Annotated in this window: 48 protein-coding genes and 2 pseudogenes (1 of these 50 only partly in view); 26 read left to right on the top strand and 24 right to left on the bottom strand. The window is 62.6% G+C overall.

All coding sequences use genetic code 11. From position 1 onward, the window contains the following. The 7 genes from AB4O05_RS15345 to hpaA all read right to left on the bottom strand — a co-directional run. Positions 1-2,436, bottom strand: the 5' portion of a protein-coding gene (locus tag AB4O05_RS15345) for a sensor histidine kinase (RefSeq protein ID WP_460136768.1). It extends 483 nt beyond the left edge of the window; only the first 2,436 of its 2,919 coding nucleotides appear in the window; it begins with the start codon at positions 2,434-2,436; its stop codon lies off the left edge, out of view. 767 nt (positions 2,437-3,203) lie between these two features. Then, positions 3,204-4,664 carry an amidase gene (locus AB4O05_RS15340; RefSeq protein ID WP_460136769.1) on the bottom strand — a complete coding sequence of 487 codons (1,461 nt, stop codon included), beginning with the start codon at positions 4,662-4,664 and terminating at the stop codon, positions 3,204-3,206. 16 nt (positions 4,665-4,680) lie between these two features. Then, positions 4,681-5,913 (bottom strand): MFS transporter, encoded by a 1,233-nt coding sequence (locus tag AB4O05_RS15335; RefSeq protein ID WP_460136770.1) that lies wholly within the window; start codon positions 5,911-5,913, stop codon positions 4,681-4,683. A 10-nt stretch (positions 5,914-5,923) separates the two neighbouring features. Beyond that, complete coding sequence (locus AB4O05_RS15330) at positions 5,924-6,856, bottom strand: SphA family protein (protein ID WP_460136771.1); 933 nt, start codon at positions 6,854-6,856, stop codon at positions 5,924-5,926. A gap of 68 nt (positions 6,857-6,924) precedes the next feature. Then, on the bottom strand, positions 6,925-7,917 hold the full coding sequence (locus AB4O05_RS15325; RefSeq protein WP_460136772.1) for a helix-turn-helix domain-containing protein: 993 nt from the start codon (positions 7,915-7,917) through the stop codon (positions 6,925-6,927). Positions 7,918-8,082: 165 nt separating this feature from the next. Further along, positions 8,083-8,505, bottom strand: a complete 423-nt coding sequence (gene hpaR / locus AB4O05_RS15320; RefSeq protein WP_460136773.1) for a homoprotocatechuate degradation operon regulator HpaR — start codon at positions 8,503-8,505, stop codon at positions 8,083-8,085. 172 nt (positions 8,506-8,677) lie between these two features. Then, positions 8,678-9,583 carry a 4-hydroxyphenylacetate catabolism regulatory protein HpaA gene (gene hpaA / locus AB4O05_RS15315; protein ID WP_460136774.1) on the bottom strand — a complete coding sequence of 302 codons (906 nt, stop codon included), beginning with the start codon at positions 9,581-9,583 and terminating at the stop codon, positions 8,678-8,680. 172 nt (positions 9,584-9,755) lie between these two features. Between hpaA and AB4O05_RS15310 the strand changes: the two genes are divergently transcribed. The 8 genes from AB4O05_RS15310 (at position 9,756) to hpaI (ending at position 17,076) form a co-directional block, all read left to right on the top strand. Next, positions 9,756-10,430, top strand: a complete 675-nt coding sequence (locus AB4O05_RS15310) for a fumarylacetoacetate hydrolase family protein (protein WP_460136775.1) — start codon at positions 9,756-9,758, stop codon at positions 10,428-10,430. Then, the gene (locus AB4O05_RS15305; RefSeq protein ID WP_460136776.1) at positions 10,427-11,197 is read left to right on the top strand and encodes a fumarylacetoacetate hydrolase family protein; all 771 of its coding nucleotides are present in this window, start codon (positions 10,427-10,429) and stop codon (positions 11,195-11,197) included. Before AB4O05_RS15310 ends, AB4O05_RS15305 begins: the two co-directional genes overlap by 4 nt. Positions 11,198-11,202: 5 nt before the next feature. Continuing rightward, positions 11,203-12,663, top strand: coding sequence for a 5-carboxymethyl-2-hydroxymuconate semialdehyde dehydrogenase (gene hpaE, locus AB4O05_RS15300; protein ID WP_460136777.1), 1,461 nt, complete (start codon positions 11,203-11,205; stop codon positions 12,661-12,663). Positions 12,664-12,735: 72 nt separating this feature from the next. Continuing rightward, a complete protein-coding gene (gene hpaD, locus AB4O05_RS15295; RefSeq protein WP_460136778.1) occupies positions 12,736-13,593 on the top strand; it encodes a 3,4-dihydroxyphenylacetate 2,3-dioxygenase in 858 nt (285 codons plus the stop codon). Positions 13,594-13,686: 93 nt separating this feature from the next. Then, positions 13,687-14,079, top strand: a complete 393-nt coding sequence (locus AB4O05_RS15290) for a tautomerase family protein (protein WP_460136779.1) — start codon at positions 13,687-13,689, stop codon at positions 14,077-14,079. A gap of 51 nt (positions 14,080-14,130) precedes the next feature. After that, positions 14,131-15,441 carry an MFS transporter gene (locus AB4O05_RS15285; RefSeq protein ID WP_460136780.1) on the top strand — a complete coding sequence of 437 codons (1,311 nt, stop codon included), beginning with the start codon at positions 14,131-14,133 and terminating at the stop codon, positions 15,439-15,441. 12 nt (positions 15,442-15,453) lie between these two features. Beyond that, positions 15,454-16,257 (top strand): 2-oxo-hept-4-ene-1,7-dioate hydratase, encoded by an 804-nt coding sequence (gene hpaH, locus AB4O05_RS15280; RefSeq protein ID WP_460136781.1) that lies wholly within the window; start codon positions 15,454-15,456, stop codon positions 16,255-16,257. Between the two features lie 15 nt (positions 16,258-16,272). Beyond that, positions 16,273-17,076 carry a 4-hydroxy-2-oxoheptanedioate aldolase gene (hpaI, locus tag AB4O05_RS15275; RefSeq protein WP_460136782.1) on the top strand — a complete coding sequence of 268 codons (804 nt, stop codon included), beginning with the start codon at positions 16,273-16,275 and terminating at the stop codon, positions 17,074-17,076. Positions 17,077-17,210: 134 nt separating this feature from the next. Here hpaI and hpaR (AB4O05_RS15270) read toward each other — a convergent pair whose 3' ends face one another. Further along, a complete protein-coding gene (gene hpaR, locus AB4O05_RS15270) occupies positions 17,211-17,633 on the bottom strand; it encodes a homoprotocatechuate degradation operon regulator HpaR (RefSeq protein WP_460136783.1) in 423 nt (140 codons plus the stop codon). 238 nt (positions 17,634-17,871) lie between these two features. Between hpaR (AB4O05_RS15270) and AB4O05_RS15265 the strand changes: the two genes are divergently transcribed. From AB4O05_RS15265 to AB4O05_RS15240, 6 genes are all read left to right on the top strand, one after another. Beyond that, complete coding sequence (locus AB4O05_RS15265) at positions 17,872-19,170, top strand: NAD(P)/FAD-dependent oxidoreductase (protein WP_460136784.1); 1,299 nt, start codon at positions 17,872-17,874, stop codon at positions 19,168-19,170. Between the two features lie 31 nt (positions 19,171-19,201). Further along, complete coding sequence (locus tag AB4O05_RS15260) at positions 19,202-19,567, top strand: cupin domain-containing protein (RefSeq protein ID WP_460136785.1); 366 nt, start codon at positions 19,202-19,204, stop codon at positions 19,565-19,567. A 57-nt stretch (positions 19,568-19,624) separates the two neighbouring features. Continuing rightward, a complete protein-coding gene (locus AB4O05_RS15255; protein ID WP_460136786.1) occupies positions 19,625-20,284 on the top strand; it encodes a response regulator transcription factor in 660 nt (219 codons plus the stop codon). Between the two features lie 85 nt (positions 20,285-20,369). Further along, positions 20,370-21,191, top strand: a complete 822-nt coding sequence (locus tag AB4O05_RS15250) for a molybdenum cofactor biosynthesis F family protein (protein ID WP_460136787.1) — start codon at positions 20,370-20,372, stop codon at positions 21,189-21,191. Next, on the top strand, positions 21,184-21,984 hold the full coding sequence (locus AB4O05_RS15245; RefSeq protein ID WP_460136788.1) for an SDR family NAD(P)-dependent oxidoreductase: 801 nt from the start codon (positions 21,184-21,186) through the stop codon (positions 21,982-21,984). The genes AB4O05_RS15250 and AB4O05_RS15245 overlap by 8 nt, the downstream gene beginning before the upstream one ends. Continuing rightward, the gene (locus AB4O05_RS15240) at positions 21,977-22,747 is read left to right on the top strand and encodes an SDR family oxidoreductase (protein WP_460136789.1); all 771 of its coding nucleotides are present in this window, start codon (positions 21,977-21,979) and stop codon (positions 22,745-22,747) included. The genes AB4O05_RS15245 and AB4O05_RS15240 overlap by 8 nt, the downstream gene beginning before the upstream one ends. Before the next feature lie 175 nt (positions 22,748-22,922). Here the strand turns inward: AB4O05_RS15240 and feaR are convergent, their stop codons facing one another. From feaR to AB4O05_RS15225, 3 genes and pseudogenes are all read right to left on the bottom strand, one after another. Continuing rightward, positions 22,923-23,885 carry a transcriptional regulator FeaR gene (gene feaR / locus AB4O05_RS15235; RefSeq protein WP_460136790.1) on the bottom strand — a complete coding sequence of 321 codons (963 nt, stop codon included), beginning with the start codon at positions 23,883-23,885 and terminating at the stop codon, positions 22,923-22,925. Between the two features lie 111 nt (positions 23,886-23,996). After that, entirely contained in the window at positions 23,997-24,581 is a 585-nt protein-coding gene (locus AB4O05_RS15230) for a DUF3156 family protein (protein WP_460137576.1), read from the bottom strand. Further along, positions 24,562-26,062: pseudogene (locus AB4O05_RS15225) on the bottom strand (APC family permease). Before AB4O05_RS15225 ends, AB4O05_RS15230 begins: the two are co-directional and overlap by 20 nt. 344 nt (positions 26,063-26,406) lie before the next feature. On the opposite strand from AB4O05_RS15225, the gene AB4O05_RS15220 reads away from it, so the two are divergent. After that, a complete protein-coding gene (locus AB4O05_RS15220; RefSeq protein WP_460137577.1) occupies positions 26,407-27,681 on the top strand; it encodes an alginate export family protein in 1,275 nt (424 codons plus the stop codon). A gap of 91 nt (positions 27,682-27,772) precedes the next feature. On the opposite strand, the gene AB4O05_RS15215 is transcribed toward AB4O05_RS15220, so the two are convergent. Continuing rightward, positions 27,773-28,705 carry a p-hydroxyphenylacetate 3-hydroxylase reductase component gene (locus AB4O05_RS15215; protein WP_460136791.1) on the bottom strand — a complete coding sequence of 311 codons (933 nt, stop codon included), beginning with the start codon at positions 28,703-28,705 and terminating at the stop codon, positions 27,773-27,775. A 56-nt stretch (positions 28,706-28,761) separates the two neighbouring features. Next, positions 28,762-29,931, bottom strand: a complete 1,170-nt coding sequence (locus tag AB4O05_RS15210; RefSeq protein WP_460136792.1) for a p-hydroxyphenylacetate 3-hydroxylase oxygenase component — start codon at positions 29,929-29,931, stop codon at positions 28,762-28,764. Positions 29,932-30,165: 234 nt separating this feature from the next. Between AB4O05_RS15210 and AB4O05_RS15205 the strand changes: the two genes are divergently transcribed. From AB4O05_RS15205 to AB4O05_RS15195, 3 genes and pseudogenes are all read left to right on the top strand, one after another. Beyond that, positions 30,166-31,653 (top strand): aldehyde dehydrogenase family protein, encoded by a 1,488-nt coding sequence (locus AB4O05_RS15205; RefSeq protein ID WP_460136793.1) that lies wholly within the window; start codon positions 30,166-30,168, stop codon positions 31,651-31,653. Between the two features lie 204 nt (positions 31,654-31,857). After that, entirely contained in the window at positions 31,858-32,898 is a 1,041-nt protein-coding gene (locus tag AB4O05_RS15200) for a Rieske 2Fe-2S domain-containing protein (protein ID WP_460136794.1), read from the top strand. Beyond that, positions 32,895-33,844 (top strand): annotated as a pseudogene (locus AB4O05_RS15195) (PDR/VanB family oxidoreductase). The gene AB4O05_RS15200 and the pseudogene AB4O05_RS15195 overlap by 4 nt, the downstream one beginning before the upstream one ends. A 6-nt stretch (positions 33,845-33,850) precedes the next feature. On the opposite strand, the gene AB4O05_RS15190 reads toward AB4O05_RS15195, so the two are convergent. The 7 genes from AB4O05_RS15190 to AB4O05_RS15160 all read right to left on the bottom strand — a co-directional run bounded on the left by AB4O05_RS15190 (position 33,851) and on the right by AB4O05_RS15160 (position 42,959). Then, a complete protein-coding gene (locus AB4O05_RS15190; RefSeq protein ID WP_460136795.1) occupies positions 33,851-34,564 on the bottom strand; it encodes a GntR family transcriptional regulator in 714 nt (237 codons plus the stop codon). 55 nt (positions 34,565-34,619) lie between these two features. After that, positions 34,620-36,362 (bottom strand): acyl-CoA dehydrogenase, encoded by a 1,743-nt coding sequence (locus AB4O05_RS15185; protein WP_460136796.1) that lies wholly within the window; start codon positions 36,360-36,362, stop codon positions 34,620-34,622. Positions 36,363-36,398: 36 nt separating this feature from the next. Further along, entirely contained in the window at positions 36,399-37,640 is a 1,242-nt protein-coding gene (locus tag AB4O05_RS15180; RefSeq protein WP_460136797.1) for a thiolase family protein, read from the bottom strand. Continuing rightward, positions 37,637-39,520, bottom strand: coding sequence for a feruloyl-CoA synthase (locus AB4O05_RS15175; protein ID WP_460136798.1), 1,884 nt, complete (start codon positions 39,518-39,520; stop codon positions 37,637-37,639). Before AB4O05_RS15175 ends, AB4O05_RS15180 begins: the two co-directional genes overlap by 4 nt. A gap of 62 nt (positions 39,521-39,582) precedes the next feature. Next, positions 39,583-41,031, bottom strand: coding sequence for an aldehyde dehydrogenase (locus AB4O05_RS15170; protein WP_460136799.1), 1,449 nt, complete (start codon positions 41,029-41,031; stop codon positions 39,583-39,585). Positions 41,032-41,108: 77 nt separating this feature from the next. Beyond that, entirely contained in the window at positions 41,109-41,939 is an 831-nt protein-coding gene (locus AB4O05_RS15165; protein WP_460136800.1) for a p-hydroxycinnamoyl CoA hydratase/lyase, read from the bottom strand. Positions 41,940-42,026: 87 nt separating this feature from the next. After that, complete coding sequence (locus AB4O05_RS15160; RefSeq protein WP_460136801.1) at positions 42,027-42,959, bottom strand: LysR family transcriptional regulator; 933 nt, start codon at positions 42,957-42,959, stop codon at positions 42,027-42,029. Positions 42,960-43,082: 123 nt separating this feature from the next. On the opposite strand from AB4O05_RS15160, the gene ilvD reads away from it, so the two are divergent. The 7 genes from ilvD to AB4O05_RS15125 all read left to right on the top strand — a co-directional run bounded on the left by ilvD (position 43,083) and on the right by AB4O05_RS15125 (position 51,328). Continuing rightward, entirely contained in the window at positions 43,083-44,795 is a 1,713-nt protein-coding gene (gene ilvD, locus AB4O05_RS15155) for a dihydroxy-acid dehydratase (protein ID WP_460136802.1), read from the top strand. Further along, positions 44,792-46,075 (top strand): aconitase X, encoded by a 1,284-nt coding sequence (locus tag AB4O05_RS15150; protein WP_460136803.1) that lies wholly within the window; start codon positions 44,792-44,794, stop codon positions 46,073-46,075. The genes ilvD and AB4O05_RS15150 overlap by 4 nt, the downstream gene beginning before the upstream one ends. Further along, positions 46,072-46,533, top strand: a complete 462-nt coding sequence (locus AB4O05_RS15145) for an aconitase X swivel domain-containing protein (protein ID WP_460136804.1) — start codon at positions 46,072-46,074, stop codon at positions 46,531-46,533. Before AB4O05_RS15150 ends, AB4O05_RS15145 begins: the two co-directional genes overlap by 4 nt. A 92-nt stretch (positions 46,534-46,625) precedes the next feature. Next, a complete protein-coding gene (locus AB4O05_RS15140; protein ID WP_460136805.1) occupies positions 46,626-47,903 on the top strand; it encodes an FAD-dependent oxidoreductase in 1,278 nt (425 codons plus the stop codon). 81 nt (positions 47,904-47,984) lie between these two features. Further along, a complete protein-coding gene (locus tag AB4O05_RS15135) occupies positions 47,985-49,349 on the top strand; it encodes an MFS transporter (protein WP_460136806.1) in 1,365 nt (454 codons plus the stop codon). Between the two features lie 113 nt (positions 49,350-49,462). Further along, positions 49,463-50,692 carry an OprD family porin gene (locus AB4O05_RS15130; protein WP_460136807.1) on the top strand — a complete coding sequence of 410 codons (1,230 nt, stop codon included), beginning with the start codon at positions 49,463-49,465 and terminating at the stop codon, positions 50,690-50,692. Positions 50,693-50,839: 147 nt separating this feature from the next. Next, positions 50,840-51,328: a MarR family winged helix-turn-helix transcriptional regulator gene (locus AB4O05_RS15125; protein WP_460136808.1), complete on the top strand. Its 489-nt coding sequence runs from the start codon at positions 50,840-50,842 to the stop codon at positions 51,326-51,328. 11 nt (positions 51,329-51,339) lie between these two features. Here the strand turns inward: AB4O05_RS15125 and AB4O05_RS15120 are convergent, their stop codons facing one another. Continuing rightward, positions 51,340-52,665: an OprD family porin gene (locus AB4O05_RS15120; RefSeq protein WP_460136809.1), complete on the bottom strand. Its 1,326-nt coding sequence runs from the start codon at positions 52,663-52,665 to the stop codon at positions 51,340-51,342. 307 nt (positions 52,666-52,972) lie between these two features. Here AB4O05_RS15120 and mhpT point away from each other — a divergent pair, with 307 nt between their 5' ends. Beyond that, complete coding sequence (mhpT, locus tag AB4O05_RS15115) at positions 52,973-54,196, top strand: 3-(3-hydroxy-phenyl)propionate transporter MhpT (RefSeq protein WP_460136810.1); 1,224 nt, start codon at positions 52,973-52,975, stop codon at positions 54,194-54,196. On the opposite strand, the gene AB4O05_RS15110 is transcribed toward mhpT, so the two are convergent. From AB4O05_RS15110 to AB4O05_RS15100, 3 genes are all read right to left on the bottom strand, one after another. Next, positions 54,193-55,140 carry a SphA family protein gene (locus tag AB4O05_RS15110; protein WP_460136811.1) on the bottom strand — a complete coding sequence of 316 codons (948 nt, stop codon included), beginning with the start codon at positions 55,138-55,140 and terminating at the stop codon, positions 54,193-54,195. The two genes, mhpT and AB4O05_RS15110, sit on opposite strands and share 4 nt — an antisense overlap. 79 nt (positions 55,141-55,219) lie before the next feature. Continuing rightward, a complete protein-coding gene (locus tag AB4O05_RS15105) occupies positions 55,220-55,987 on the bottom strand; it encodes a coniferyl-alcohol dehydrogenase (protein ID WP_460136812.1) in 768 nt (255 codons plus the stop codon). Between the two features lie 57 nt (positions 55,988-56,044). Next, a complete protein-coding gene (locus AB4O05_RS15100) occupies positions 56,045-57,520 on the bottom strand; it encodes a benzaldehyde dehydrogenase (protein ID WP_460136813.1) in 1,476 nt (491 codons plus the stop codon). Positions 57,521-57,671 lie beyond the last annotated feature (151 nt).

The raw sequence follows: 57,671 nt of genomic DNA, 5'->3' as shown, positions 1-57,671 counted from the left end.
CTGAGGCGCGAGTTCCGGCGTGGTGGCGCCGAACTGAAACCTCAACAACGAGATGCCCATGCGCAGTGCGGTGAGGTGCTGGCCCAATTCGTCGTGGATTTCCCTGGCGATCAGTTTTCGCTCCTCTTCCCGTGCCGTTTCCCGGCGGGTCGACAGATCACGCAGCTGTGCATTGGAATTGGCCAGGCGCCGCTCGGCCGCGCGCAGCTTGGAAATATCGCGCCCCACCGCCAACACACTGACCACCCGCTGGCCGTCGAGCTCGGGGACAAAGTGAATCAGCACCACCTTGGGCGCAGCCTTCAAACCTGTGAGTCGGAATTCTTGTTCGGTGGCCTTGTTTTCATGAATCACTTGGGCCACCAATTCGCGGAACAGCTGCGATTGGTGATTCAGCGGCGCCACCGTATCCAGGGACACACCCACCAGCTCCGGCCACGCTTCGCCGACCCAGCTTCTCAACCGCGTATTGACGTAGAGCACTTCGCCTTGGGCGCTCAAGCGAGCAACCGCGTCCGGGCTGTTTTCCACCAGTGTGTTGATGTCGTGCTGGCGCTCCAGCTCTTTCTGCCGGGCCCGGTGCAGCAAGGTGGTGTCACGGCTGATCACCAGTATCCGTGAGCCCGCACGCCCCGAGTCGGCCACCGGCACCAGGGTGAAGTGCAGGTGGCGCATCTCGTGACGCAACATCATGCCCTGATCGGACTCGACCACGCGTCCGGCGACCCGGCACTGCTCGCAAAGCGCCTGGATTTTTTGCGCGTTCGACCGGCCGAATATCGACGCCAGTGGCGCACCGATGACCTCGACATGCGGTTTGCCCAGCACGCGTAACAACGCCGGGTTGGCCTCGACGCATTGCAAGTCGCCGGCCTGGGTCTCCTCCAACAGGCACAGCATGTCCAGGGTATGGTCAAAAATATCGCGGTAACGGCGCTCGCGCTCGCGCAGTAACGACTCCGATTGCCAGCGTTCAATCGCAATCGCGGCAATGTGACAGGTCTGGCGTACGGGCTGAATTTCGCTCTCGTCCGGTGCGGAGTCGCAGGACCGGGACAATTCAAAAGCCCCCAGGACGTGGCCTTGTTTGTCCACGATCGGTTCGGACCAGCAGGCACCTGGGTTGTTGGCCAGCCGCGAGGCAAATGCCTTGTACGTCGTCGGTGCGATGTTGAACGGCTCTACCAGATGAACGGCGCAGGACCGATGGGGCAAGGCCAATTGCAGATAACCCACGAGTAACGCCAGCGTTTCCTCCAGGGAGGCGCCCGTGGCCATTTTTTCGAAGATGCCCAGACGTGCATCTTCCAGCACTTGTTGCTTGCGCAGCTCGGTAATGTCATGGGCCAACGAAAGCACGCCGACCACCTCGCCGGCGTTGCTGCGCTCGGCCATCAGACTGACCGCACAACTCACATACCCGGGAGCGCCCGCGACGGTCCAGCTTTCTACAAACTGCGCCGTCTCCCCCGTCGCCACAACACGGCGCAGTTGGGCCAGGTAGTCACCCACCTGCTCATCCGGCCTGGCACCTATCGCTTCGTCATAAGTCTTGCCGGTCAACAGCAGGTAGGCCGGGTTGACGTAGGTGCGTAACAGGTCGCGGTCATAACGGACAATGATGTTGGGGGAGTTTTCCGCCAGGGTGAGGAACTTGAGCTCGCTGCCCATCAAGGTTTCGCGCAGCTGCCAATTTTCGGTGATGTCTTCCAACTGAGAAACAAAACACACCGGTTGCCCTTGATCGTCACGCACCAGGCCGACGGTCAGGCGCACCCACACGACGCGGCCATCGCGGTGGATATAGCGTTTGTGCAACGTCACGCCAGGCTTTGCACCGCGCTTGAGTTCTTCGATCAGTTGTTTGCCGACCTCAAGGTCGTCGGGGTGGGTCAGTGCCATGAACGTGGTGCATTGCAACTGCGCCTCGCTGTAGCCAAGCAACGTGCAAATGACACCATTGGCCCTTAGCCAACGGCCATCGAGAGACACCAGCGCCAAGCCCGTGCCGGAAGAATCGAAAATCGACCTGAGCGGAATCTCCGGGTACCTTTCGGCAGCCGGCGCGGGTGCCGAGGGTTCCTGATGAGCAAGCACCTCGACAATGAAATAATCGTCGCGCCACAGCGTCAGGGAGATATTCAACACGCATGACACGCCGCTCGTCACCACGCAGACCGCGCGAGTGCCTGCGGCCGCCTTCTGCTGCGCGGCGTAAAACAGCCCGTGGTCCTCAGGCCGCAGCAGCGAGACAAACTCACGGCTCGCGGCGGGAGAAACCTTATGTTGAATGTGCAGATGTGTGAACGCGGGATTGCCCATCACCACGCGAGCCGCTCGATCAAGCACGACCACCGCACCTGACAGGCAGTCGAGCACGCTCTCGAGGGTGCGCAACATGTCGTCGTCAGCCACTTCCTGTGCTTCGCGAATCATCCCGCCTGGTACCTCAGATTGGAAAAGCAATAAAGCAGGGCTTCAAGAACCACGTAACCGGCCTGGCAACCCTTGGGGCGAACTCTAGCTCAACATCACCATAAGAACAGGTGGTGCCTCCCGCTGTAAATCGACCTTCAGCCGTCGCAGGCACTATTGAGTGCATGGTATGACGAGTTTAAGCCAATAAAAAAATCGAACCCCCCTCAAAACATTGACGCAGGTCAATATTCCAGCAGAACGCCATGCGACCCAAGCTCAGATCCCCTGTAGGCGCTGGCTTGCCTGCGATGGTCATGGGTATCTACACAACGTTGTAGCAGCCAACGCTAACCACGATGCGAAGCGAGCCGCTCTTGATCTTGCTTTTGATCTTGATCTCAGGCGCCCCGTTAAACCACGCTGGCCGCAATTCGATATTGATTTGGGGGGTAAACCGGCAGGGACGCCGGTTTAGCCGCCCCGCGCCATGGATGGCGCGTGGCGGCGGCCCCCCAAATCAATGTCGGATTACGGGCACACCGAGCCTGGGCGAGGTGCCGAGTGGTGGGGCGAAGCGTTTTTGGTTACTTTTGGCGCTCTTCCAAAAGTGACCCGCTGTAAGAGCGGAACCAATAGCCGCCGTTACCGCAGCAACGGATATGTACTCGGCCTGATTTAACAAAATACTCGCCTGACACACCGCCATCGCGGCCAAGTCGAGTCGTCGCACCGCCGCTCCTACAATTGATCTTCGTTGCGTTCGCTTGACTGATCGGCATTTGCGCTCACCCGGCGTTGTGCAGACAGCAGGCGTTGACCGGCGGTATCCGGCCCCGCCAGGGCTGCGCCCGCTCCAACTGTGCGGCCAGGGCGAACAGGGTGCTTTCCTCGCCAAAACGAGCGGCGAAGTGCGCGCCCATCGGCAAGCCTGCGGCGCTCCAGTACAGCGGCACCGACATTGCCGGCTGCCCGCTGGCGTTGAACAGCGCTGTGAACGGCGAGTAGCTGTGAAAACGTTCGATCAGCTCATCCAGGCTCAGGCGGTCATCCTGCAGGTCCAGCTCACCGATCGGTACCGGTTCGCGGGCCAATGTCGGCGTGAGAATCAGGTCGTAATCCTGCATGAACACCGCCAATTGACGCCCCATGGCATGAATCCACTCCACCGCCCCCGCGTACTGCGCGCCGCTGACGTCGCCTTTGCCGCGCAAAATGATGCGGGTGCGGGCTTCCAGCTCCTCTGGCCGTACCACACTACCGCGCATCTGCCCCAGCATGTCGACGTAGTGACGAGTGCTGGCGCCGATGATGGTGAAGACCTGGTCAAGGAACGCCGGCAGCGCCACCGGCAAGTTGACCGGTTCAACGTGGTGGCCCAGGGATTGGCACAGGCTGGCGGCCTGGCGCACGGACTCCACCGCCTCGCGGGAAGTCGGCCAGGGCCCGAATTGCTCAACCAGGCCAATGCGCAGCGGCCGGGGGTCGCGCTGCAACACCGAGACATACGGCTGCACCTGCAGCGGCGCGGCATACGGCGCCCCCAGGTCCATGCCTGCCGTGGCATCCAGCAGCGCGGCGCTGTCGCGTACCGTCAGGGTAATGGCATGGGGGGTTCCCATCCCCGCCCACCCTTCGCCGATCATCGGCCCGGAAGGCAGCAAACCGCGACTGGGCTTGAAGCCGAATACCCCACAACAAGACGCCGGCACGCGCAACGAACCGCCGCCATCGTTGCCGTGGGCGAACGGTACGACGCGCGCTGCCACCAGGGCGGCGGCACCGCCGCTGGAACCACCTGCGCTGTGGGCGATGTTCCAGGGATTGCGCGTGGCGCCGAAGCGGGTGGACTCGGTGGAGTACGAGGTGCCGAACTCAGGTGAGGTACTGGTGCCGAGAATCACGCAACCGGCACTGCGCATACGGGTCACGATTTCTGACTCAACGTCGGCGCGCGCCCCTCCCAGCGCGTGGGACCCATTGGTCATCGCCGCGCCGTTGACCGGTGAGAACAGGTCCTTGATCAAGGTCGGTACCCCGGCAAACACCCCATCACCGGGCCGCGTTGTGCGTGCAGCCTCACGTGCCGCATCGTACAGGCGCTCGGCCACGGCGTTGAGTTGCGGTTCGACCAACTCGATGCGATCAATGACCGCCTCCAGCAGCTCGCCGGGTTGTATCTCGCCGCGCCGCAGCCATTCGGCCAATCCCGTGGCGTCTTCGGTGTCCAGCAGGTTGTGGATGTCCATGTGCATGTCCTCTTGATTACGAATGACTTGAGCCCAGTGTTCGGGTGACCGCCTTGCGCCGCGCTTGCAGGCCGGCCAGCGCCCAGACCAGGGCAGAGGCCACACTGGCGAATGCCAGCCACTGGATCGACAGGCGCAGCTCGCCCGAGTAGGCACCCAGCAGTGCCACCACCAGCGGGCTGACAAATTGGCCGAAGTACAGGCAGGCGGTGAACCCGCCCAGGCCGCGCCCGCGGGTCCTGGCACTCAAGGCATTCATCACCGGTGCCATCGCGTTGGGCACCAGCAGCCCGGCGCCCAGGCCGTGAATCAGTACTGCCAGCAATACCGCGTTGTAGCTTTTCCCGTGCATCAGCAGCCACAGCCCCACCCCCAGCAACGTCAGGAGCAACGCATTGCAACCGGCGATACCGATGCGGCGACGCAGCAGCGGCCAGGCCAGGGAACCACCGAGGGTCGCCAGCAGGCTCAACCCCGCCGACAGCCCGATCATCGTGCTCGACGTCACACCCAGGCCGACCAGCAGAATCGGCGTCTGGATCGGTACGACAAACGTCAGGACCATACCGCTGAGAATCAGCAGGTAGCCGACCACCACGGGCAGGATCGCCACCCGGCCTTCTTCAGGCATGTCGATGGGTTGTCGAGTGGCTGCGGGCTCCCACAGCACTTTCATCATCACCGGCACCAGCAACAACGGCAGCAGGTACAGCAGGAACGGCTGGCGCCAGGAGTGTTCGCCCAGCGCCCCGCCCACCACGAAGAACAGCGCCCCCACCAGGCCGATGGTCACCACTTGCCGATTGACGTAGCGCATGCGCTCCTCGCCGTGCCAATAGTCGGCGATCAGCGCAGCGCAGCAGGTCATGACCGCGGCTTCGGCGCACCCGAACAACAAGCGTATACCCACGATGGTCGGCAAGTGATCGAGCACCGCCGGCAGCGCGCCGAGCACGGCATACAAGAGAGTGGCGATGATCAGCAGGGTCTTGCGCCCTACCCGATCGGCCAACCACCCGGCCAGCGGCGCGCACAATGCGATCGCCAGTGCCGGCCCGGTGACCACCAGCGGCACCAGCAAGTCGGTGCGCGACTCCAGCGGGCCAAACTCGGCGCCAAGCTTGGGCAGCACCGGCGCCACCATGACCGCGCCCATGATGGTCAGGCTACTGCCGAGCATCAGCACCAGCCCTTCGCGGCGCCCGGAGGCTTGTCGAGGTGATGCGCAATCAGAACGTAATGGGTTCATGGCCAGCCCCTTAGAAACTTTGAGAAATACGCAGCGCCACGGTGTAACCCTCGGCACGGTTGACCGCACCGGTTTCCTTGTAGGCATGCAGCCAGAAAGCCGGCAGACCGGGCGTGACGTAACTCACCGCCGGCCCGACGGCCAGCACCCGCGCGCGATTGCCCGACTGCAGCCCTGGCGCATCGTCGTCGCTGAATTGCCGGTAGTAGTAACCGCCCAGGCCGACAGTCCACGCGCCCACATGCTGGCCCACGGCAAATTCGTGGCGGTACTCGACACCGTTTTTGTAGTCGGTCGCGGGGTTGCGGGTGTTGACGTCGACTTCAAAGCTGGAAGACACCTCGAAGCCACTGTCGGTGATGTACGTGGCGTTGACGATCGGCGAGAACGTCCAGTGGTTGAGCCCCGGAGAAACCAGACGGTTCTTGTCGTAGTCCCCGGTGGGCATCTGGATCTGCAACTGCGTGTTGATAAACAGATTCGGCGACAACGTCCATTGCAGGATCACCGGCAGAAACTGCACGTCGGCCAATCGAAACGGATCGGCCTCCAGGCTCAGCGGGCCGGCCGGTGTCGGCACCTTGATCGAAGCGTCCATCTTGAAAAACGGCACCACCGCGCCAAAGCCGTATTGAGCACCCAACACCGTGTGATCGGTCATGTGCATATACGCGGCCGCAATGGACAACACATCCAGGGACAGGTGGTTGTCCACCGAACGCCCGTGGCGATCTTTCTGCACATTGGCCGAGTAAAACCCCGTTCGCAGCCCAAGCGTTCCGAAAGGCGTGGCCGGTGGCATCATTCCCGCGCCGAAGTCATACACCCCGACCGCCGTGGTTGGCGCGCCGTTCTCGGTGGCCTGGGCGCTGGCGCAGCAGCCGAGCAGCCCCAGGGTGAACAGCGTCATGCGTGCGGCGTTTGCTTTATTGTTGTCGATCATCGAATGCCCCTCCCATCCAGTGGTGTGGGCCATCCTATTGAGCAGTGCCGTGGGCGGGTTATCCGTTTTCAGCAGAGTTGAGTGCGACGCAGGGTCTGTGAAGGGCTTTCGCCAAACAGGGTGCGGTAATCGCCCGAAAATCGGCTCAAATGCCAGAACCCCCAACGCGCCGCCACTTCCTGTACGCCCTGAGACTGCGTGCTGGTACGTAGTTCACGACGCACTGCATTGAGGCGCAATGCACGCAAATACGCCACCGGGTTGATCCCCAGGGTTTCCTGGAAACAGTACTGGAGTTTGCGCCGGCTGGCGCCGATGTGGTTGCACAGGTCGAGGATCGACAACGGTTCGTCAAGGTGGCTAAGCGCATATTCGCGGGCGCGGTCGACCATCCTTTTACGCGCGGTGGGGTTGAGGGGCGGCGCTTGATCCGGCGCAATCAGTTCCAGCACGTGCACCATCACCGTGTCGCGTATGCCGCGGCGGATCGAGTCGTGCCCGAGCAGTGCATCACGCCCCTGGTCGCAACCCGCCAGCTCTTCGAACAGGACCGCGAGTTCATGTTGCACAGGTGAGTCGCCCAAGCGGTAACACTTGGGAAGATCGGTAATTCGAAAAGCGCTGCCCTGGCGCTCCAGCACATGTTCCAGCACGCGCTCGTCAACCGCCACACTGAGCAAATCAAGGTGCTGAGGGGTGTGCAGTTCAGGCAGGTTGTTCCCGTGGGCGACCAACAGGCTGGGCTCGTGAATCGGATGCCCCGCGCAGTACACCGGGCCTTGCGCACTCAACGGCAAGCTGAAAGTGATTGCGCCGTCCCAGGCCGCTCCGCTCTTGATCATGGCTTGATTAGAGCGGTCGCGGGCCAGTTGCATCCAGTCCGAACGGAACGCGATCAGCTCGCCCTCAAAGGCGCCCGGCGATAACTGATCGTAGCGAACCTGCCAGCCCTGCATGTTCCGCGCGTGCTCATCGATGTCGCTCGTCAGGAAACGCTGCAGGGACGACGTCGACCGAGCCGGCTTGGAAACCGCAGGCATCAGATCATTATTGTTATTCATTGACCCGACCTTTTTCAGTTGCAAGGCTTACAGGTCACCTACAAGGCAAGTTCCATTCCGAACTCAGGACAGGTCGCACATCTGTGCCGAAAACGGATAGTGGGAGGGCGACCGCATGTTGTCATGCGGGCAAACACGTTCATCTATTAATGAATTTTTTACGCTTCAAGGCTTTATATTTTTCAGCTCGTTGAGCAGGCTCAGCAGTTGTTGCATTTTTTCCGCGCCAAACTGCTCTTCGATCTTGCGGTAGTTGCTTTCCATGCCGTCACTCATCGACACGAAACACTGCTGGCCGCGCTCGGTGAGGCCGACGAACACCCGTCGCTGGTCCTGGCTGGACTTTTGCCGACGCACCAGGCCATCGCGCTCCAGGCGGCTCAACACGCCGGTCATGCTCGGCTTCAGAATGCACGCCTGCTGGGCAAGTTGATGGCTTTCCAATTCGCCCTGCTGGCGCAGGATGCGAATCACCCGCCACTGCTGCTCGGTCAGTTCATGCTTGTTCAGGGCCGGCCGGAAAAACGCCATGGCGGCTTCACGGGCTTGCAACAGGATCAGGGTCAGCGAAGGTCTGGGGTCGGCCATATCGGCACCACTTGGATGAACGAGTCGGCAGCTTAGTGTCGCCGCCCGGCGCACGCAAGCCTGTGAAAAGTACAACCGGTTCCGCGTAAAAGCCATTTTGTCGAAGCGCCGCGCTGGTCATGCTGGTCCCTGCACGATCAACAGAACCAAGGCGCAACGGCCCATGCCTGGCTCAACGCAAACCCAATTGCCGCTGGCGATACTCCCCCGGAGTGAGCTGTGCGTAGCGCTGGAAAAACCGACTGAAATAGGCCGGGTCCTTGAACCCCAGCTGGTAGCAGATTTCGTTGGCGGAGCTGCCGGTGAACAACAGCAGGCGTTTGGCCTCCTGCATCAGGCGTTCCAGGATCAGGCGCTTGGACGGCAGGTCGGCGATGCGTCGGCACACATCGTTGAGTCGCGCCTCGGTCACGCCGATACCTTGCGCATACCGCGACAATGGCCAGTGTTGCAGGTAATGCGCTTCGATCAGCTCGTTGAAACGGTGGAAAATCTTCAAGTCTTCGTGCCGCGCAGGCGTGGCTTTCAACGAATGCGAGCACAGGCGCAACAGGCTGACCATGATCAAGCGCGTCAAACTGTCCAGGGCGGCGCCATGGCCTGGGCGACGAGCGTCCACTTCCTCGCTCAACTCATCGAACAAAAAATCCAGCCGGCGTATTTCACTCGCGTTATGCGGCCCCAGATGCGCCAGCGCGACACACGCCGCCGGCAATTGCGCACCGGCCGGCGCCAGGCTGGGGTCGGTCTCGATCAGTTGCCAGACCAGTTGCTGGCGCACCGTCAACACATGCCCATCACTGTCGGCTTCGGTGACGAAGGAATGCGGCACGGTGGGCGGTGTGAGGAAGAACATCGGCCCGGACTCGACGTACTGCTGGTCGTCCAGGTACACGCGCACCGTGCCGCTTTTGACGTAGTGCACCTGGAAGAACCGGTCATGCCGGTGCACCGGCATGTTGCGCCCGAAGAAACCCGCCAGATTGGCCAGCCGGTCGTAGTGCACCTGCGCGTCGCTGTAGCGCTGGTCGTACACCTGGCCAATGTTGATATTCGGAATGGGTTGACGGTCAGTCATCGCACGCTGCTCGTTTTTATTGTGATTGCCGTGATGCTCATCCTGCACCGAATCGTGCTGCGCAACCACCGTGAAGAAAGTGTGCCACGCTTGACGTTAGTTAACATCTTAATTATAACTGTTAACACATTAACAAAAATCGGAGCCGCCCATGGCTCTGCCAGGAGAAAGCATGAGCCGTGCCTTGCATGACGTCGCGACCGGCACTCTGTTCGGTGTCGCACTGAACTACCAGGGGCTGCTCAAACAGCGCCTTGCCGAATTCGAGCAGCCGCCGTATCAAAAGCCGCCGGTCAAACCGGTGCTGTTTATCAAGACGCCCAACACGCGCAATCAGCACGGCGCCGTGGTTGTGCACCCAGGCCAGGGCGAACGCTTGCAACCCGGGCCGGCCCTGGGCGTGGTGATGGGCAAGAACGCCAGCCGCGTGAGCGCGGCCGAAGCCCTCGATTACGTGGCCGGCTACACCATTGTCAATGAATTCAGCTTGCCGGAAGACAGCTACTACCGCCCGGCCGTCAAAGCAAAATGTCGCGACGGTTTCTGTGCAATCGGACCGGAGTTGGTCCCACCCGCGCAGATCACCGACCCGCATAGCCTTGCCATCACGCTGTACGTCAACGGCGAGATTCGTCAACAAAACAACACGGCCAACCTCGTTCGTGACATTCCACGACTGATTGCCGAAATCAGCGAGTTCATGACGTTGCATGCGGGTGATGTACTGATCACGGGAACTCCTGAAGGCCGCGTCGACGTGGCCCCCGGCGACCGTGTCGAAGTTGAAATCAGCGGCCTGGGCCGCCTCGTCAATCACATCGTGGCCCAGCAACAGGAGCTTCCATGAAACATGCACGTGTTCGCTTCGAAGGCGAAACCCACGCCGTCACCGTTGAAGACAATAATCAGGTGCGCCTGGCTGATGGCCGTCAATTGGCCGAGCAGCAAGTGGAATGGCTGCCACCGGCGACCGGCAACATGTTCGCCCTGGGTTTGAACTATGCCGACCACGCCGCCGAACTGGCGTTCAAGCCGCCGACCGAGCCGCTGGCGTTCATCAAATCCCCCGGGACTTACACCGGCCACAATCAGGTGACCTGGCGCCCGGACAACATCGCCTACATGCACTACGAGTGCGAACTGGTGGCCGTCATCGGCAAACCGGCGCGCAACGTCAAGCGTGAAAACGCCCTGGACTACCTGGCCGGCTACACGGTGTGCAACGACTACGCCATTCGTGACTACCTGGAAAACTACTACCGGCCCAACCTGCGCGTAAAAAACCGCGACGCCACCACGCCGGTCGGCCCGTGGATCGTCGATGTGGCCGATGTGCCCGACCCGAGCAACCTGACGCTGCGCACCTGGATCAACGGTGAACTGCGCCAGGAGGGCAGCACCAAGGACATGATTTTCGACATCCCCTACCTGATCGAATACCTGTCCAGCTTCATGACCTTGCAGCCCGGCGACATGATCGCCACCGGCACGCCCGAAGGCCTGGCCGACGTAGTGCCCGGTGATGAGGTGATTGTGGAAGTCCAAGGCGTAGGCCGCCTGGTGAATCGAATTGTCAGCGAAGCGGAATTCTTCTCCGCCCGGAAAGAGGCTTGAGTAGCATGATCAAACACTGGATCAACGGCCGCGAGGTCGAAAGCAAAGACGTGTTCGTCAACTACAACCCGGCTACCGGTGAAGCCATCGGTGAAGTGGCCAGCGGTGGTGCCGAGGAAGTGGCGCAGGCCGTGGCGGCCGCCAAGGAAGCATTCCCGAAATGGGCGGCGACCCCCGCCAAGGAGCGCGCCAAGCTGATGCGCAAGCTCGGCGAGTTGATCGAACAGAACGTCCCGCGCCTGGCCGAACTGGAAACCCTCGACACCGGCCTGCCGATTCACCAGACCAAAAACGTATTGATCCCACGCGCCTCGCACAACTTCGACTTCTTCGCCGAAGTCTGCACGCGCATGGACGGGCATAGTTACCCGGTCGATGACCAGATGCTCAACTACACGCTGTATCAACCCGTGGGCGTGTGCGCGCTGGTCTCGCCATGGAACGTGCCGTTCATGACCGCCACCTGGAAGACCGCGCCATGCCTGGCGCTGGGCAATACCGCCGTGCTGAAGATGTCCGAGCTGTCGCCACTGACCGCCAACGAACTGGGGCGTCTGGCCGTCGAAGCCGGCATCCCCAACGGCGTGTTGAACGTGATCCAGGGTTACGGCGCCACCGCCGGCGACGCGCTGGTGCGCCACCCGGACGTGCGCGCGATTTCCTTCACCGGCGGCACCGCCACCGGCAAGAAGATCATGCAGACCGCCGGCCTGAAAAAGTACTCCATGGAACTGGGCGGCAAGTCGCCGGTGCTGATCTTCGAAGACGCCGACCTGGAGCGAGCCCTCGACGCGGCGCTGTTCACCATCTTCTCGCTCAACGGCGAACGCTGCACCGCCGGCAGCCGGATCTTTATCCAGGAAAGCGTTTACCCGCAGTTCGTCGCTGAGTTTGCCGCACGCGCCAAACGCCTGATTGTCGGCGACCCGCAAGACCCGAAGACCCAGGTCGGCTCGATGATCACCCAAGCCCACTACGACAAGGTCACCGGCTACATCAAGATCGGCCTCGAAGAAGGCGCCACCCTCCTCGCCGGTGGCCTGGAGCGCCCGGCCAACCTGGCGGCGCACTTGAGCAAAGGCCAGTTCATCCAGCCGACGGTATTCGCCGACGTGAACAACAAGATGCGCATCGCCCAGGAAGAAATCTTTGGTCCGGTGGTGTGCCTGATCCCGTTCAAGGACGAGGTCGAAGCCCTGCAACTGGCCAACGACACCGAATACGGGCTGGCGTCCTACATCTGGACCCAGGACATCGGCAAGGCGCATCGTCTGGCCTATGGCATCGAAGCCGGCATGGTATTCATCAACAGCCAGAACGTGCGCGACCTGCGCCAGCCGTTCGGCGGGGTGAAAGGTTCCGGCACCGGTCGTGAAGGCGGCCAATACAGCTTCGAGGTGTTCGCCGAGATCAAGAACGTGTGCATATCGATGGGCAGTCATCACATTCCACGCTGGGGCGTCTGACCTGTGTGAAGGCGCTTGCTCGCTCATCACCGAAAGCCGCTGAGACAAAAATAATTAATCAGGAGAATCATCATGGGCGAAGTCGTCCTGGCTGCGAAAATCTGCCACGTCCCCTCGATGTATTTGTCGGAGCTGCCCGGCAAACACCATGGCTGCCGTGAGGCGGCGATTGCCGGCCACAAGGAAATCGGCCGGCGTGCCCGCGAACTGGGCGCCGATACCGCTGTGGTGTTCGATGTGCACTGGCTGGTCAACAGCGCCTATCACGTCAACGGCGGCGAGCACTTCAAAGGCATCTACACCAGCAACGAGTTGCCGCACTTCATCAAGAACATGGAGTACGAATATCCGGGCTGCCCGGAGCTGGGCGAACTGATCGCAGCCGAAGCCAATGCCGCCGACGTGCGCACCCTGGCCCACAATATTCCGAGCCTGGAGCTGGAATACGGAACCTTAGTGCCGATGCGCTATATGCACATGGGCATTCCGGAGGATCAGAAATTCAACGTCGTTTCGATCGCCGCTTGGTGTGCATGGCATCGCCTGCAAGACAGCTTCACCTTTGGCGCCGCCGTGCGCCGCGCCATCGAAAAGAGCGACCGCAAAGTCGTGGTGCTGGCCTCGGGGTCGCTGTCGCACCGTTTCTCGGACGATCGCAACGCCGAAGCCAATATCCATAACTGGACGCGCGAGTTCGACAAACAGGTCGACCTGCATGTGGTGGAACTGTGGCGCCAAGGCCGCTGGAAAGAGTTCTGCGCCATGCTCCCCGACTACGCCGAGCACTGCTTTGGCGAAGGCAAGATGCACGACACCGCCATGCTCCTGGGTTTGCTCGGTGGGCCGGACTACACCAAGCCCGCCGAGATCATCACCGAACCCTTCGGCAGCTCGGGCACCGGGCAGATCAACGCCATTTTCCCTGTTTGAATGAGAGCAGCGGCAAGCTACAAGCTACAAGCCGATCACGCTCACTTGCCGCTTGAAGCTTGCCGCTAAAAGCTACCGACGCAGGAGGTTCCCATGCCCCACTTCATTGCTGAGTACACCGACAACATCGAACAGCAGGCGGACCTGCCCGGCCTGTTCGAAAAAGTCCACGCCACCCTGGGCGACAGCGGCGTGTTCCCGCTGGGCGGCATCCGCAGCCGCGGCGTGCGCCTGGACACCTGGCGCATGGCCGACGGAAAACATGACTACGCCTTCGTGCACATGACGCTCAAGGTCGGCTACGGCCGCGACCTGGCGACACGGCAGACCGTCGCCGAACGCCTGTTCGACGTCATCACCGCGCACTTCGCCGAACTGCAAGCCCAACGCCTGCTGGCCTTGTCGTTTGAAATGGTCGAACTGCACGAGCAGCTCAATTTCAAGCAGAACAATGTGCACGCCTTCCTCAAGGCACAGGTGAGTTAACCCGCTCCGCCCGTTCGTTCCATCGGCCTCTCAGACAAAAAGTATAAAACCATGAGCACAGCCAATACTGCCGACACACCTGCCGCTGCCGCCGTCACCCGCGACCGCACCCACGGCACCATCACCTGGCGGCTGATGCCGCTGTTATTGATCTGCTACCTGTTCGCGCACCTCGACCGCATCAACATCGGCTTCGCCAAGATGCAGATGAGCGCCGACCTGAACTTCAGCGACACCGTCTATGGTTTCGGCGCCGGCCTGTTCTTCGTCGCCTACGCACTGTTCGGCGTGCCGAGCAACATGGCCCTGGACCGTGTCGGCCCGCGGCGCTGGATCGCTACGCTGATGGTGGTGTGGGGCGCACTGTCGACCTGCATGTTTCTGGTCGACAGCGCGACGGGTTTCTATGTGCTGCGTTTTTTGCTCGGGGTTGCCGAGGCGGGTTTCTTTCCCGGCATCCTGGTGTTCCTGAACCGCTGGTACCCGGCCAGGCGGCGTGCACAAATCACGGCCTTGTTTGCGATTGCAGTGCCCATGGCCGGTGTGATCGGCGGACCGCTATCCGGTGGCATCCTTGAGCACTTTCATGACCTGGGCGGCCTGCGCGGTTGGCAGTGGATGTTCGTAATCGAGGGCGCGCCGGTCATCCTGCTCGGGCTGGTGGTACTCAAATGCCTGCCGGACAGTTTCGAGACAGTGACGTGGCTGACGCCGCTGCAGAAGCAGCAGTTGCGCGAACAACTGCACACCGAAGAACAGCGCAAATCCATCACTTCGTTGTCCGCCATTGTGCGTAACCGGCAAGTGTGGCTGCTGGTGGCGGTGTATTTCGCGGTGATGCTGGCGGTCAACACCCTGGCGTTCTGGATGCCGACGCTGATCCACGGCGCCGGGGTCGGCAGCGACGGCAAGGTCGGCTTGCTCAGTGCGGTGCCATACCTGGCCGGGTGCTTTTTCATGATCGGCTGCGGGCGCTCGTCCGATCGGCACCGCGAACGCCGCTGGCACCTGTGCGTGCCGTTGCTGATGTCGGCTGGCGGCATTGCCATCGCCGGGCTTGCTCCCGCCAACCCGATCCTGGTGCTGGGCGGCCTGATCGTCGCCGGCATGGGCGCCAGCGCGGCATTGCCGATGTTCTGGCAACTGCCGCCGGCGTTCCTCTCCAACCACACCCAGGCCGCCGGCATTGCCTTGATCAGTTCCTTCGGCAGCATCGCTTCGTTCTTCGCGCCCTACCTGATCGGCTGGGTGCGCGACACCACCCACAGCGCCAGCCTGGCCCTCTATGCCCTGGCATTGCTCATTGCACTCGGTGGCGTGCTGGTGCTGCGCACCCAGGCGGCCATCGTCAACCCTCACTAAGAGACCCTTGCCATGCTCGATCAACAGCTCATCCAACAAGCCGCCACGCGCCTCGACCAGGCCGAACGCTCACGGGAACAGGTGCGCCAGTTTTCCCTGGACCATCCTGAGATCACCATCGACGACGCCTATGCCATCCAACGCGCGTGGGTCGCCCAGAAAATCAAGGACGGGCGCAAGCTGGTCGGCCACAAGATCGGCCTGACCTCACGCGCCATGCAAGTGTCCTCCAACATCACCGAGCCGGATTACGGTGCGCTGCTCGATGACATGTTCTTCGACGAAGGCACCGACATCCCCTTCGAGCGCTTTATCGTGCCGCGCGTCGAGGTCGAATTGGCGTTCATCCTGGGCAAGCCCTTGAAAGGCCCGAATGTGACCGTGTTCGACGTGCTGGACGCCACCGAATGGGTGATCCCGGCGCTGGAGATCATCGATGCGCGCATCCAGCAGGTCGACCCGCACACCAAAGCGACCCGCAAGGTGTTCGACACCATCTCCGACAACGCGGCCAATGCCGGCGTGGTGATGGGCGGGCGCGCCGTACGCCCCACCGAGATCGACCTGCGTAAGGTGCCCGCCGTGCTGTACCGCAATGGCGTGATCGAAGAATCCGGCGTGTCGGCCGCCGTGCTCAACCACCCGGCCAAGGGCGTGGCCTGGCTCGCCAATAAACTGGCCGCCTATGACGTCACCCTGCAACCCGGGCAGATCATCCTGGGTGGTTCTTTCACCCGCCCGGTGACGGCCAGCCCCGGCGATACCTTCCATGTCGACTACGACATGCTCGGGTCGATTGCCTGTCGTTTTGTGTAAGTGGAGGACTGCCCGATGGAGATGCCTGTGAACACCTTCAAACAGCGCCTGCGCAGCGGTGAAGCCCAGATCGGCCTGTGGCTGGGACTGGCCGATGCCTACTGCGCGGAACTGGCCGCCAACGCCGGATTCGATTGGCTGCTGATCGACGGCGAACATGCGCCCAATGACCTGCGCGGCATGCTCGGCCAACTCCAGGCCGTGGCGCCCTACCCCAGCCATCCGGTGATTCGCCCGGTCATCGGCGACACGGCCTTGATCAAGCAAGTGCTCGACATCGGCGCGCAGACGTTGCTGGTGCCCATGGTCGAGAGCGCCGCGCAGGCGCAGGCGCTGGTGAGCGCCATCCACTACCCGCCCAAGGGCGTGCGCGGCGTCGGCAGTGCGCTGGCCAGGGCGTCGCGCTGGAACAGCATCGCCGGTTATCTCGACCAGGCCGATGAACAGATGTGCCTGCTGGTGCAGATCGAAAACCGTGAAGGCCTGGCCAACCTGGACGCCATCGCGGCCGTGGAAGGTGTCGATGGGGTGTTTATCGGGCCGGCCGACCTGAGCGCCTCGATGGGCCATCGCGGCAATCCGGGGCACCCCGAGGTGCAGGCGGCGATTGAACACGCCATCGCACGCATCCGCCAAGCCGGCAAGGCCGCCGGCATTCTCAGCGCCGACCAGGCGTTAGCGCGGCGTTACATCGAATTGGGTGCAGCGTTCGTGGCGGTGGGCGTGGACACCACGGTGCTGATGCGTGGGCTGCAAAGCCTGGCGGCAGCGTTCAAGGGTTCAGCAGCGCCCGCCAGCGCGGCGGGTGCGATCTATTGAGGGCTAGCCCACTGCTTGCGGATGTATAGAGATCAAAAATGCGGGAGCCCCCACGCGCAGCAAACTGGGACCTCTGTGGCGAGCGGGCGGTGCGACGATTCGACAAGCCCGCTCGCCACAGAAACAGCCTCGACTCAGCGCTTCAGCGTTTTCAACTCATTCAGCAAACCCAATAACGTCTGCAGCTTCTCCTCACCAAAGCCCGCCTGCAAACGCTGATAATTGGCTTCCATGCTCTGGCTCATCGAAGCGAAACAGGCCTGCCCCTTCTCAGCCAGCCGCACCAGCACACGCCGTTGATCCTGGTGCGCCTTGCGCCGCTCCACCATCCCCGCTGCCTCCATGCGCACCAGCACCCCGGTCATGCTCGGCTTGAGGATGCAGGCCAACTCAGCCAGGCGATTGATCTCCAGCTCTTCATGCTGGCTCAGGATCCGAATGACCCGCCATTGCTGCTCGGTCAACCCATGCTGGTTCAGTGAAGGACGAAAAAACCCCATGGCGGCTTCCCGCGCATGGAGCAAACTGAGGGTCAAGGATGGGCGTAATTGAGGCATAAAAGTCGGCATCGCGTTTAGTTAATAGATTAACAACATTCTAGCATCGGCACCTGTTCCCCGTGTGCAGCTTTACCGCTACGCAGGCTTCATGGCTGGGAGTGGCAGCCATGGTCAAGCGCGGCGTCAGACAGAATCAAGACACCTACCGCTCGGAAGGCACCTAATAGCAGCCAACAGGCACAGAGCACCAACCCGGCTCTGCAGTGAGTTCCCCTTCACCTTTCCAGGCTGCGCCATGATCAATATCGAAACGCCTACCTACTATTCGGCAACCAAGAAATACAACCTCAGCTTCCCGACTCTCGAACAGGACGTGGACGCCGACGTGGTGGTGATTGGTGGCGGTTTCTCCGGCATCAACACTGCACTGGAACTGGCGGAAAAAGGCATCACCAACATCGTGGTGCTCGAAGCGCGTTACCTGGGCTTCGGTGGCACGGGCCGCAACGGTGGGCAAATCATGGCGGGCATTGGTCATGACCTGGAGAAAATCAAGCAACAAGTCGGCGACGAAGGCCTGCGCCAGATCTTTGAAATCAGCGAGTTGGGCGCCGGCATCATCAAGGACCGCATCGCCAAATACTCCATCGACGCCGACTTCTGCCACGGCTACGGCTACATGGGCTTCAACGCCCGCCAGGAAAAAACCTTGCGGGCCTGGGAGAAAGACTTCAAGTCGATCAACACCAGGGACGAAATTCGCTTTATGGCGGGGTCCGAGGTCAAACAGATCATTGGCTCCGACGCCTACAGCAGCGCGTTGCTGCACATGGGCGGCGGCCATGTGCACTCACTCAACCTGCTGCTGGGCGAAGCCAAGGCGCTGGCCGGGCATGGGGTGCGCATCTTCGAGCACAGCCCGGCTCTGGAAGTCAGTTATGGTGAGCGCATCACCGTGCGCACCGGCCGTGGCTCGGTCAAGGCCGCCAAGTTGCTGTGGGCCTGTGACAGCTTCCTCAACAAGCTTGAACCCGAGTTGCACAAGACCACCGTCAACACCTACGCTTTCCAGTTGATGACCGAACCGCTGTCGGACGAGATGATTAACCGCATCAGCCCGATACGCGGCGCCTACAGCGATATCCGCCCGGTGATCGACTACTACCGCGTCACCAACGAAAACCGCCTGCTGTTCGGTGCCGCCACGCCTTTCGTCGAGCACATCCCGCTGGACCTCAAGGCCTGGAACCGCAACCTGATGCTGAAGATTTTCCCGTATCTCAAGGACGTGAAGATCGACCTGGCCTGGGGCGGGCCGATGGCGACCGGCGCCAACCTGTTTCCGCAGATCGGCACGCTCAGCGGTCACCCCAACGCCTTTTACGTGCAGGGCTACGCCGGCTTCGGTGTCACGCCCAGCCATATCATTTGCAAGGTCCTGGCCGAGGGCATGAGCGAAGGCTCTTCACGCTATGACCTGATCAGCTCGGTCAAGCACGCGCAGATCCTCGGCAAGGACCATATCCGCCCGCTGCTGCTCACCGCCGGCAAAAGTCTTCATCAACTGTCAGGCTACTTCAACGGTCGCCGTTGATTCCCACCCTATCAATCACAGGAGAACCGCCATGCCCGTAACGACGCTCAAGAAAGCTATCCAACTGTCGGACCTCGACGCCTGGGGCACCGTTGCCGACCTCGGCTCCGAGATCCTCGAAGGCGAGGTCAAGGCCTTCGGCAAGATGACCTTCGGCGCACCGACCGACCCGGTCAGCAGTGCCTATTTCGGCACCACCCAGGGTAAATTCCGCATGGTCTACCCGTTCGCCGAACAGGCCACCGTGGTCACCGGCGAAGTGGTGCTGACCGACGAAAGCACCGGCCTGAGCACCCGCTACAAGGCCGGCGACAGCTGGTTCGTGACCAAAGGCACGCCGGTGCTGTGGGACGTGGTCAGTGAGAGCTTCGTGAAGCACTATTTTGCGGTAGTCTGATCGTTCCTGGCTGCCGGCTCGTGCCGGCAGCGTTTTTCCTGGCGCAGGTAACCGACCATGCATGCCATCCCCGCTCAGGAAGTCGCCGGCCACTGCCTGCAGGCTTTCACCCAACTCGTACCCGCCAGCCAGGCGGCGTTCTATTGCGTCGACCGCAACCTGCAAGCCCGCGACTTCAGGTTGCAGGGCATGAGCGGTGAGATGCACCGCGATTACCTGGACAACTACCGCCAATTCGACCCTTTGCAACCGCGCAACTGCCTGTCCACCGGGCTGGCCGTGGTGCCGCTGGGGTTGGCCATGGCCAGGCAGCCACTGCGTGACAGCCGCCGCTACCGGGACTTCCTGGCGCGCTACGGGGTGGTCGATGTGGTGGAGATCGTCGCCCATCGCGCCGACCAGCCCCAGGCCGCCATCTCGTTACTGCGCACGGCTGAACAAGGGGTGTTCACCCTCGACCAGTTGGCCCAGCTGAATGCCTTGCAGGCGTTACTGCAAATGGCGGTGGCCAACATGCAGCCCACTGACGACGGGTTGGCCGGGCTCACCCCCAAGGAGCGCCAGATCGCCTGGCTGCTTCGCCAGGGTGCGAGCAACAAGCAATTGGCCCAGGAGCTGGACGTCGGCCTGCCCACCATCAAGACCCATCTGATTCATCTGTTTCGCAAGGCAGGCGTCAGCAGCCGCACCGAACTGGTGTCTGCGCTGTTTCTTTAAGCGGGGTCAACCATTCGGTTGATAGGCGCGCGCCCTTCCCCGCCGCATGCTCCGGGTTGTCAACTCAACCCACTGGAGCCATGCAATGACCAACCCATCCGACTGGATCACCGTAGGCGCCCTTGCCGACGGTTTTGCCCCTGAAGCCTTTATCCTGCCCAACCTGGCAGACCTCAACGGCAAGACCTTTACGCTGCACTTCGCCAACGGCTGGCAGATCGAACACCGCTTTGAAAGCGATGCGCTGCACTGGAACGCCGCCGATGGTCACTCCAGCGGTTGCGCCACCTACCGCGCCACCTCGGTACGTCCGGGCCTGTACCTGGTCGATTTCATCAAGCACGAAGCCGGGCAAGCCTGGTCGATCAGCCTGGTGCTGGATACCGCCACGTCGTCGTTCACCGCCGTGATCGGCAGCATGCCGAGCCGCGAGAACACCGAAGAAGGTCTCTACAGCCGCGCCCTGGCCGGCAAGGCCCTGACCTCGGTTGAAGTGGAGTTTCTACATGGCAGCCTGAATCAACCCTGGCAGGCCGGCCAGTGCCCGCACGCGCCGACCCAGGAACTGACCGGGTTGCGCAACCTGTATCGCTACAGCCCCAGCGAAGTCTACGAGCACATCTACCTCAACGATCAGTTCTACTCCTGGCAGTGCCTCAAGGGGGTCGAACAGGGCCTGTGCGATACCGACCGCTGCCATTACTACAAGATTGCCGACCAGCTGTACCTGTTCGTCTGGCGCGAAAAGATCATCCCGACCCTCGGCCTGGTGCTGATCGACCTGCAACAGCATCGCAGCGACGGCAAGATCTTCGGCTATGCCGGTTCGTCCTTCGATGAGTTGTCGAACTTTCCGGTCAGTTCCTACTGCCAGGTCCTCAATCATACGGAGTATCCCGATGCCTGATCCCCGCACCGTGGTCATCACCGGTGCCGGCACCGGCATCGGTGCCGCCTGCGCGCGGCTGTATGCCGCCGAGGGGGCCAACCTGGTGCTGATCGGCCGGCGTCGCGAGCCACTGGAGCAGATCGCCGCGCAAACCGGTGGCCTGGTGCTGGTCGGCGACGCGGCCTGCCCCGACACCTGGGACCGTTTTGTTGCACAGATTCGCGCGCGCTACGGCCGACTCGATGTGCTGCTGGCCTGTGCCGGCGGGCATGGCGTGGGCAGCGCCAGCCAAACCAGCCCGTCCACTTGGCAAGCGGCGTTGCGCAGCAACCTGGACAGTGCGTTCTACAGCGCCCGCGCCTGCCTGCCGCTGCTGATCGAGAGCACCGGCTGCATCGTGCTGTTGGGCTCCATTGCCTCGTTGGCCGCCGGGCCCGAAGTGTGCGGCTACACCACCGCCAAGCACGCGCTGCTCGGGCTTAACCGCTCCCTGGCGCGGGACTACGGGCCGCGCGGTGTGCGGGTGAATGCGGTGTGTCCGGGCTGGGTCACTACGCCGATGGCCGACGAGGAGATGCAGCCCCTGATGCGCTTCCACGGCGATACGCTGCAGCAGGCCTATGCCCGCGTGTGCGCCGACGTACCGTTGCGACGTCCCGCCAGCGCTGAAGAAATCGCCAAGGTCTGCCGCTTCCTGGCAGGCCCCGACGCCTCGATCATCACCGGTGCAAGCCTGGTCGCCGACGGCGGTTCGAGCATCGTCGACGTGCCGACCCTGGCCTACGCCCATATGGAGCAAGCGCATGTCTGAAGACCTCGATTTCAGCGGCAAAAGCGTGCTGGTCACCGGGGGCGCGCAAGGTATCGGCCGGGCCATCGTCGAAGCGTTTGCGCTGCGCGGGGCGCGTGTGATGATCGTTGACCTGCGCAGGGCGCAAGCCCAGGCGTTGGCCGACGAATTGGATGGGCGTGGGTGCCGGGTCGAGGCCATCGAACTCGATCTGGCCGATGCGGCGGCGGTCTTTGACGGGATCAAGGGCATAGAGCGAGACTGGGGGCGCCTGGATATCCTGGTGCACAACGCCGGCTATTTTCCGTTGACTGCATTCGAGCAGATCACCCCGGCCGTGCTGGAGCGCACGCTGGCAGTCAACCTCTCGGCGCTGTTCTGGCTGACCCAGGCCGCTTTGCCGATGTTTCAGCGCCAAGGGGGCGGTTGTGTGCTGGTCACCTCATCGGTCACCGGGCCCCGCGTCGCTTATCCGGGGCTCAGTCATTACGCCGCGTCAAAGGCCGGGGTCAACGGGTTCATCCGCAGTGCCGCGCTGGAACTGGCCGGCGACCGGGTAAGGGTCAACGGTGTGGAACCGGGGATGATCGCCACCCCGGCCATGGGCAACCTGGGTGATGATCAAGTCAATGACGACATCGCCAGCCGCGTGCCACTGGGACGGCTCGGCGCGCCGGAGGATATTGCCGGGGCCATGCTGTTTCTGGCATCTGACCTGGCGGCTTACATCACCGGGCAGACCATCGTGGTGGATGGCGGCTCGACGCTGCCTGAGGTGAAATAACCTCTGTCGAGCTGTAAACCGGGATCAAAGGTGGGAGGGCAAGCCCCTCCCACCTTTTGAGTGCGGTGTATCCGTTCAATAGCGTCCGACGCTTTCGAGCATCGACAGTGAACCACTGAAGACCCGCGACAAGGCCGCAAGCCGTTCGACGTAGCCCAGGCAGGCGTCGCACCGCCTAGGCCGCGCCCACTGCCTGCTGCAGATGGGTCGAACGAAAATCCTTGGGGGACAGCTCGAATTGCTTCTTGAACGAACGACTGAAGTGGGCTGAGTCGGTGAAGCCCCACTTGTAGGCAATCGAAGTGATCGACTCGCTCTTGAGGAACGGGTTGGTCAAGTCATCCGCGCTGCGCTTGAGCCGCGCACGCTGGATGTAGCGGCAGACGCTGTCATCCTGCTCTTCGAACAAACGGTACAGATGCCGCACCGAGATGTTCAAGCGGCTGGCCAGGCCCACAGGGCTCAGGCCGGGCTGGGTCAGTGACTCGTCGATGACTTTCTGCACATAACTGCGCAAGTTGTTGCCCTGCAGGCCGGCGATGCCCTCACCGGGCGCGTCATGCGCTTCAAAAGCGGACCCGAGCAAGGATACAAACGCCGCTTGCAAGGCCTGCGCCTCCTCATTCGGATCCTGGTCACCCAGCCCTTCCCGGCACAGTTGGTCCATCAGCACGTGGAGCATGCGGCCACAGGCCCTGCTCGACGAGATTTTACCGAAGGTTTTCGAGGTACCGCCCAGCTGCTTGCACACTTCATTGCGCGAGAGCGACAGCGACGCATGTTCGATCAGGCCAAATGGGCTGATCTCGATCGAGCCCGTGGAGTCCATCAGCAACATATCGCCGGGGGCCAGTTGGACGACCTGGCCGTTCTGGGTGATCTGGCAATAGCCGCTGCGTTGGCTGACGAGAAAACAATACTGGTCCATATCGTGATCGGCGTTGGGTCGTTCGCGCTTGATCCGTCCGGCGTTGGTACGCAGATTGGCCAGTGACAGGCCACCCCGCTCTAGCTTGGACACCTCACCGATAAACAGTGAGCGGTTAAACGCCAGTTCCGTATCGAAATGGCCGCAGGCCGCTCGCAAATCCCGAGTCCAGGTTTCCAATCCATGGTGCGCAGATTGATAGGTGCTCATGGCAACTCCAAAGTGGCTTCTTGTTTTTGTTGGCCAATAGTTAACATGTTATCTATATAGGCGCAACAAGCACGTCATCCCAATGGTAGAAGCACTAATGATGCCAACTGCTCACAACCCGCTCAGCACCCGCTGCAAGCCCGTCAGTACAGTGAACAAAGCTGCCCGCTGGGCCGGGCTCAGGGCGATGTAACGGCGAAACGCCGGCATGCGATTGACCACCTCGCTGCCGCCCATGTGCTCCAGCCGAACACACCATTGCCGGTCGTCCAACTCGATGCGCAGGTATTTGAAATCCAGCGCCATCAAGGCTTGATGCAATGACTCATCGCGGGTTAACACTGCCTCAAGCCGGGTCAGCCAAGGCGCTTCACCAGCCCGTTGCCGAAACGCCAGCCCCGTACGCCGAATCGATCCGCGATGGTGCAGCTCCAAGCGTGCACTGCCCTGCTCTGAAGCGGGCACCTGGATCCTGAACTCAGTCATGACCAGGTGCATCAGCAATTGTGCTTCAGTGCGCTCGACAATCGTCACCTCAAGGCCGTTGGTGTCCAGAGCGAACACCGCACTGGCCGGCCCGGTCGAGGTAAAATTCGCCAGGCCCAGGTTGCGCCGCAGGTACTCCAGCGTAACCCCGGGCCGGTAACCGGCCGGGGCGCGTTGCGCACTGAACAGCTCAGACAGCTTTTGCAGCATGCTCGAAACGCCCGTTGTGAGGGTTGCCAGGTTCATGGGAAAACTCCTTGGCCAGCACGTCTTCGACCGCCGCCGGCTTGAATGGATTGACCTTCTGCACCACCAGTGTCCAGAACAGCGCGTATGCAGCGGTAACCCCCAACATCACGCCGAACGGCACGTAAATGTCGGCGGGGTTCATGCCCGGCGGGGTGATGAACCACATCCCGAGTACAATGCCGACGCTGGACAGGATCTGTGGCAACGGGAAGAACGGCGAGCGATAGGCCCGTGGCAGATCAGGACGGCGAATCCGCAGGATCACCACCGACAGCGTCACCAGCAGGTAAGAGAAACTCCACGCACACACCGCCGCCAGCACCAGGTGCATGATGTTGTCGGTGTTACCCGCCAGCCACAGGGCATACAGGCACGGAATCAGCATCGCCACCAGGATGCACAGCAACGGCGTCTTGAAACGTGGGTGCAGATAGGTGAACACCTTGGGCAACGCGCCGTCCACGGCCATGCCGTACAGAATCCGCGGCACGCCCGCCATCAGCGTGTTGATGGTCGCGGCGCCGGCAAACAGAAAACCGATGCCCAGCCACAGCGGCCCGACCTGTCCCACGACCTGCTCGGCGAAGCGCGGAATCGCCATCGGCGTGTCCAGCAGGTGTACGCCGGTAGCCGCATCCAGCAACACGTTTTCGACCTGGCGCTTCATCGCCGCGCCGTAGAGAAACATGCAGGTGGCCACGCTCAACAAGCCGAAAATCATGGCCTTGGGCATGACCTTGGCCGAATTGCGCAGGTCCGGGGCCAGCGGTGTGACGAACTCGCACCCGACGAACATGAACATGGCCATGCCCACCAGCGACAAGATGGTGATCAGGTCGGTGCCCACCAATGACACGCCAAACCAGCCCTCCAGTTGCACCGCCGGCGCCGCGATCAGCCCCAGTACGGCAAACACCATCAGCGTGGTCCACATGCCGAAGGTCAGGATGATCTCGGCCCTGCCGAAGGCGCTGACGCCAAAGGCATTCAAGATGCCGAACACCACGACAAACCCGACGCCCAGCAACCACGAGCCGCCGGCGAGACTCCGCCAGGGTATTGAGGTGCTCGAAGTTCACCAGCGCCATGACCCCGGACAGAATGGTTTCGGCGGTACCGGCAAACACATGCACGATCAGGTACGCCGACAAGGTGCCGGTGATCGCAAAAAAACGGCCCATGCCGCAATTGATGTAGTCGTAGACCGAGCCGGTGGTCGGCAGGATCGCAGCGGCCTCGGCGAAGGTGGTCGCTTGCGCCAGCATCATCACCACCGCAATCAGCATGGCCACCGCAAAAGCGCTGCCGCCGATCCCGAAGCCCATGGTCGCGGTGAGAATCACCGGGCTGGCCATGATCAGGCCGATGGTGCTGGCCAGCGCGGTCGGAAAGCCGACGCTGCCTCGTTTCAAATGCTGCGTAAGCCGGTCATTGATCGACATGGTGCGGATCCTCGAAAGCGGATTTCTTAGTGGATGCATCGAGCCGTACAAGGCGCTGGCGTTGAAGCCTTCCCCTGCCAGTCCTTGATCGAAACGGCCTCGAGCGAAAATCACTGTGCGCCTCCAACGCGTCGAGCGTCTTGCCCATGTCTGCCGTCACTTTTGTTGCTGTCTGCCAAGGCACGGGGCTTGGCGGGCAGGATCAATTACCTGGCACGCAGGTAAAAGACTTCCCCTGCCTCCAGCCATCTTAATGCGCCCTCGACCTAACCACGCTGGGGACTATAACAATGGAGCACACACTGAAAACCCGCACGCTGTCCAAGGCTGTCGGCCTGGGCATCATGCTCTTGATCACCCACTCGTCGGCACAGGCCTATGAGCTGTACGCCGACGAAGACACCCACCTCAATGCCGACTTCCTGGCGGTCTACGGGATGTTCAACAGCCGCCACAACTATGACGGCACGCCCGGCGGTTCGTCCTGGCGCGAGGGGTTCATCAAATATGGTGTCAGCGGCGATCAGGGGCTGGCCGGTTACGGTACCGGTTATGGCGCACTCAATTGGGTCAGCTCTGGCACCTGGGGCGATGGCGATGCCGCCGGCAACACCGACGGTTCGGAACGCACCACGAAAATCGAAGACGCCTACCTGGGCTGGCGCTCGGCCGAGCTGTTCCCGGCACTGGGCAAGGACGGTGTGGATTTCTCCGTCGGCCGCCAGGTGGTGAAGCTGGGCCGCGGTTTCCTGATCAACGACGACGGCCCCAACCTGGGCAAGGGCCCGGCCGACGGTGCATTGAATCGCGGGGGCGCCTACTACCTTGCCGCTCGGCACGCCTTCGACCGCACCGCCGTGCTGCGCCTGGGCGGCCAGGACGGCCTGCACGGTTCGGTGCTGTGGCTCAAATCCGACAACCGCGCCCAGGCCGAAACCGAGCTGGCGGCGGGCACCCTCGACTACACCGCCGCAGCCGGTACGCTGGGGTTGACCTGGGTCCACGGCATAGGCGTCACCGACCAATGGGCCAGCGACTTCCAGAAACAGCGTGACGGCATGAACACCTACAGCCTGCGCGGCGAAGGCAGCGCGGGTATCGAGAATGCCAGCTTCGCCTTCGAGTATGCCTGGCAAGACAAGGATGCCGGGCCGGAGAAAGCCTGGTACGGCGAAGCCGGCTACACCTTTGCCGACGTCAGTTGGGCACCGAAGCTGACCTATCGCTACACCCGTTATTCGCAAAAATGGGACCCGCTGTTCACCGGGCTCAGCACCGGCTACGGCACCTGGTTCCAGGGTGAAGTGGCCTCCAACTACGCCGGCCCGTTCAACAGCAACACCGGCATCCAGCATGTAGGACTCAAGGCCACGCCCCTGGAAAACCTGACGGTTGGCGCGCTGTACTTCGACTTCAATACTTTGCGCAAACACGATGCGCTGAACCTTGACGCCCGCGAGCTGGACCTGTACGCCGAATGGGCGGTCAACAGCCACCTGATCATCAGCCCGCTGGTGGGCATCTACCAACCGAAAAAAGACGCGGACAGCGGCGGCAACCAAGTGGGTGGCAACGGTACCAACCTCTACAGCCAGCTCACGGTGGCCGTCCCCTTCTAACCACGTCCGGGAGCTGCCCCGGCGCAGCTCTCGGAGCACTCGACACCCTCGAAAAAAAACCGAGGCCTTTATTGGCCTCGGTTTTTTACCATCAGCAGTGTCGGATCAGCTGCTTCAACACTGTCTTGAACGTTTCGACCTGCGCCTCAGTGAACTCGGCGAACACCTTGTCTTGCTGTTCACGCGCGATCGCCCACAGGTCTTCGGTCTGCTCCACACCGGCCGCGGTCAGGTGTACGCCCTGGTCATCGTCGCTCACCAGCCCTTTGCGCTTGAGGTTGGCCACGGCTTCATCGATTTCCCGTACCGGCATGGCCACTTCGCGCAACAGGTCGTGGGTGCTCAGCCGGGCATCGTTCTCCAGCACCATCAGCATGCGCGCCTCGTTGGTGCGCAGGCCGGTGGACAATTGCCGGGGTTGATAGCTGGATTGATAGGCGCGCACCGCCTGAGTCATCAAGTAGTACAGGTTGTGGCTCAGGCGCCCCTGGAAATGGCTGCTCGGCGGCTGACTGTCGTCACGCTTGGTCATGCGCGTGTGGGGCAGCACCATCGAATAGGCCCCCTGATGGTAGAGCAACGGCGCACGGCCGAAATCATCGAAGGCCACCACCTTACCGATCATGATCCAATGATCGCCGCCGTCCACCTGCTGATAGTTCTCGCAATGAAACCGTGCCGAACAATCGGCGAACACCGGCGCGCCACCCTCGCCGGGCTGGTACTCGATCTCGGCGAAGCGATCGTCCCTGGGCCGGGCAAAATTGTTCGACAGGTCGATCTGGTCCGCCGCCAGCACGTTGACCGCGAAGTGGCTGGCCTGCTCGAACACCTCATGGCTGTTGGAACGTTTGTCGAGGCTCCACAGCACCAACGGCGGGTCGAGGGACACTGAGTTGAAACTGTTGGCGGTGACGCCCACCCTGCGCCCGGAAGCGTCGGCGGCGGTGACGACGGTCACGCCGGTGGCAAAGTTACCCAGGGCGCGGCGAAAGGCGCGTGGGTCGAAGGTCGATTCAGACATGCAAGACTCCCGGGCTGCGTCAGGCGCAACCCTGATTGTTGTTATCAAACGCGGCTTCAGATCATGCTCGGGTCGGGTTCCAGGCCCATCAGCTCGCGGCCGAGGATCTGCGCACAGACGTCGTAGTCGGTGTAGGCATGGGCGCCGGTCATGTGCGAGTCACGGAACAGGCGCTGCATCTCGTTGTGTTCGAACCAGGCATTGCCGCCGGCGGCTTCGAACAGACGATCCACCGCCTGGATGCACATCTTGGTCGCATACGCCTGGTTGGTGCGCCAGAACGCCAGGGTTTCGCGGCTGGGGTAGCGCTGCTGCTCACTGTGTTCGGCGTGGTCGGCCCAGGTCTTTTCAAGAAACGCGCGCGCCGCACCGACCTGATGCGTCGATTCCGCCAAGCGCATCAACGCCGGCGTCGCCGCTCCGACCGCCGCGCCGGTGTAGGCGCGCACACGGGTCTTGGTCTTTTCGCGGAATACCTCGAGCATGCGCTCGGCGACACCCAGGCTCACGGTAGAAAAGCCACTGGCAAAATATGGACGATACGGCGAGTAGAACACCTTGCTGTCAGGGTACAAGCCGAAGCCTGCGGACTTACCCTCCATCATGTCCTTGGCCTTCTGGATGCGATGCTCCGGCACCCAAGCCTTGTCGATGATCAGGGTCTTGGTGCCGCTGCCTTTCATGCCGGCAGCAAACCAGTCGTCGCGGATCTGATAGTCACTGCGCGGCAACACCGCGAAGCAGTAATCCTGCGTGCCTTCGGCATTCGGCCGGCGGAAACCGACAATCGCCCACTCGGCGTGGTCACAGCCGCTGCTCCAGCCCATCTCACCGCTGAACAGCACGCCGCCCTCAACCTCTTCGGTACGCCCGAAGGGGGCGATACTGCTGCTGGCCGTCGCATTCGGGTCGGTGCCCCAGACTTCCTGCTGCAGGGTGGCCGAGAACAGCGCCAGTTGATGACTGTGGGTACACAACAGGCTCATGGCCCAGGCCGTGCTGGCACAGGCCCCGGCGAGCGCCGCGATGCAGTCGGCAAACTGCGGCAGCGACAACTCCATGCCACCGAACGCCTTGGGCTGAAATGCACGGTGCAGACCGATGCCTTTGAGCAACGCAATATTCTCGGCGGGTACCTGGCGGTCCTGCTCGGCCCGCAAGGCATTGGCCGCGATGGCCGGCAGGAGGGACTTGAGGTCTTCGAAGAGCGGGTTTGGCTTTTTCATGGATGGCCCTGCTTATTATTGGATGTCCGGGCAACCGCAGGAATCGAGGCGGAGCGCCGGATGCAGGGCCAGTATGGAGTGCGCCTGGCGGGCATAAAATGCACGTTCCAGAGTCAAGATTGCACTTTTCACAGGCCTGGCAGCCACAGACATAGCGTGCGGCAGACACAGTCAAGCCTGGCAACAAGCGGTGGATTAACCTCGTTTTTTGTTTGTTCACGACCAGGAAAACCCATGAGCGATATTTCACTACTGCCTCACGTCGAAGCCTTTCTGCGTCGACAACACGCGCTGTTTATCGACGGTGGCTACGTTCAGAGTCACTCCGGCCAGACGCTGGAGGTGATCAACCCGGCCACCGGCCAGGTCATTGCCCAAGTCGCCGACGCCGACTCGGCCGATATCGACGCGGCCGTGGTCTCCGCGCGCCGTGCTTTCAAACAATGGTCCCAGGTCGCCCCGGCGACACGCGGCAATGTGCTGTTCAAACTGGCCGACCTGCTGGAACAGCACCGCGAAGAACTGGCGCAGATCGAGACCTGCCAGTCGGGCAAGATCATCCAGATTTCCCGGGCCTTCGAAGTCGATCAGGCCGCGCATTTTTTGCGTTACTACGCCGGCTGGGCCAGCAAGATCACCGGGCAGACCATCACACCGTCACTGCCCTCCTTCGCCGGTGAACGCTACACCGCCTTCACCCTGCGCGAACCGGTCGGGGTGGTGGTGGGGATCGTGCCGTGGAATTTCTCCACCATGATTGCGCTGTGGAAACTCGCCTCGGCGCTGGTGACCGGTTGCAGCATCATCATCAAGCCCAGTGAGTTCACGCCGCTGACCATGCTGCGCATCGCCGAACTGGCGATGGAGGCCGGCCTGCCGCCGGGTGCGCTCAACGTATTGACCGGCGGGGGCAGGGTAGGCAAAGGGCTGATCGAACACCCCGGCACCAACAAGGTATCGTTTACCGGCTCGGTGCCGACCGGCATTGCCGTGGGCCAGAGCGCCATGGGCGCGGGGTTGACCCGGGCAACCCTTGAACTGGGCGGGAAGAACTCCGCGGGTTTCCTGCCCGATGTGGACCTGGACAAGGCGGTCAACGGCATCATCGAGGCGGGCTTCTTGCACTCAGGGCAAATCTGCGCCGCTGCCGAGCGTTTCTTTGTGCATCGCTCGCAGATCGACGCGGTCATGGACAAACTGGCGCAACGCTTGGGCGCGCTGAACATCGGTTCGCCGTTGGATGAGCTCACCGAGTTCGGCCCGGTCGCCAACCGTCAGCATCAACTCAAACTGGGCGAGTTCTTTGACAAGGCGCGGGCGCAAAACAACCGCATCGTGCACGGCGGCAAACTGATTGACCGGCCGGGGTGCTACGTTGAGCCGACGATCATCCTGGCCAACGGGGTCGACGATACATTGCTCAACGAGGAGACCTTTGGCCCGATTGCTACGTTTTTGCCGTATGACACTGAAGACGAGTTGGTAGCGTTGATGAACAACACACCTTATGGGTTGAGCGCCAGCCTGTGGACCAATGATCTGGGCAAGGCGCTGCGGATGGTGCCGGCCATTGAGGCAGGCACAGTGTGGGTGAATATGCATACGTTGCTGGATCCGGCGGTGCCGTTTGGGGGGAGTAAATCCTCGGGGGTGGGCCGGGAGTTTGGCGGGGCGTTTATCGAGGATTACACCGAGTTGAAATCGGTGATGATTCGTTACTGATATCTGGCTGATGCCCATGAACCGAATGTGGGAGGGGCGGAGCGACGATTCGACCTGCTCCCACATGTCCGATCAATGGATCCATTAATTAGCAAGCCGTTCGATAATCGCCCAACAAAACCCTCAACACAGCTTGACTACCTCCTACCCCTCCAATCTAATGGATCCAACAAACAAAAATAATCCATTGCCTGGAGAGTCGCCATGTACCCCAAGAACACGTGGTATGTCGCCTGCACCCCCGATGAAATCGCACAAAAGCCCCTGGGTCGGCAGATCTGCGGTGAAAAAATGGTGTTTTATCGTGGCCTGGAAGGCGCGGTGGTGGCCGTCGAAGATTTTTGTCCTCATCGTGGCGCCCCGTTGTCGCTGGGGTATGTGGAGAACGGCAACCTGGTGTGCGGTTATCACGGCCTGGTGATGGGGGGCGATGGCAAGACCGTCGACATGCCTGGCCAGCGGGTACGCGGTTTTCCCTGCAACAAGACGTTCGCGGCGGTTGAACGCTACGGCTTTATCTGGGTGTGGCCGGGTGATCAGGCCCAGGCCGACCCCGCGCTGATCCACCACCTGGAATGGGCGGTGAGTGATGAGTGGGCCTATGGCGGCGGGCTGTTCGATATCCAGTGCGATTACCGCCTGATGATCGACAACCTGATGGACCTGACCCACGAAACCTACGTGCATGCCTCCAGCATCGGCCAGAAGGAGATCGACGAAGCTCCACCGGTCACCACCGTTGAGGGCGACGAAGTGGTCACCGCCCGGCACATGGAAAACATCATGGCCCCGCCGTTCTGGCGCATGGCTTTGCGCGGCAACCACCTGGCCGACGATGTGCCGGTGGACCGCTGGCAGATCTGCCGCTTTACCCCGCCCAGCCATGTGTTGATCGAAGTCGGCGTGGCCCATGCCGGCAAGGGCGGCTACCACGCCGCGCCCGAGCACAAGGCCGCCAGCATCGTGGTGGATTTCATCACCCCGCAGACCGACACCTCGATCTGGTACTTCTGGGGCATGGCGCGCAACTTCAACCCCCACGACGAGGCACTGACCGCCAGCATTCGCGAAGGCCAGGGCAAGATTTTCAGCGAAGACCTGGAGATGCTCGAACGCCAGCAGCAGAACCTGCTGGCCCACCCGACGCGCAACCTGCTCAAGCTGAATATCGATGCCGGCGGCGTGCAATCACGCAAGGTCCTCGAACGACTGATCGCCAAGGAACGCGCCGGGGAGCCAACATGATCGAAGTCGTGGTGACGCGCCGTCACACCGAAGCCCAGGACATTTGCAGCTATGAACTGGCCCGTGTCGATGGCAGCCCGCTGCCGCCCTTCAGTGCCGGGTCGCATATTGACGTGCACCTGCCGGACGGGCTGATCCGCCAGTATTCGCTGTGCAACCACCCTGAAGAACGCCATCGCTACTTGATCGGCGTACTCAACGATCCTGCCTCGCGGGGCGGTTCACGCAGCCTGCATGAACAGGTACACGAGGGTACCTGCCTGACCATCAGCGAACCGCGCAACCTGTTCCCCCTGGCCCACGAAGCGCGGCGCAGCCTGTTGTTCGCCGGTGGCATCGGCATCACCCCGATCCTGTGCATGGCTGAACGCCTGGCCCACCTGGGTGCCGACTTCCACTTGCATTATTGCGCCCGCGCCGAAGAACGCGCGGCGTTTGTACAGCGCCTCAAGACGTCGTCATTTGCCGAGCGGGTGTCCCTGCATTTCGATGAGCAGCCCCACACGGCCTTGAATGCCGCCCAGGTACTGGCGGCGCCCGAAGACAACGTGCACCTATATGTGTGCGGCCCCGGTGGTTTCATGGAACATGTGCTCGACAGTGCCCGGGCCCAGGGTTGGCAGGAAGACTGCCTGCACCGCGAATACTTTTCGGCGGCGCCGGTGGACAGCAGCCTCGACGGGCGTTTTTCAGTGCAGATCGGCAGCAGCGGCCAGGTCTTCGAGATACCGGCCGACAAGAGCGTGGTGCAGGTCCTGGAAAGCCACGGCATCGAGATTGCCGTGTCCTGCGAACAGGGGATCTGCGGCACCTGCCTGACCCGCGTGCTGGAAGGTGTGCCGGAGCACCGCGACCTGTTCCTCACCGAGCAGGAGCAGGCGCTGAACGACCAATTCACGCCCTGCTGTTCACGCGCGAAAACACCCTGCTGGTGCTCGATATCTGAAACGCATCACGACGCGGGCAAGATCACTTTCATGCGCGCGTCGGCGGTGGCGGCGCTGAAGATCTCGGCATAGCGCAACGTCGCATTGGCGTGTTCGCGCATGATGGCTTCGGCTCGTGCGCCCTGGCGATTGACCAGGGCGTCGAACACTGAGTGATGCTGCATATGGGCGTAGTTGAAGCGCCGGTATTCGCGGGCCATGTCCTCGCGATCCACCGCCAGCGCGGTCACCGACGCGAATGGCAGGTGATCATTGCGGGCCAGCGCGTCGGCGATCGCCGGGTTGTGGCTGCCTTCAACGATGACCTGGTGAAAGCGCATGTTCAGGTCGTGATAAACCTCGAGATCGTCCTCGGTCACATAGCCTTTTTCGAACAGTTGATCGCCCTCGACCAGACAGCGCTCAAGCACCCCGCGCGCCTCGGCGGACAAACCACGCTCGGCGGTTTGGCGCGCCGCCAGGCCTTCGAGCACGCCGCGCACTTCGACGGCGCCGGCAATGTCGCCGGGGCTGACCGAACGCACTTGGTACCCGCGCCCGCCAAACGGCACCAGCAACCCTTCCTGCTCCAAGGTACGGAACGCCATGCGCACGGGCATGCGCGACACACCAAAGCGCTGCGCCGTGGGAATTTCCATCAGGCGTTCGCCTGCCGCCAACTCGCCGCTGGCAATCATCTTGCGCAGTGCAACCAGCACCAATTGACCGGGCTTACTCATCCAGGCAACTTCCAGAAAACGTGGGCCGCCATAGTACCGCAAGCGCCTGCCCCCGTCAGACGAACGCCAATGCTGCCCGCGCGCCGTCGATTGCCCCCAGGTGCTGGGCCAGCCGGGAGGGCAGGTAATCAAAAAAGAAACCGGCACTTTGCAGCTTGGCGGCACGCAACGGATCGTCCGCCGGCAAGGCCCTGGATACCCGCGCCGCCCGTGCCCAGGCAAACGCCAGCAGCGCCACGCCGCACAACTGGAGGAAATCCGGCGCTGCCCGGTAAGGGTATTCGCTGTCCTCGTGGGACCGCTCCTGTATGGCGCTTACCACACTGGCCAATGCCTCGCACACGCCGCCCAACGCGCGGGCGAACCCTGCGCACTCGGCATCCTGGCTGCCCTGCTCGGCCTCGGCGCGCAACTGGGCCAGCAACAGGCCAAATGCCTCGCCCTCGTCTGCCAATACCTTGCGCAGCAACAGGTCATTGGCCTGGATCTCATTGCTGCCCTCGTAGATCATCGCTATGCGGCTGTCGCGCAGGGTTTGCTCGATGCCGAACTCGACGACGTAGCCATAACCGCCGAACACCTGCAACGCATGGCTGGCCTGACGAAAACCCTGCTCGGTGAAAAATGCCTTGATGATAGGGGTCAGCAACGACGCCAACCGGGCGGCCGACGCGTCCTGGTGATGCTCGGCCTGGTCGAGCAAATGTGCCGCCCAATACCCGATAGCGCGCAGCCCCTCGCCGGTGGTGCGCAACTCCAGCAACACACGGCGCATGGCCGGGTGATAACGGATCGGGTCAGCGGCCTGGGCCGCCACCTCTTCGGGCCTTGACGGTGCACGCATTTGCACGCGCTCGGCGGCGTATTGCCGGGCGTTCTGCCACGCTGCCTCGACATGCCCCAAGCCTTGCAAGCCGACATGCAGGCGCGCCGAATTCATCATCACGAACATCGCTGCCAAACCGCGATGGGCCTCGCCGATCAGCCAGCCCTGGGCCGCATCGAAGACCAGCGAGCAGGTGGCGCTGCCCTTGATGCCCATCTTGTGTTCAATGCCGTCACAACGCACGCCATTGGCCTGGCCATCGTCCAACCGCTTGGGCACCAGGAACAGTGAAATCCCGCGACTGCCCGGCGGCGCGTCGGGCAGGCGCGCCAGCACCAGGTGCAGGATATTGGCCGTAAGGTCATGCTCACCGCCGGAGATAAACAGCTTGCTGCCGCTCAGGCGATAACAGCCATCGGCCTGGGGCTCGGCGCGACAGCGCAGCAAACCGACATCGCTGCCGGCCTGGGGCTCGGTCAGGCACATGGTGGGCAAGGCCTGGCCGCTGATGATCTCGGGCAAATAGCGCGCTTGCAGCCAGGGTGCGGCGTGAGTCTTGAGGCACAGGTAGGCGCCGTGGGCAATGCCGGTGTACATGGCCCAAGCGTGGTTGCTGGCGTAGAGCATTTCCTGCACTGCTGCGTCGAGCAGTTGCGGCAAGCCCTGCCCGCCCAGCGCCTCGGTGCACGCCAGTGCCGGCCAACCGCCCTCGACATAGGCTCGATACGCCTGGGCAAAGCCGTCCGGGGTGCTGACCTGGCCCGCCTGCCAACGACAACCCTGGCGATCACCGCCACTGTTCAACGGCGCCAGCACGCCCTGACTGAAGCGCGCCGCCTCCTCCAGCACCTGGACCGCCAGCGGCAGGTCCAGGCCTTCGAAGGCCGGGTTGCGGCGCCACGCGTCGGGCGCCTGCAGCCAATGCTCGAGCACAAATTGCATATCGCGCAGGGGCGCCTTATAGCTCCACATCGGGACACCTCATCGAATAAAAAAGCACGCGTACGCTCAGGCGCGCCAGGCGGGATTTTCGATCAGCAACGCCATGCCCTGCCCGCCACCCACGCACGCGGCGGCAATCCCGTAGCGCAGGTTGTGCTGGCGTAATTGCCGGGCCAGGCTCATGACCAGGCGCAAGCCAGTAGCCGCCAACGGATGCCCCAACGCAAGAGAGCCACCCTCGACATTGAGGCGGGTGCTGTCCAACTCCAATTCCTGGGCCACCGCCAGCACTTGAGCCGCCTGCGCCTCGTTGATCTCGAAGCGGTCGATATCGCCCAGGCCCAAGCCACTGCGCTGCAACAGCAGGCGGATTGCCGGTGCCGGGCCGATGCCCATGAATTCCGGGGCCACCCCCACCACCGCGCTGGCCACCAGCCGGGCCAGCGCCGGGCGTGTGCTGTCAGAGGCGCGCCCTACCAGCGCCGCTGCCGCGCCGTCGACCACCGCACAACTGTTGCCGGCGGTTTGCACGCCGTCGGCATGCACCGCGCGTAAACGTGTCAGGGCCGCCAGGTCGGTGGCGCGTGGATGGCTGTCCTGGGAAACGGCATCGGCCCGGTGTGCCAGGCGGATGCCCCTCGGCTGATAGCCCTCAAGCTCGAACACCTGGTTATCCACGGTCGCGATCTCTTGCGCCCAGGCACCTTCACGCTGTGCCTGCAAAGCGCGCTGATGGCTGTCGCAGGCATACCGGTCCACGGCCTCGCGACCCAGGCCATAACGGCGCGCGAGGTTATCGGCGGTGGCGATCATGTCCACCGCCGGGGCCGGGTCGTACAGCGCCTCCCAGAGAAAATCCTTGAATTGCACCTCGCCGCCCAGGCGAAACCCGCCCCGGTGGGTATAAGCGGCAATCGGGTTGCGCGACATCGACTCAGCCGCCACGCACAACACCAGTTGCACCTCACCGCGCAGTTGTTCGCCAGCCTGGCGCAACAGCTCGAAACCGGTGGCGCAGATGCGCTGCACCCCCAGCGCCGGGACCGCTTGCGCCACACCGCTGTACAGCCCGACATGCCGTGGCAGCAAGTAGGCATCGAAGCTGGCCTGGGCCATGGAGCCTGCCAGCACGCTATCCACCGCCTGCGCGTCAATGCCGGCCCGGGCCAGCACCTCGCGACCGACCTTGATCCCCAGATCGATGGGCGACACCGGGGACAGCGCGCCGCCAAGGTCGACCCAGGGCGTGCGCACGGCCTCGAAAATCGCCACATCGGCAAACGCCGAATACTGGCCGGCGCTGTTCAAGGCTTGGGTCCGGCGCGCAGGATCGTGGGGTCTTCACCGCGATACAACGCCTCGACCTTGGCCGCGCGCCATTGCAACACCGCACGCTGGTTGATCGAGCCTTTGTCGGTGATCTCGCCGCGGTCGATGGACGCCGGCTCGTCGAGCACGGCGATCCATTCCAGGCGACTGGCGTTGCCGGTAGCCTCGCGATTGAGGCGCTGCAACCAGTCGCCGAACCATTGGCGCACCGGCGCGCTGGCCAGCACCTCGGCGTCGCTGGCGTCGGCGCTCAAGCCGGCCAGACGCCGGCATTCGAAGGGCCTGGGGAAGACCAGGGCGCCCAGGCACTCGCGGTCCGGCGCGGTAATCACCAGGTCCTGTACGTAGGGCGAGCCTTCGAGCACCGCGCGATTGCGCAACGGCCCGACGCTGACGAACACCCCGGAAGACAGCTTGAAGTCTTCGGCAATGCGCCCGTCGAACATCAGCCCCAGTTGCGGCTGCTCGGGGTCGGCAAGCTTGATCGCATCACCTGAACAGTAGAAACCCTGCTCATCGAACACTTCGGCGGTTTGCTCGGGCGCGCGCCAGTACCCCGGCATGATGTGCGGGCCGCGAAAGCGTCCTTCGAACTTGCCGTCCACCGGCACCAGGCGCACCTCGCAGCCCGGTGCGGGCAAACCGATGTAACCGGCCATCGACAACGGCCCGGTGGTGAAGGTGCACGACGGCGCGGCTTCGGTCATGCCCAGCCCGGCCATCATGCGGATGCGTTCGCCGCAGTGCTGCTCGGCCACGCGGTCGAGGCGGTCCCAGACGCTTTGCGACAGGCCGGCGGCGGCAAAGAAGAACAGCTTCATCCGCGCAAAAAAGCGCTCGCGCAACTCGGCGTCCTGTTCCAGCGCATTGACCAACTCTTCCCAGCCCTTGGGCACCGTCAGGTAGGCGGTGGGCGAAATCTCTTTGAGATTGCGCAAGGTCTCGGCCATGCCCTGGACCGTGGGTTTGCCAGCGTCGAGGTAAAAGGTACCGCCGTTATAGAGCACGATGCCGACGTTGTGGCTGCCGCCAAAGGTGTGGTTCCACGGCAGCCAGTCCACCAGCACCGGCGGCTCCTCGCCGAACACCGGAAACGTCTGCAGCAGCATCTGCTGGTTGGCGCACAGCATGCGTTGGGTGGTGATCACCGCCTTGGGCAATTTGGTCGAGCCCGAGGTGAAGAGAAACTTGGCGATGCTGTCGGGGCCGGTGGCGTGGAACGCCGCGTCGGCCTCGGCGCCACCGGGGGTATGCAACAGGCTGGCGAAGCTGACCTGAGTGCGCCCGGGCAGGTGACCGCGCACGGTGATCAGCGGTGTCTCGGCCGGCACGACCGCCTCGATCGCGCGCTGGTAAACGGCCGCGTCACTGACGAACACCAGGCCCGGTTGCAGCAGGTTGCACACATGCCGCAGCTTGGCGAAATCCTGGGACAACACCGAATACGCCGGCGACACCGGGCAGTAGGGAATGCCCGCGTACATGGCACCCAGGGCCATCTGCAGATGCTCGATGTCGTTGCCCGACAGCAAGGCCAGCGGCTTATCCGCCGAGAGCCCGTAACTCAGCAGGCTCTGGGCGATGGCACGCACGCTGTCGAGCATGTCGCGGTAACTGACATGGCGCCACTCACCATCGTCCTGGCGCGCGGCAATAAACGTCTGCTCGGGCCGCACCTGGGCCCAATGCACCAGCCGGTCGAGCAAGCGCGGCGGCAACGCGGCCAGTGGTTCCAGGGCACGCATATGCAACACGCCCTGTGCTTCGCTGACCTCGACCGGCGCCTGGCCGATGGACACCGCGCGGTAGCGCGGCGGCTGCTGTTCGGGCTGGGGTTGCGCTCTGAATTCGGAACTCACAAGGATGTCCTCCAGCAAGGCGGGTCAACGCCGCCTTGTTATTGTTATGACACGGTGCCTGCTCAGATCGGGTAGTGCCGTAGCCCGTTCTGCAAGGTCACCCAGCGCAGTTGCGTGAAGTGCTCGATCGCAGCCCTGCCGCCGAAGCTGCCGTAGCCGCTGGACTTGACTCCGCCGAAGGGCATCTGCGCCTCGTCATGCACGGTCGGGCCGTTGATATGACAAATGCCCGACTCCACCCGCTGCGCCAGGGCCAGGGCACGTCCGGTGTCGCGGCTGAAGATCGCCGCCGACAGGCCGAACTCGGAGTCGTTGGCCAGGCGCAGCAGCGCTTCATCACCGTCACCACGCAGCAACACCGCCACCGGGCCGAAGGACTCTTCGCGGTACAGGCGCATGTGTTCGGTGACGCCATCGATGAGGGTCGGCTGCAGGATGCTGCCTTCCAATTGCCCGCCCACCACCAGGCGTGCGCCCTTGGCCAGGGCATCGTCGATCAGGGCCTTGATGCGCGTACCGGCGCTGGCATCCACCAGCGAGCCCAAGACCGAATCCGGCGCAGCGGGATCACCCGCGTGCAGGGTTGCGACCTTGGCCGCCAGCTTGGCGATAAAGGCATCGGCGACCTTGGCATCGACAATCAGGCGTTCGGTGGACATGCAAATCTGCCCTTGGTTGAAGTAGGCACCAAAGGCTGCCGCCGCCACCGCTGCATCCAGGTCGGCGTCGTCGAGTACCAGCAATGGCGCCTTGCCGCCCAGCTCCAGCAGGGCCGGCTTGAGGTGACGCGCCGACAGTTCGCCGACAATCCGCCCGACATGGGTCGAGCCGGTGAAATTGACTCGCCGCACCGCCGGGTTGGCGATCAGCCGTTCAACAATCGCGGCCGCATCCGCCGGGGCATTGCTGATGACGTTGACCACGCCATCGCCAAGGCCGGCATCCTGCAACACCTGGCCGATCAGGCGGTGCACCGCCGGGCTCAGCTCCGAGGCCTTGAGCACCACGGTGTTGCCACAGGCCAGCGGCATGGCGATAGCGCGGGTAGCGAGGATGACCGGGGCATTCCACGGCGCGATGCCCAGCACCACGCCGCAGGGCTGACGCAGGGCCATGGCGAAGCTGCCGGGTACATCGGAGGGGATCACGTCACCGGTGATCTGGGTGGTCATCGATGCCGCTTCGCGCAGGATGTTGGCCGCCAGGCGCACGTTGAAGCCATACCAGTTGGCCATGGCGCCGGTCTCGCCGGCGGCCGCGATGAATTCGGCGCTGCGCGCCTGCAATTGCTCGGCAGCAACGAGCAAGCGGGTGCGGCGTTCGTTGGGCGCCAGCGCGGCCCACGCGGGGAACGCGGCCTGGGCCGCGGCCACGGCGGCGTCGGCATCTTCCAGGGTCGCGGCGGCCACCCGCGAGACCACTTCACCGGTCACCGGGTTGCGACGCTCGAAGGTTCGGCCGTCGCGGGCGGGGCACGACTGGCCGCCAATCAATAGGGGTACGTCCAGCATGGTGATTCCTCTTTATTATCTTTATCGGGAATACGTTCAGCTTCGGTCACAGCAGTGCGGCCCGCAGGCCGCGCACTTCAGCGTTTATACGCTTGCAGGCCAGGCTTGATGCTCTTGTCGTCGAGAAACTGTTTCATACCCTGTTCGCGGCCACCTTCGGTGTCGAGCAAACGCGACTGATCGAGCTTGGCGTACAGGTAATCCTCGTTCTGCTCCCAGGTCAGTTCGCGGCAACGCTTGAAGCCATGCTTGGCCGCGCGCAGCACCACCGGGTTTTTCTCCAGCAGGTTGCGCGCCAGCTCAATGGTGACTTCGCGCAGTTGAGCCAGCGGCACGCTCTCGTTGACCAGGCCCATTTCGGCGGCTTTCTGCCCGCCAAAGGTCTTGCCGGTCATGATGTAGTACAGCGATTGACGGTGGCCCACGGTGTCGGCCATGGCCTTGCTCACCAGGTTGCCCGGCGGGATGCCCCAGTTGATTTCCGAAAGACCGAAGGTCGCTTCATCGGCGCAGATCGCCAGATCGCACGCCACCAGCGGGCTGAAGCCGCCGCCAAAGCACCAGCCGTTGACCATGGCGATGGTGGGCTTGGCGTACATGCGCAGCAGTTTCCACTGCCATTGCGAGGCTTCGCGACGGATCTTTTCCTGGAGGATTTCCGGACCGGCGTCGATTTCGCGGAAGTATTCCTTGAGGTCCATACCGGCGGTCCAGGATTCGCCGGCACCAGTCAGCACCAGCACGCCGGCGGCGGGGTCCTGCTCGAGGGTTTCGAGCACGTCGATCATTTCCCGGTTGAGGGTCGGGCTCATGGCGTTGCGTTTTTCCGGGCGATTGAGAATGACCCAGGCAATGCCTTCCTCGATCTCGACTTTGACGGTGGTCCAACGGCCTTCGTAATTGCTCATGGCGATTGCTCTCTTGTTGTTCGTTCGAAGATGAGCAAAACCTAACCGGCAAAATTAGTTATGTCAATTAACTATTAATCGATTTAATCAAATTTTCAACGGTTCGGCAGGCGAAAAGTCACCGAGCAACTCAACGAAGGATTGCCGCAACCATCGATTGGCCGGGTCATGATGGAAACGCGTATGCCAGTAAAGATGAATGTCGTATCCGCTGATGTCCCAGGGTAGCGGCACCAGGCGCACGTTGGTGATTTCAGCAAACCGCCGTCCTACGGCCAACGGGACGGTGGCAATCATGTCGGACTCGGCCACCAGAAACGGCACCCCCATGAACCGTGGCAAGCTGAAACGCACCCGGCGCACGATGCCGTGGGCCGCCAGTTCACGATCCAGCACACCCATGCCGCGCCCTTCGGCCTGTACCGCCACATGCACGGCGGCCTGGTATTGTTCGGCGCTGATGTGCTCTCCAATGGTGGGATGATCACTGCGCACGATGCACACGAATGAATGCCGATATAACGCCTGATGCCGGATCGAGGTATTCAGTAACCGTGGAAAATAGCCGATGGCCGCGTCCACCTCGCCGGCATCCAGGCCCTCTTCCAATTGTTCCGAGGACAACGCCTGGGTACGGATTTTCAAGCGAGGCGCTTGTTTGTCGAGCATTCGCATGAGCCTGGGCAGGAACACCATTTCACCGATATCCGACATGCACAGCACCAACTGGCGCTCGGAATGCTCGGGGACGAACCCGGTAGACGGCAGAACTTCCGCGCTGACCATTTCCAGGATCCGCTGCACCGGCTCGGCGATCTGCAAGGCCCTTGCCGTGGGTTGCATGCCACGGGAAGTGCGGATGAATAATGGGTCATCGAACAACGTGCGCAATTTGCCCAGGGCGAAACTCATGGCCGGCTGGCTGAGGCCCATCAGATCACCGGCCAGGGTCACGCTCTGCTTTTTGCGCAACGCATCGAACACTTTGAGCAGATTGAGATCGACGTCTTTGATATCCATATTTTGGATTTTATCTATAAGTGAAATAAGGTTTTCGGATTCTAGGTCTACGCCTAGACTCGGCACAAGATCGTTAATGCGATTAACCAGATTGGCACTCAAATAACAATAACGGAGCACAACATGCCCAAGAAGCTGCGCAGCAATTTCCCGTATGGGTCGTATTTATGGGCTGTGCGCGCCGCCCAGTGGCGTGCCTTGGGCATCGATGAGAGCGAACTGGAGAAACCCAAGATCGCAATCGTGAACTCGTCATCCAACCTGGCGATCTGCTTCAGCCACTTGGACGGTATTGCCACGGTTCTCAAGCAGTCGATACGCGACGCTGGCGCCCTGCCCTTCGAAATCCGCACCGCCGCCCCCAGTGACTTCATCACCGGTGCCGGTGCCGGGGGTGCCTATATGCTTGCCGCGCGCGATCTCATCACCAACGATATCGAAGTCGCGGTTGAAGGTGCCCAGCTCGACGGCATGATCTGCCTGGCCTCCTGCGATAAAACCGTCCCTGGCCAATTGATGGCTGCCGCCCGCCTGAATATTCCGACGCTGGTCGTGGTGTGCGGATACCAGCCGAGCGGCGAATACAACGGTAAGCACGTGGATATCGAGGACGTGTTCATCAGTTCCATGCACGTCGTCACGGGCAAGCTGCCGGTCGAGGAGTTGGCCGGCATGGCCCGCAATGCGATCAAGGGCCCTGGGGTGTGCTCGGGGATGGGCACCGCCAACTCGATGCACCTGGTGTGCGAAGCCCTTGGCATGGCATTGCCCGGCAGCTCGCCCATCGCGGCCAATAGCCCACAGATGTTCGATTTCGTGCATCAGGCCGGCAGGCGCATTGTGGAAATGGTCGAGGAAGACCTCAAACCTCGCGATATCCTGACCCCCGATGCCTTCGCCAACGCCGTATCGACCATTCTCGCTGCGGGCGGCTCGGTCAACACCATCAAGCATATGCAGGCGGTGGCAGCCGAAGGCGGCGTTGACGTGGACGTCTATCAACTCTTCAGGGACCTGGGCAAACAGGTGCCGGTGCTGGTCGGTGTACGGCCGGTGGGTGAACACAGCATCGAGCAAATGGAAGCCGCCGGCGGTGGGCGCGGGCTGCTCAAGCGCCTGGAACCCTTGCTGCATGGCGATGTGTTGACGGTCACCGGCAAAACCCTGACGCACAACCTGCGCTCAGTGGCCGTCAGCGATGACGCGGTGATCCGCCCGTTGGACAACCCCTTCGCCACCCAGCCTGCCATCGTGATGCTGAGCGGTAACATCGCGCCGCAGGCGGGCATCGTCAAATACGGCATCGACCCGAGCAAGATGCGCCGTTTCGAAGGCCCTGCGATCTGTTTCGAGCGCTCCGCCGAGGCTATCGAAGCCCTGCAGGACGGGCGCATACAGCCTGGCCATGTGGTGGTCATGCGCGGCGCCGGTGTGCGCGGTGGCCCGGCCATGGGTGGCGGGGCCTCGAAAGTCGTGTTCGCCATTGACGGCGCCGGCCTCGGCGACCACGTGGCCATGCTCACTGACGGCCATCTTTCAGGCTTGGTATGCAAGGGCCTGGTGGTGGCCGAAGTCGCGCCTGAAGCGGCCATCGGTGGCCCATTGGCGCTGGTCGAGGACGGCGACATCATCACCATCGACCTGGACCTCAACACGCTCGACGCCACTATCAGCGAAACCGAGATGCAGGCGCGGCGCGCGCGTTGGCAGCCTTTGGCGCCGCAGTTCGGCGGTGGCTGGCTGGATATCTACCGCCATAACGTGTCTTCCATGGAACACGGTGCGGTGCTGATCAAACCACTCGACATCACCCGCGCCGGAGAACAACCGCAATGAGGCTGCGCGACGACGAGAAAGCCATGCTCGCCGGCGACCAGGGGCCGGCGGTGCAAAAAGCCATGGACCTGCTGGTGCGGTATGGCGAGGCTCTGGATGCACCGTGCCTGGTGGACACACGGAATGTGGCCGGCACCATCGGCGCCACCACGCCTTTCCTGCGTCATTACGCAGCGCGCGAGGGCGGCATGGACGCGGTGTTCAGCGAGTTCAACCTCGACAGCGCCGAGGTGGTGCCGATTCCCAAGGTCAGGGTGTTCAGCAGTCACCTGCAACAGGGCATCGATCCAAGGCATGCCGAACGCCAGGGCATCGGCGAGGACGTGGTGCGTATTTATGAGACCGGCCAGGCCTACAGCAGCGGCCTGGGCGTACAACCGTTGAATACCTGCACGCCTTATCAGGTCGGCAACGTACCGGTAAAAGGCGAACACTGTGCGTGGATGGAGTCCTCCGCCGTGATCTACATCAACTCGGTACTCGGCGCCCGGACCAATGCCGAGGGCCGCGAAAGCACGGGGGCGGCGATGCTGACCGGCAAGATTCCCTATTGGGGCCTGCACCTGGACAAGAACCGTCGCGGCACCCATCTGATCCAGTTGGATATCGAGGTGAGCACCACGGCCGACTGGGGCCTGCTCGGCTACTGGGTCGGTGAACAGGTGCAGGATCGTATCCCGGTCATCGAAGGCGTGAGCCACCAGCCCAACCTGGCCCGCCTCAAGCACTTCGGCGCGGCGGCGGCTTCCAGCGGCGGCGTGGAGATGTATCACCTGGTGGGCGTCACGCCCGAGGCACACACCCGCGAGCAAGCGTTCGGCGCCTCCCTGCCTTCGGCCACCTTGCGTTTCGGTGAAGCCGAACGACGCTGGGCCTACGAGCAAGTCAACGTCACGGCGCGAGATACCCACATCGATTTTGTCATGCTCGGCTGCCCGCACTACAGCCTCGAGCAAATCTGGGAAGTCTGCCAGTTGCTCGAAGGCCAACGCCTGAGCCCGAATACCGAGCTCTGGCTATTTACCGCGGCATCGATCAAGCAACTGGCCGACGTCGCCGGCTACACACGCATCATTGAGCAGGCAGGCGGCCATGTGATGACCGATACCTGCTCGGCGATCGGCAAGGTGATACCCAAGGGCACCCGGGTGGCGGCCGTGGACTCGGCCAAACAGGCCCATTACCTGCCAGCGATCATGGGCATTCAGGCCTGGTTCGGCACCACCGCCGAGTGCGTCCAGGCAGCCATCGAAGGCCGCTGGAAAGGTACCTTGAAATGAACGCAACCTTTACGCTCAGAGGCCGCAAAGTCGTCGGCGGCTGCTTCGAAGGGGAAGCCCTGGTAACCGCTGACCGCATCTCCGGCTGGGGCGGCATCGACCCGCGAAGCGGCACCGTGATCGAAACACGCCATGAACTCAAGGGCATCAGTTTCGCCGGCAAGGTCCTGGTGTTTCCGGGCGCCAAGGGCTCGTCCGGCTGGTCTTCGCAGTTCCACATCGCTCGTCTCGCCGGCGTGGCGCCCGGCGCCATGCTGTTCAATGAAATGACCGCGAAAATGGGCCTGGGCGCGGTCGTGGTGCATGCGCCCGCCATGACCGATTTCAGCGAGGATCCGCTGAGCCGGATCCGCACCGGCGATTGGGTACGCGTCGATGCCGACGCCGGGATCGTCGAGGTGACCCCGCGTCAATCATGCAGCACCGATGCATCGCCACGAATACCAGCCCCGTCATAACCCGAAGAGACTTGTCGACATAACCGCTTCCGTGGCCGCTGGCCAGCGGGCTCGGGTTCGATCGCCCTTTTTTTCACGTCAAAGGTAGTTTTATGGCTCATGTTATTCGCACCGTACGCCGTACCAGCGCGCCCCCCGTCCAACACCTGCAGGCTGACGTTTGCATTGCCGGCGCCGGTATTTCCGGTATTTCCGCCGCCCTGGAGGCGGCCGCGCTCGGCAAGCGTGTCGTGCTGTTCGATGCCCTGCCGATGCTCGGCGGCCAGGCCGTGGGCTCGATCATCGGGACTTTTTGCGGCTTGTTCTCCAATGGTCCTAACCGCAGGTTACTGACCCATGGCATCGCCGACGGCATCCTTCGCGACCTGGGGGCCTCGGGAGACCTGCACCACTCCGTGGGCCCCTTGACCACCGTGGTTTACTACGACGAAGTCGCCCTGGGCCGCTGGATGGGCCAACAGGTGCTCAACGCGGGCATCACCGTGGTGCTCGGCGCGGTGTTACGCGATGTGGTGCGCGAAGGCTCGCGGGTCCAGCAGGTAGAATTGGCCACCCGCTACGGTGACGTGCGAGTGACGGCCGACGGGTTTATCGACGCCAGTGGCGACGCGGCACTGGCCTGGAACGCCGGGTTTGCCTGCCGCGAACCGGACACACCCATCTACGGCACACAAATGTTCGTGCTTGAGCATATCGATGAGGCCCACTTGCCGACCCGCGCGCAGTTCACCGCTCGCGTCAAGGAAAAAGCCAGGCACTACGGTATCGAGCGCGACGACGGCTTGTTCTTCCAATTCCCCGGACGCGGCACAGCGGCATTCAACATGACGCACATCGAAACGCCCCTGGACCCCGTCGCCGCCTCACACGTGGCCATCGCCGGGCGCCAACAGGTGGACCTGGTCATCAACTTTCTCAAAGCGGAGTATCCCGAGGCCTACGACAAGGCCAGGGTGCGGGCGTTGGCGCTGCCGGGCATTCGCCAGACCCGCTGGATCGTCGGACAGCACCACCTCACGACCGAAGAAGTGCGAGCGGCCACACTGTTCCCGGACGCGGTGGCGCGCACATCATGGCCGGTGGAATTGCACGGCAATACCAGCGGTTATCAATGGGAACCCTTTGGTGACGATCACATCCACAGCGTGCCTCTGCGCAGCATGCTGCCCGAAGGCAGTGACAACCTGGTGGTGGCCGGGCGCTGCATCGATGCGGACGCCGCCGCGCTGTCGAGCGTGCGTGTGATGGGGCCGTGTATCGCAATGGGGGCCGCCGCCGCCCATGCGCTGGATCTGGCGGGCCCGGACGGCCGCTTGAGTGATATACCCGCGCAGGTATTGCGCGAACGCCTGGCGTTCAATCTGGAATAGGTGTTCAAGCAGTTCGACGCGCCTGCCGTGGACACGGCGGCGCCACTCCAACAACAATAAAAAATGCACTGGAGAACGCACATGTCACAGTCCCGCACCCTGGACGTCGCGGCGCTTATAGAAGGCCGCAAACTGACACGTTTCAACTACGTGGTGATCCTGGTCTCGACCTTGATCACCTTCCTCGACGGCTTCGATCTGCTGGTGCTCTCGCACACCGCCTCCTACATTGCCGACGAGGTCGGCCTGGACAAAATCCAGTTGGGCGAAATCTTCTCCATCGGCCTGCTGGGGATGATGCTCGGCGGTTTTTTCTTTGGCTACCTGGGTGATCGTATCGGGCGACGCCCCACGATTCTGTTTTCCACCGCCGCGTTCGGGCTGTTGACATTGCTGTTTGTCATTGCCGACAGCTACGAATCGCTGATGGTCCTGCGCTTTTTCAACGGTTTTGCCCTGGGCGCGATGTTGCCACTGTGCTGGGCCTTGAACATTGAGTTCGTGCCCAAGCGTTATCGCTCCACGGTGGTGACCATCATCATGGTCGGATTCAGCCTCGGCAGCGCGATGGCCGGCCCGCTGACGGTCTGGCTGGCGCCCCACGTCGGTTGGCAGGGTGTGTTCGTGTTCGGCGGTGTGCTGACGCTGCTGTCCTGGGTCGTGTTGTTTTTCACCCTGCCCGAATCGGTTCGGTTCCTGGCCAGCAAACGTAAGAACCCGGAAAAAATCGCGTCAACGCTCAAACGCATGGACCCGCACCTGGATGTGCGCCCCGACGACCACTTCGTGCTGCTCGACGAGCCGGATATCGGACGCCAGGCATTCCGGGTCGGCCAGCTGTTCATCGGGCGTTTGAAGTGGATCACACCGATGATCTGGCTGGGCTACTCCGCCAGTTCCATGGCCATGTATTTCCTCGCGTCCTGGAGCCCGCTGGTCTATCAATACGCCGGGTTCGACCGTGCGACCGCTTCATGGGTCAGCTCGATCGCGTCGTTCAGCGGTGCGATGGCGGGCCTGGCGATGATGCGCTTCGTCGATACCCGTGGGCCCTACACGGTGATGATCTATCCGCTGCTGGCGTTGCCCTTCCTGCTGGTATTGGGCATCACCGGCATGCAGGGAACTGCGTTCCTGATGCTGAGCCTGGTCGGCGGCGTGTTCGTCAAAGGCTCTCACTACGGCATCCTCAGTATTGCCGGCGTGTTCTACCCCAGTGCGATCCGCGCCAATGGCGCAGGCTGGGCCACGTCCATCGCCAAGATCGGCTCGATTCTCGGCCCGTTGCTGGGCGCCTATGTCCTTAACAGCGGGCTGCCGGTGGTGAAGAGTTTCCTGGTCCTGGCGATCTGCCCCGCCGTGCTGGCCGCCTGTGCGTTTGTCATCGGGCACCTGACTCGCGGCCACGCCGCGTCGGGCCCACTACCCGCCACGTCAGAAACCTGAACATGCGCTGTTGACCCACCGCGTTTGAACAAGAGCCACCCTACCGCGTCGTCATCGGCGCGGTCAGGCAACGCTCGCCCTGAATAATCTTACTTATCCTGAGACCAATAAAAATGAACAGGAATCTTTCCTTCGCCGCAGCCCTGTTGCTGTGCGGCCAAGTGACCTGCGCCCATGCGGACTTCTTCCAAGGCAGCAGCGCGACGCTGACAACGCGCAACTTTTATCTGAATCGCGACTTCCGCCAACGCGGTGCCCCGCAGGCCAAGGCCGAGGAATGGACCCAAGGCTTCATCGCCGAATTCCAGTCCGGCTACACCGACGGGCCCCTTGGCTTCGGACTCGATGCCTTGGGGGAACTGGGGATCAAGCTCGACTCCGGCCCTGGCCGTCGCGGCACAGGGCTGTTGCCCTATGGGCCCGACAGCAACCAACCGGCAGACGACTACAGCGAACTGGGGCTGACCGCGAAAATGCGCCTGTCCAAGACCCAGCTCAAGGTGGGAACCCTGATGCCGACTCATCCGCTGGCCTATTACAGCGATACTCGCCTGCTGCCCTCGACCTTCACCGGCGCCTACCTGACGTCCAGCGAGATCGACAACCTGACCGTCACCGCGGCAAGGCTGACCAAGGCCAACGGCCGCGACTCCTCCAGCAATGACGACATCGGCTATGCCGGCCAAAGCAGTGATCACCTTGACCTGCTCGGCGGCGAATACACCGTTGGCAAACAGCTGACCCTGCGCTACCACCAGGGCGAGCTGCAGGACATCTACCGTCAGCAGTTCGCCGGCCTGATACACGTATTACCCCTGGGCCAGGGTGTCAGCCTGCGTTCCGACCTGCGCTATTTCGACAGCACTGACATTGGCGCCGGAAAAGCCGGAAAAATCGACAACCGCAACCTCAACGGCATGTTCACCCTGACCGTCGGCGCCCAGCGCTTCGCCATGGCGTTCCAGCGTCTGTGGGGCGAGAGCGCGTTTCCGGTCATCGACACCGGCACACCTTATGTGGCGAACCTGGTGACCTACAACCCCTTCACCAAGGCCCATGAAAAGTCCTGGCAGCTGCGCTACGAGTATGACTTCGCGGCACTCGGCCTGCCCGGTCTGACATTTATGACCCGCTACGTGAAAGGCAGCGATATACACACACGCACCGTCAGCGACGGCAGCGAATGGGAACGTGACACCGACCTGACTTACGTGTTTCAGAGCGGTGCGCTGGAAGGTCTTAACCTGCGTTGGCGCAACGTGACCTTCCGCTCCGGCAATGGCCTGACCCAGGACCTCGACGAGAACCGCCTGATCGTGGCTTACACCTGGAAACTGTGGTGAGCCCGGCCCACTGGCCCCCGCTCGCCTTTGAGCCCTTCGCCGCCTGACAGTGAAGCTGCGCAGCGCAAGGATGCGCTAGCCAGCGACCGACAATCCCGGCAAGCTAGTTAGCTTTGTTAACTTGATTCGTTCGAGGATCCCCTTTTAATGACCACGCGTTCCCCCATCGCCAACGCGAGTAAAGTGCTCCCCGAAGGCAGCGACGCACCGCCGCCAGTGGATTCGGCGCTGGATGACCTGATCGGCTATGCCATGCGCCGCGCACAGTTGAAGCTGTTCCAGAACCTGATCGGCCGGTTGTCGGACCACGACCTGCGCCCTGCGCAGTTCTCGGCCCTGGCAATCATCGAACAGAACCCCGGCCTGATGCAGGCCGACCTGGCCCGCGCCCTGGCCATCGAGCCACCCCAGGTGGTGCCGCTGTTGAACAAGCTGGAAAGTCGCGCGCTGGCGGTGCGGGTGCGGTGCAAACCGGACAAGCGCTCCTACGGGATCTTCCTCAGCAGGACCGGCGAGACCTTGCTCAAGGAACTCAAGGCCATCGCCGCGCAGAGCGACCAGGACGCTACCGCAGCCCTGGACGTCGACGAACGTGCAGAGCTGCTGCGCTTGCTCAAGAAGGTGTATCAGGACTGACCGCGCGTGGCCTACCAGAGGGCCACGGTGTAGAGCACCAGGAAACGGGTCTGGTTTTCATCGCGGAACGCCGCGCCGCCGGGGAAGTCATTGCGGTAGATCGACTTGCGCGCCATCAGCCCGACGTTCTTCAACGGGCCGCTCTGAATCACGTAGCCCAGTTCCATCTGGAATTCGCGCTCCTTGCGGTCCTCGGCATTGAAGGCCGCCAGTTCGATGTTGTCGCCGCGCACATAGCGCAGCCGACCCTTCAGGCCCGGCACACCCGATGCCGCAAAATCATAGTCGTAGATCGCCTGCCAGGTGCGCTCCTTGGCATTGAGAAAGTCCGAACTCATGGTCAGTTCGCTCATGCCCATCAGCTCGGTCCCGGAGATGTACGGCGTGGCCGTTGCCCCGCTTGAATGCATATAGCCCAGGCTGACTCGGTGGCCACCCAAACGGTAGCCAAACAACGCCGAGAGGTTGCGGTTATCGACATTGCCGGCCTTGGCGCTGCCATCCTCGCGGCTGAAGAAACTGCGCAGGTCACTGGTGAGCACGCCATCGCCCACCGGCAGGTTGTGCAGCAATGCCAGGGTGTCCTGCTGGTAGAGGTCCGCCACCTGGGCATGATAGGCGCGCAGGCTGAGGTCTTTGTTGACCTGGTAATCACCGCCCACATACGCCAGGTGCGAGGTGGTGGCGGTGGCGTTGAAACGCCGGTTGGGCGAAGCAATGGTCATGGCCTGGTAGTCGGTGGAGTCGCGCTTGTTGATACGGTCGATATAGCCGGTGTTGAGGGTCAGGCCATCGATGTCCTTGGAGCTCAAGGTGGTGCCGCGAAAGGTTTGCGGCAGCAGGCGCGACGGGCTGGCGAAGGCGAACGGCAGGAAGATCGACACGTCGCCGGTCTTCACCGTGGTTTGGGCAAAGCGCAGCTTGGCGGTGGGGGCCAGGCGTGAATACTCATCGGCGGCACGCTTGTCGCTGGCCGACACCGGCAACAACTCGGTGCCGCTGCGGTCTGGCGACGAGTCGAGCTTGAGCCCCATCAAGCCGCGCACATCCAGGCCAACGCCCACCGGCCCTGGGGTGAACCCCGATTCCAGGTTGACGATGATGCCCTGGGCCCACTCCCGCGCGGCGGTCTTGGCGCCGTCGTCCTTGTAGTCACGGTCCAGGTAGTAATTGCGCAAGGTCAAGGTGCCGTGGCTGTCATCGATAAACCCCGCCGCCCACAGTGGAGCAGGCAATAGGCTCAAGGCCAGCAATGTCGTGAGCAGGCGTGGAGTGTTGTGCGGCGCACAGGAGACCGGCGCAGCCGCAATGGCGCCCTCCATAGGGAGTTCTGGCATGTTCGATGTCCATTTTTGTTGTTGTTTTTGGGGGTGGCACACGCTCGGCCCCTGGGGCTTTGCGAGCAAAGAATGGAAACAGCCGAGGGCGCTCGTCAACTGCAAATGATCGATAATCGAACATTAATAAAACTAACTATTTTTCATCCGATCATGGGTAAGCATTAAAACTCGTTGTTTTTATTCAATTTATTCTTATTTCACGACCACTTTTATCAACGATTCATTTTTTAGTTATCTTTGTTATCTTAATCGCCAGCAGCCATCCGAGCTCGCCATCACAACAAGAACAACAATGAGGTTTGCCATGGACAGTCCATCGCGTCGTTCGACGCTGACTATTGCGTTGTGCTTTATCGTTGCGCTGATCGAAGGCTTCGATCTGCAAGCCGCCGGCACCGCCGCTGCGGGGTTGCGCCAGAGTTTTGCCCTGGATCCGAAAATGCTCGGCTGGGTATTCAGCGTCGGCATCATTGGCCTGCTGCCGGGGGCGTTCTTCGGCGGCTGGGTCGCCGACCGCATCGGGCGCAAGAAAATCCTGGTAATGGCCGTGCTGCTGTTCGGAGTGTTTTCCCTGAGCACTGCCTTTGTCGACAGCTACTCGAGCCTGTTGCTGGTGCGCTTCCTGACCGGCCTGGGCCTGGGCGCCGCGCTGCCCAACCTGATCGCCCTGTGCGCCGAAGCCGTGAGCGAACGCAAGCGCGGCACCGCCATCAGTGTCATGTACTGCGGTGTGCCGCTGGGTGGCGCACTGGCGGCAGTGGTGGCGATGTTTTCCAGCGAGCACTGGCAGACCACCTTTATCATCGGCGGCCTGGCGCCCTTGCTGGCCGTGCCGTTGATGATCCTGCTGCTGCCTGAGTCCAGCGCCTTTCGCCAACAGCTCGACACTACGCCCGGCGCGCGCGCCTCTACCCGCCAGGCACTGTTCGGCGACGGTCGCGCCCGCACCACGCTGGCCTTGTGGCTCAGCTACTTCTTCACCCTGACCGTGATGTACATGCTGCTCAACTGGCTGCCGTCGTTGCTGCTGGCGCAAGGTTTCAGCAAGCCCCAGGCGGGCATGGTGCAGATGCTGTTCAATATCGGCGGTGCGCTGGGTTCGCTGCTCGGCGGCGTGCTGCTGGACCGTTGCAATGCGCTCAAAGTGGTGCTGTTCGTGTATGCCGGGTTGCTGGCCGCGCTGGCCGGTGTTGGTCTGTCGGTGGGCATCGTGCCCATGGCCATTGCGGGCTTTGCCGCCGGTTTGTTCGTGATGGCTGCGCAGTTGGTGCTGTATGCCAGCGCCCCACCCGCCTACCCCACCGCTGTGCGCGCCACCGGTGTAGGAGCGGCCGTGGCTATCGGGCGATTGGGTTCGGTGGCCGGGCCGCTGGCAGCCGGGCAACTGCTCGCGGCGGGCGCCGGCACCAGCGGCGTGCTGCTGGCGACCTCCCCCGGAGTCGTGATCGCCGCCCTCACCATCATCAGCGTGATGGTGCGTGCGGCGCCACAGAACCTGCCGGGGGCTGCCCGGCAGACCAACGCCTAGAACTTGTGCAGCCAATTGAGTACCAGCTTGTCGCCCTCGGTGCGGTTTTGCGCCTGCTGCTCGAAGTAGGCGTTCACCGACAGCACGTCCTCCTTGCTGAACGCGTAGACCAGGCCTGGGCCAATGGCCCAGACCTTTTCTCGACGCCCGCTCACCGCGTGCCCGTCGACCTGGGTGTCGGTGATCTGCTTCAACCAGTAGCCGTTCAAGCCCACACTCAGTTGTTGGTTCACGGCATATTGCAGCGTCAGGTTGGCGTGCAACGCCTGGCCGGCCTGGGTGTTGGAGACATCACCGAAACCGGCCGCCGGCTCATTGTTCTTGCCATTCCATAGGTACATGAAACGCCCGCTCGCCGACCACGTGGGGCTGAACCAGTAGGTGGCCGCGTAATACGGATTGAATGACCAGAAGTTGCTGCCGGGGTTGATCGAGCGCTTGCGGTCATAGGCGCCCACCGGCACCGAGATATCGGCTTCGACACGTTGGGTCAGCAGCGGGCTGCCGTCAGCGCGGCTCAAAGTCGGCAGTTGCAGGAAAGGCCCGACGACCACATCGCCAAACCCCGCGCGGGAACTCAACGCCGCATTGTTCAAACCGTCATCGACATCCGCATGGGCCAGCGATGTATTGATCAGGGTAAAGCCCGGCATCGCGCCGTTGGCCAGAGGTTGGCCGACATAGATGATCTGCGTGGTCGGCGCCACCACGTCCACGTCCTGCCTGGGCAGCGCGAGCTTGTTGCCGTGGGCATCGTTGAAGCGACTGGCCCGGGAGTACGTCAGGTATTCCTCCAGGTACCAACCGGGGCCGGCGGGTGCCGGTGAGCCGTCGTAGAAACTGGTGCTGCCCAGGTTGAGTCCGGGCAAGTCGTAAGCGTGTGCAGTCGATGACAGTGCGACAAAAGTGGTAGCCGCAACCGTCCGCAAGATAGGCTTGAGCATCTTGTGTGTCCTGTATTTTTGTTGTTGTTCAAGACCCCCGGCGCGGCGGATCCGCACCGGGGCTTAACGCGGTGCCCCGCTACACGTAGGTGGCCGCCAACCCACCGTCCACGGGCAGGTTGACGCCGTTGACCCAGCGCGCCGCGTCCGAGCAGAAGAAGGCAATCACTGCCGCCACCTCATCGGCCAGTGCCGGACGGGTCATGCGCTGACTGTCCTGGGCCACCCGCTCCGGGCCGAGCATACTGACGAAGTCACCGAGGATCGGCGTGAACACCGGCCCCGGCGCGACGCAGTTGATGCGCACACCGTGATCGCGAAACCAGGCCTGGGATTGCGCAAAGCTCCAGACAATCAGCGCCTCCTTGAAGTACTGGTAACAGGTAGCCTGTTCGACCGGATGATCCTTGAGCCATTGCTGCCCGGCGCGGTAGCTGTCCGTGGCCGCCAACGCCTTGTGCTGCGCCAGCCGTTGCGGCCATTGCGCGCCGAGGATCGAGGCGACATTGACGATGCTGCCGCCCGCCGGCATGCGCGGCAGCAGCGCTTGAGTGAGATGGCGCAGCCCCAGGTAATTGACCTCTGCCACCGCTTGCACCGGCGCCGTGCCGGGTACGCCGGCAATGTTGCAGAGCGCATCGACCCGCGCCGGCAGACGCGCGACCAAGGCATCGATGCTGACCGGGTCGCCCAGGTCAGCCTGGAAGAAACCGTCCAGGGTCAACTGCGGTTCATGGCGATCGACACCGATGACCGTGGCGCCCTGGAAGCGCGCAAGCCGTGCCAATTCGGCGCCAATGCCTGAGGCGACGCCGGTGACGACCAGGGTTTTGTTATGCAGGTTCATGTTCAAGCCCTCTTATTTTTGTATAGGCGTGGGTGCATCAAAACAGCGAGCCGGGGCTCAGAAAGGGTACGTCGGCGCGGTGTTTTTCACGGTGACCCACTGCCACTGGGTGTACTCGTCCCAGTCGGCCGGCCCGCCAACACTGCCGCCATTGCCGGAAGCACCGCGCCCACCGAAGGGGTTGATGCATTCGTCGGCCACGGTCTGGTCGTTGATGTGCAACAGGCCGCAGTCAAGCCGCTCGCCAATGGCCATGGCGCGCCCCACCGACGGCGAGATAACGGCGGCCGACAGCCCGTATTCGGTGCGGTTGGCCAGCTCAATGGCCTCCTCGTCCGTGGCAAAGCTGACCACCGTGGCCACCGGACCGAACATTTCTTCCTCGAAAGCGCGCATGCCCGGCCGCACGCCACTGAGGACGGTGGGCTGGTAGAACAACCGGTCATATTCACCGCCCGCCTCCAGGCGCGCGCCGGCCTGCACGCTGTCGCTGACGATCTGGTGCACGTGCTGCAATTGCCGTTGGTTGATCAGCGGACCGAGCGCAGCTTCACCGCGGGCGGCATTGCCCACGGTCAGGGCTCGAGCCTTGTCCACCAGCTTGCGTGTGAGGCTGGCGGCAATGGACTCATGCACCAGAATCAACCCGGTGGCCATGCAGATTTGCCCCTGGTGCAGCCAGGCGCCCCAGGCGGCATTGCTCGCGGCCAGGTCGAGGTCGGCGTCTTCGAGAATGATCAGCGGGTTCTTGCCACCCAGTTCCAGCGCGACTTTTTTCAGGTGGCGCCCGGCCGTCTCGGCGACTTTGCGCCCCGCCGCCGTGGAGCCGGTGAACGCAATCATGCGCACATTGGGATCGCAGCACAGTGCCTCGCCGGCCGCTGCGGCACCGGGCAACACCTGCAACAGGCCCTTGGGCAGACCAGCCTCCTCGAACAACCGGGCGATGAGGAACCCACCGCTGACCGGCGTTTGCGGATCAGGCTTGAGCACCACCGCATTGCCCGCAGCCAGGGCCGGCGCCACCGAACGCATCGACAGCACCAATGGGAAGTTGAACGGCGAAATCACCCCGACCACGCCATGGGGCTGGCGCCGCGCATAGGACAGCCGCCCCGCCTCACTGGGCAGCACCAGCCCATGGGGTTGCGACAACAGCCCCGCCGCCTGATGCAGCAGCACGATGGCCTCGCGCACTTCGTGTTCGCCTTTGAACAACGCCGCCCCGGTTTCCCGGGCAACATACAGCGCCAGTTCGGCGAACGACCGCTGGGCCACGTCCGCGGCCTTACGAAACACTTCGGCGCGCTGCCGTGGGCCGAGCGCGGCCCAGGCCGGCTGAGCCAGCGCCGCACTGCGGCTGGCGCCAGCGATGTCGGCCGGACTGGCCATGGCGCAGCGCATCAGGGGCTCGCCGGTGGCCGGTTCGATCACGGGGCTCACACCCCCCGAGGCGGGGACCCAATCGCCGTTGAACAGGCATTCGGACGCAATGGCCCGCTGTAACAGGTGGGTGGTTTCAGACACTGACATGGCAACTCCCGGTTCTTGTAATTGTCATCGTCCGCACAGTGTGCAAACGCCGCATCAAGCCTTGAGCAAAGGCTGTGCCGTTTTGTACGCGCCGGCCCTTGCATCCAGCGTCGAAGGCTCTAGACCGGGGCCTGCTTCACACCGCCCAGGC

Source organism: Pseudomonas sp. S1_G07 (genome assembly GCF_054668565.1).
The sequence above is the reverse complement of the archived record's forward strand: the minus strand, read 5'-3'. Positions and strand labels throughout refer to the sequence as shown.

Excerpts from the sequence above, each read along its gene's own strand:
- feaR (WP_460136790.1), bottom strand. The coding sequence starts at position 23,885 with ATGAGCACCTATCAATCTGCGCACCATGGATTGGAAACCTGGACTCGG.
- AB4O05_RS15185 (WP_460136796.1), bottom strand. The coding sequence starts at position 36,362 with ATGTGGAGCTATAAGGCGCCCCTGCGCGATATGCAATTTGTGCTCGAG.
- AB4O05_RS15230 (WP_460137576.1), bottom strand. The coding sequence starts at position 24,581 with ATGCTGCAAAAGCTGTCTGAGCTGTTCAGTGCGCAACGCGCCCCGGCC.
- AB4O05_RS15245 (WP_460136788.1), top strand. The coding sequence starts at position 21,184 with ATGCCTGATCCCCGCACCGTGGTCATCACCGGTGCCGGCACCGGCATC.
- AB4O05_RS15250 (WP_460136787.1), top strand. The coding sequence starts at position 20,370 with ATGACCAACCCATCCGACTGGATCACCGTAGGCGCCCTTGCCGACGGT.
- AB4O05_RS15150 (WP_460136803.1), top strand. The coding sequence starts at position 44,792 with ATGAGGCTGCGCGACGACGAGAAAGCCATGCTCGCCGGCGACCAGGGG.
- AB4O05_RS15255 (WP_460136786.1), top strand. The coding sequence starts at position 19,625 with ATGCATGCCATCCCCGCTCAGGAAGTCGCCGGCCACTGCCTGCAGGCT.
- AB4O05_RS15135 (WP_460136806.1), top strand. The coding sequence starts at position 47,985 with ATGTCACAGTCCCGCACCCTGGACGTCGCGGCGCTTATAGAAGGCCGC.
- hpaH (WP_460136781.1), top strand. The coding sequence starts at position 15,454 with ATGCTCGATCAACAGCTCATCCAACAAGCCGCCACGCGCCTCGACCAG.
- AB4O05_RS15100 (WP_460136813.1), bottom strand. The coding sequence starts at position 57,520 with ATGTCAGTGTCTGAAACCACCCACCTGTTACAGCGGGCCATTGCGTCC.
- hpaE (WP_460136777.1), top strand. The coding sequence starts at position 11,203 with ATGATCAAACACTGGATCAACGGCCGCGAGGTCGAAAGCAAAGACGTG.
- ilvD (WP_460136802.1), top strand. The coding sequence starts at position 43,083 with ATGCCCAAGAAGCTGCGCAGCAATTTCCCGTATGGGTCGTATTTATGG.
- AB4O05_RS15130 (WP_460136807.1), top strand. The coding sequence starts at position 49,463 with ATGAACAGGAATCTTTCCTTCGCCGCAGCCCTGTTGCTGTGCGGCCAA.
- AB4O05_RS15140 (WP_460136805.1), top strand. The coding sequence starts at position 46,626 with ATGGCTCATGTTATTCGCACCGTACGCCGTACCAGCGCGCCCCCCGTC.
- AB4O05_RS15200 (WP_460136794.1), top strand. The coding sequence starts at position 31,858 with ATGTACCCCAAGAACACGTGGTATGTCGCCTGCACCCCCGATGAAATC.
- AB4O05_RS15105 (WP_460136812.1), bottom strand. The coding sequence starts at position 55,987 with ATGAACCTGCATAACAAAACCCTGGTCGTCACCGGCGTCGCCTCAGGC.
- AB4O05_RS15210 (WP_460136792.1), bottom strand. The coding sequence starts at position 29,931 with ATGAAAAAGCCAAACCCGCTCTTCGAAGACCTCAAGTCCCTCCTGCCG.
- hpaI (WP_460136782.1), top strand. The coding sequence starts at position 16,273 with ATGGAGATGCCTGTGAACACCTTCAAACAGCGCCTGCGCAGCGGTGAA.
- AB4O05_RS15330 (WP_460136771.1), bottom strand. The coding sequence starts at position 6,856 with ATGATCGACAACAATAAAGCAAACGCCGCACGCATGACGCTGTTCACC.
- AB4O05_RS15305 (WP_460136776.1), top strand. The coding sequence starts at position 10,427 with ATGAAACATGCACGTGTTCGCTTCGAAGGCGAAACCCACGCCGTCACC.
- AB4O05_RS15110 (WP_460136811.1), bottom strand. The coding sequence starts at position 55,140 with ATGCTCAAGCCTATCTTGCGGACGGTTGCGGCTACCACTTTTGTCGCA.
- AB4O05_RS15260 (WP_460136785.1), top strand. The coding sequence starts at position 19,202 with ATGCCCGTAACGACGCTCAAGAAAGCTATCCAACTGTCGGACCTCGAC.
- AB4O05_RS15310 (WP_460136775.1), top strand. The coding sequence starts at position 9,756 with ATGAGCCGTGCCTTGCATGACGTCGCGACCGGCACTCTGTTCGGTGTC.
- AB4O05_RS15120 (WP_460136809.1), bottom strand. The coding sequence starts at position 52,665 with ATGCCAGAACTCCCTATGGAGGGCGCCATTGCGGCTGCGCCGGTCTCC.
- AB4O05_RS15220 (WP_460137577.1), top strand. The coding sequence starts at position 26,407 with ATGCTCTTGATCACCCACTCGTCGGCACAGGCCTATGAGCTGTACGCC.
- AB4O05_RS15125 (WP_460136808.1), top strand. The coding sequence starts at position 50,840 with ATGACCACGCGTTCCCCCATCGCCAACGCGAGTAAAGTGCTCCCCGAA.
- AB4O05_RS15145 (WP_460136804.1), top strand. The coding sequence starts at position 46,072 with ATGAACGCAACCTTTACGCTCAGAGGCCGCAAAGTCGTCGGCGGCTGC.
- AB4O05_RS15325 (WP_460136772.1), bottom strand. The coding sequence starts at position 7,917 with ATGAATAACAATAATGATCTGATGCCTGCGGTTTCCAAGCCGGCTCGG.
- mhpT (WP_460136810.1), top strand. The coding sequence starts at position 52,973 with ATGGACAGTCCATCGCGTCGTTCGACGCTGACTATTGCGTTGTGCTTT.
- hpaA (WP_460136774.1), bottom strand. The coding sequence starts at position 9,583 with ATGACTGACCGTCAACCCATTCCGAATATCAACATTGGCCAGGTGTAC.
- hpaR (WP_460136773.1), bottom strand. The coding sequence starts at position 8,505 with ATGGCCGACCCCAGACCTTCGCTGACCCTGATCCTGTTGCAAGCCCGT.
- AB4O05_RS15160 (WP_460136801.1), bottom strand. The coding sequence starts at position 42,959 with ATGGATATCAAAGACGTCGATCTCAATCTGCTCAAAGTGTTCGATGCG.
- AB4O05_RS15170 (WP_460136799.1), bottom strand. The coding sequence starts at position 41,031 with ATGCTGGACGTACCCCTATTGATTGGCGGCCAGTCGTGCCCCGCCCGC.
- AB4O05_RS15285 (WP_460136780.1), top strand. The coding sequence starts at position 14,131 with ATGAGCACAGCCAATACTGCCGACACACCTGCCGCTGCCGCCGTCACC.
- hpaD (WP_460136778.1), top strand. The coding sequence starts at position 12,736 with ATGGGCGAAGTCGTCCTGGCTGCGAAAATCTGCCACGTCCCCTCGATG.
- AB4O05_RS15265 (WP_460136784.1), top strand. The coding sequence starts at position 17,872 with ATGATCAATATCGAAACGCCTACCTACTATTCGGCAACCAAGAAATAC.
- AB4O05_RS15335 (WP_460136770.1), bottom strand. The coding sequence starts at position 5,913 with ATGAACCCATTACGTTCTGATTGCGCATCACCTCGACAAGCCTCCGGG.
- AB4O05_RS15165 (WP_460136800.1), bottom strand. The coding sequence starts at position 41,939 with ATGAGCAATTACGAAGGCCGTTGGACCACCGTCAAAGTCGAGATCGAG.
- hpaR (WP_460136783.1), bottom strand. The coding sequence starts at position 17,633 with ATGCCTCAATTACGCCCATCCTTGACCCTCAGTTTGCTCCATGCGCGG.
- AB4O05_RS15190 (WP_460136795.1), bottom strand. The coding sequence starts at position 34,564 with ATGAGTAAGCCCGGTCAATTGGTGCTGGTTGCACTGCGCAAGATGATT.
- AB4O05_RS15205 (WP_460136793.1), top strand. The coding sequence starts at position 30,166 with ATGAGCGATATTTCACTACTGCCTCACGTCGAAGCCTTTCTGCGTCGA.
- AB4O05_RS15215 (WP_460136791.1), bottom strand. The coding sequence starts at position 28,705 with ATGTCTGAATCGACCTTCGACCCACGCGCCTTTCGCCGCGCCCTGGGT.
- AB4O05_RS15290 (WP_460136779.1), top strand. The coding sequence starts at position 13,687 with ATGCCCCACTTCATTGCTGAGTACACCGACAACATCGAACAGCAGGCG.
- AB4O05_RS15240 (WP_460136789.1), top strand. The coding sequence starts at position 21,977 with ATGTCTGAAGACCTCGATTTCAGCGGCAAAAGCGTGCTGGTCACCGGG.
- AB4O05_RS15340 (WP_460136769.1), bottom strand. The coding sequence starts at position 4,664 with ATGGACATCCACAACCTGCTGGACACCGAAGACGCCACGGGATTGGCC.